The organism is Actinomadura rubrisoli (assembly GCF_004349215.1).
Taxonomy (GTDB): domain Bacteria; phylum Actinomycetota; class Actinomycetes; order Streptosporangiales; family Streptosporangiaceae; genus Spirillospora; species Spirillospora rubrisoli.
The window spans coordinates 1-46,279 of sequence record NZ_SMKU01000029.1; the positions used below are offsets into that span (position 1 = coordinate 1).

Annotated in this window: 41 protein-coding genes; 14 read left to right on the forward strand and 27 right to left on the reverse strand. The window is 72.3% G+C overall.

Annotated features, from left to right (window positions below; genetic code table 11):
• The first annotated feature begins 47 nt into the window (after positions 1 to 47).
• A complete protein-coding gene (locus E1298_RS08930) occupies positions 48 to 554 on the forward strand; it encodes an NADP-dependent oxidoreductase (RefSeq protein WP_131890977.1) in 507 nt (168 codons plus the stop codon).
• On the opposite strand, the gene otr(A) is transcribed toward E1298_RS08930, so the two are convergent.
• Positions 551 to 2,485: a tetracycline resistance ribosomal protection protein Otr(A) gene (otr(A), locus tag E1298_RS08935; RefSeq protein ID WP_131890980.1), complete on the reverse strand. Its 1,935-nt coding sequence runs from the start codon at positions 2,483 to 2,485 to the stop codon at positions 551 to 553. The two genes, E1298_RS08930 and otr(A), sit on opposite strands and share 4 nt — an antisense overlap.
• Positions 2,486 to 2,710: 225 nt before the next feature.
• Between otr(A) and E1298_RS08940 the strand changes: the two genes are divergently transcribed.
• Complete coding sequence (locus tag E1298_RS08940; RefSeq protein WP_341770602.1) at positions 2,711 to 3,436, forward strand: cupin domain-containing protein; 726 nt, start codon at positions 2,711 to 2,713, stop codon at positions 3,434 to 3,436.
• Positions 3,437 to 3,667: 231 nt separating this feature from the next.
• Here the strand turns inward: E1298_RS08940 and E1298_RS08945 are convergent, their stop codons facing one another.
• The 8 genes from E1298_RS08945 to E1298_RS08980 form a co-directional block, all read right to left on the reverse strand.
• A complete protein-coding gene (locus E1298_RS08945) occupies positions 3,668 to 4,312 on the reverse strand; it encodes a GTP-binding protein (protein WP_131890983.1) in 645 nt (214 codons plus the stop codon).
• Entirely contained in the window at positions 4,293 to 4,748 is a 456-nt protein-coding gene (locus E1298_RS08950) for a DUF742 domain-containing protein (protein ID WP_131890985.1), read from the reverse strand. The genes E1298_RS08945 and E1298_RS08950 overlap by 20 nt, the downstream gene beginning before the upstream one ends.
• A 1-nt stretch (position 4,749) precedes the next feature.
• A complete protein-coding gene (locus E1298_RS08955) occupies positions 4,750 to 5,196 on the reverse strand; it encodes a roadblock/LC7 domain-containing protein (protein WP_131890988.1) in 447 nt (148 codons plus the stop codon).
• A complete protein-coding gene (locus E1298_RS08960) occupies positions 5,193 to 7,661 on the reverse strand; it encodes a sensor histidine kinase (RefSeq protein ID WP_131891075.1) in 2,469 nt (822 codons plus the stop codon). Before E1298_RS08960 ends, E1298_RS08955 begins: the two co-directional genes overlap by 4 nt.
• Before the next feature lie 143 nt (positions 7,662 to 7,804).
• Positions 7,805 to 8,434, reverse strand: coding sequence for a GTP-binding protein (locus E1298_RS08965; RefSeq protein ID WP_131890991.1), 630 nt, complete (start codon positions 8,432 to 8,434; stop codon positions 7,805 to 7,807).
• On the reverse strand, positions 8,415 to 8,789 hold the full coding sequence (locus E1298_RS08970) for a DUF742 domain-containing protein (protein ID WP_131890994.1): 375 nt from the start codon (positions 8,787 to 8,789) through the stop codon (positions 8,415 to 8,417). The genes E1298_RS08965 and E1298_RS08970 overlap by 20 nt, the downstream gene beginning before the upstream one ends.
• A gap of 3 nt (positions 8,790 to 8,792) precedes the next feature.
• Positions 8,793 to 9,260 (reverse strand): roadblock/LC7 domain-containing protein, encoded by a 468-nt coding sequence (locus E1298_RS08975; protein WP_131891078.1) that lies wholly within the window; start codon positions 9,258 to 9,260, stop codon positions 8,793 to 8,795.
• Positions 9,260 to 11,878 (reverse strand): sensor histidine kinase, encoded by a 2,619-nt coding sequence (locus E1298_RS08980; protein ID WP_165975374.1) that lies wholly within the window; start codon positions 11,876 to 11,878, stop codon positions 9,260 to 9,262. The genes E1298_RS08975 and E1298_RS08980 overlap by 1 nt, the downstream gene beginning before the upstream one ends.
• A gap of 464 nt (positions 11,879 to 12,342) precedes the next feature.
• Here E1298_RS08980 and E1298_RS08985 point away from each other — a divergent pair, with 464 nt between their 5' ends.
• A complete protein-coding gene (locus E1298_RS08985; protein WP_131891000.1) occupies positions 12,343 to 13,188 on the forward strand; it encodes a sirohydrochlorin chelatase in 846 nt (281 codons plus the stop codon).
• Between the two features lie 114 nt (positions 13,189 to 13,302).
• On the opposite strand, the gene E1298_RS08990 is transcribed toward E1298_RS08985, so the two are convergent.
• A complete protein-coding gene (locus E1298_RS08990) occupies positions 13,303 to 14,112 on the reverse strand; it encodes an enoyl-CoA hydratase/isomerase family protein (RefSeq protein WP_131891003.1) in 810 nt (269 codons plus the stop codon).
• A 4-nt stretch (positions 14,113 to 14,116) separates the two neighbouring features.
• Entirely contained in the window at positions 14,117 to 15,019 is a 903-nt protein-coding gene (locus tag E1298_RS08995; RefSeq protein ID WP_131891006.1) for an SDR family oxidoreductase, read from the reverse strand.
• A gap of 320 nt (positions 15,020 to 15,339) precedes the next feature.
• Here E1298_RS08995 and E1298_RS09000 point away from each other — a divergent pair, with 320 nt between their 5' ends.
• Positions 15,340 to 16,410, forward strand: a complete 1,071-nt coding sequence (locus E1298_RS09000) for an NAD(P)H-dependent amine dehydrogenase family protein (protein WP_131891009.1) — start codon at positions 15,340 to 15,342, stop codon at positions 16,408 to 16,410.
• Positions 16,411 to 16,425: 15 nt separating this feature from the next.
• Here the strand turns inward: E1298_RS09000 and E1298_RS09005 are convergent, their stop codons facing one another.
• Positions 16,426 to 17,109, reverse strand: a complete 684-nt coding sequence (locus E1298_RS09005) for a DedA family protein (RefSeq protein WP_131891011.1) — start codon at positions 17,107 to 17,109, stop codon at positions 16,426 to 16,428.
• A 188-nt stretch (positions 17,110 to 17,297) separates the two neighbouring features.
• On the opposite strand from E1298_RS09005, the gene E1298_RS09010 reads away from it, so the two are divergent.
• Positions 17,298 to 18,218 (forward strand): glutathione S-transferase family protein, encoded by a 921-nt coding sequence (locus E1298_RS09010; RefSeq protein WP_131891014.1) that lies wholly within the window; start codon positions 17,298 to 17,300, stop codon positions 18,216 to 18,218.
• Here E1298_RS09010 and E1298_RS09015 read toward each other — a convergent pair.
• Positions 18,205 to 19,293: a serine/threonine-protein kinase gene (locus E1298_RS09015; protein ID WP_243725467.1), complete on the reverse strand. Its 1,089-nt coding sequence runs from the start codon at positions 19,291 to 19,293 to the stop codon at positions 18,205 to 18,207. The genes E1298_RS09010 and E1298_RS09015 overlap by 14 nt on opposite strands.
• A gap of 132 nt (positions 19,294 to 19,425) precedes the next feature.
• Here E1298_RS09015 and E1298_RS09020 point away from each other — a divergent pair, with 132 nt between their 5' ends.
• The 5 genes from E1298_RS09020 to E1298_RS09040 all read left to right on the forward strand — a co-directional run bounded on the left by E1298_RS09020 (position 19,426) and on the right by E1298_RS09040 (position 26,048).
• A complete protein-coding gene (locus tag E1298_RS09020) occupies positions 19,426 to 20,097 on the forward strand; it encodes an AIM24 family protein (RefSeq protein ID WP_131891020.1) in 672 nt (223 codons plus the stop codon).
• A 250-nt stretch (positions 20,098 to 20,347) separates the two neighbouring features.
• Positions 20,348 to 24,073 carry a multifunctional oxoglutarate decarboxylase/oxoglutarate dehydrogenase thiamine pyrophosphate-binding subunit/dihydrolipoyllysine-residue succinyltransferase subunit gene (locus tag E1298_RS09025; RefSeq protein WP_131891023.1) on the forward strand — a complete coding sequence of 1,242 codons (3,726 nt, stop codon included), beginning with the start codon at positions 20,348 to 20,350 and terminating at the stop codon, positions 24,071 to 24,073.
• A gap of 141 nt (positions 24,074 to 24,214) precedes the next feature.
• Complete coding sequence (locus tag E1298_RS09030) at positions 24,215 to 24,397, forward strand: DUF6104 family protein (RefSeq protein ID WP_131891026.1); 183 nt, start codon at positions 24,215 to 24,217, stop codon at positions 24,395 to 24,397.
• A 99-nt stretch (positions 24,398 to 24,496) separates the two neighbouring features.
• Positions 24,497 to 25,321 (forward strand): DUF4097 family beta strand repeat-containing protein, encoded by an 825-nt coding sequence (locus E1298_RS09035; protein WP_131891027.1) that lies wholly within the window; start codon positions 24,497 to 24,499, stop codon positions 25,319 to 25,321.
• Between the two features lies 1 nt (position 25,322).
• On the forward strand, positions 25,323 to 26,048 hold the full coding sequence (locus tag E1298_RS09040; protein WP_131891030.1) for a PadR family transcriptional regulator: 726 nt from the start codon (positions 25,323 to 25,325) through the stop codon (positions 26,046 to 26,048).
• 58 nt (positions 26,049 to 26,106) lie between these two features.
• Here the strand turns inward: E1298_RS09040 and E1298_RS09045 are convergent, their stop codons facing one another.
• The 4 genes from E1298_RS09045 to E1298_RS09060 form a co-directional block, all read right to left on the reverse strand.
• The gene (locus E1298_RS09045; protein WP_131891032.1) at positions 26,107 to 27,075 is read right to left on the reverse strand and encodes a zinc-binding dehydrogenase; all 969 of its coding nucleotides are present in this window, start codon (positions 27,073 to 27,075) and stop codon (positions 26,107 to 26,109) included.
• A gap of 108 nt (positions 27,076 to 27,183) precedes the next feature.
• The gene (locus E1298_RS09050; RefSeq protein WP_279498009.1) at positions 27,184 to 27,966 is read right to left on the reverse strand and encodes an amino acid ABC transporter ATP-binding protein; all 783 of its coding nucleotides are present in this window, start codon (positions 27,964 to 27,966) and stop codon (positions 27,184 to 27,186) included.
• On the reverse strand, positions 27,963 to 28,934 hold the full coding sequence (locus E1298_RS09055; RefSeq protein ID WP_131891035.1) for an amino acid ABC transporter permease: 972 nt from the start codon (positions 28,932 to 28,934) through the stop codon (positions 27,963 to 27,965). Before E1298_RS09055 ends, E1298_RS09050 begins: the two co-directional genes overlap by 4 nt.
• Positions 28,935 to 28,938: 4 nt before the next feature.
• Positions 28,939 to 29,847 (reverse strand): ABC transporter substrate-binding protein, encoded by a 909-nt coding sequence (locus E1298_RS09060; protein WP_131891038.1) that lies wholly within the window; start codon positions 29,845 to 29,847, stop codon positions 28,939 to 28,941.
• Between the two features lie 380 nt (positions 29,848 to 30,227).
• Here E1298_RS09060 and E1298_RS09065 point away from each other — a divergent pair, with 380 nt between their 5' ends.
• Positions 30,228 to 31,415, forward strand: coding sequence for an NAD(P)-dependent malic enzyme (locus E1298_RS09065; protein WP_131891041.1), 1,188 nt, complete (start codon positions 30,228 to 30,230; stop codon positions 31,413 to 31,415).
• Positions 31,416 to 31,622: 207 nt separating this feature from the next.
• Positions 31,623 to 32,195 carry a CGNR zinc finger domain-containing protein gene (locus tag E1298_RS09070; protein WP_131891044.1) on the forward strand — a complete coding sequence of 191 codons (573 nt, stop codon included), beginning with the start codon at positions 31,623 to 31,625 and terminating at the stop codon, positions 32,193 to 32,195.
• Here E1298_RS09070 and sodX read toward each other — a convergent pair.
• Positions 32,087 to 32,554 (reverse strand): nickel-type superoxide dismutase maturation protease, encoded by a 468-nt coding sequence (gene sodX, locus E1298_RS09075; protein WP_243725468.1) that lies wholly within the window; start codon positions 32,552 to 32,554, stop codon positions 32,087 to 32,089. The two genes, E1298_RS09070 and sodX, sit on opposite strands and share 109 nt — an antisense overlap.
• 193 nt (positions 32,555 to 32,747) lie before the next feature.
• Here sodX and sodN point away from each other — a divergent pair, with 193 nt between their 5' ends.
• Positions 32,748 to 33,149 (forward strand): superoxide dismutase, Ni, encoded by a 402-nt coding sequence (gene sodN, locus E1298_RS09080; RefSeq protein WP_207944521.1) that lies wholly within the window; start codon positions 32,748 to 32,750, stop codon positions 33,147 to 33,149.
• Positions 33,150 to 33,275: 126 nt separating this feature from the next.
• Positions 33,276 to 34,718, forward strand: coding sequence for a M1 family metallopeptidase (locus E1298_RS09085; RefSeq protein ID WP_131891049.1), 1,443 nt, complete (start codon positions 33,276 to 33,278; stop codon positions 34,716 to 34,718).
• 46 nt (positions 34,719 to 34,764) lie between these two features.
• Here the strand turns inward: E1298_RS09085 and E1298_RS09090 are convergent, their stop codons facing one another.
• The 9 genes from E1298_RS09090 to E1298_RS09130 all read right to left on the reverse strand — a co-directional run bounded on the left by E1298_RS09090 (position 34,765) and on the right by E1298_RS09130 (position 46,248).
• Positions 34,765 to 36,000 (reverse strand): enolase C-terminal domain-like protein, encoded by a 1,236-nt coding sequence (locus E1298_RS09090; RefSeq protein ID WP_131891052.1) that lies wholly within the window; start codon positions 35,998 to 36,000, stop codon positions 34,765 to 34,767.
• A gap of 23 nt (positions 36,001 to 36,023) precedes the next feature.
• Positions 36,024 to 39,122, reverse strand: a complete 3,099-nt coding sequence (locus tag E1298_RS09095) for a glycoside hydrolase family 38 N-terminal domain-containing protein (RefSeq protein ID WP_131891055.1) — start codon at positions 39,120 to 39,122, stop codon at positions 36,024 to 36,026.
• Positions 39,123 to 39,153: 31 nt separating this feature from the next.
• A complete protein-coding gene (locus E1298_RS09100) occupies positions 39,154 to 40,017 on the reverse strand; it encodes a carbohydrate ABC transporter permease (protein WP_243725469.1) in 864 nt (287 codons plus the stop codon).
• Positions 40,014 to 41,000 (reverse strand): carbohydrate ABC transporter permease, encoded by a 987-nt coding sequence (locus E1298_RS09105; protein ID WP_131891058.1) that lies wholly within the window; start codon positions 40,998 to 41,000, stop codon positions 40,014 to 40,016. Before E1298_RS09105 ends, E1298_RS09100 begins: the two co-directional genes overlap by 4 nt.
• 7 nt (positions 41,001 to 41,007) lie before the next feature.
• Positions 41,008 to 42,282, reverse strand: a complete 1,275-nt coding sequence (locus E1298_RS09110; RefSeq protein ID WP_243725470.1) for an ABC transporter substrate-binding protein — start codon at positions 42,280 to 42,282, stop codon at positions 41,008 to 41,010.
• A gap of 74 nt (positions 42,283 to 42,356) precedes the next feature.
• Positions 42,357 to 43,049, reverse strand: coding sequence for a FadR/GntR family transcriptional regulator (locus tag E1298_RS09115; RefSeq protein WP_131891061.1), 693 nt, complete (start codon positions 43,047 to 43,049; stop codon positions 42,357 to 42,359).
• A 37-nt stretch (positions 43,050 to 43,086) separates the two neighbouring features.
• The gene (locus E1298_RS09120) at positions 43,087 to 44,034 is read right to left on the reverse strand and encodes an alpha/beta hydrolase (RefSeq protein WP_131891064.1); all 948 of its coding nucleotides are present in this window, start codon (positions 44,032 to 44,034) and stop codon (positions 43,087 to 43,089) included.
• A 132-nt stretch (positions 44,035 to 44,166) separates the two neighbouring features.
• Positions 44,167 to 45,423, reverse strand: a complete 1,257-nt coding sequence (locus E1298_RS09125; RefSeq protein ID WP_131891067.1) for a DUF4185 domain-containing protein — start codon at positions 45,421 to 45,423, stop codon at positions 44,167 to 44,169.
• A gap of 21 nt (positions 45,424 to 45,444) precedes the next feature.
• Positions 45,445 to 46,248: an SDR family NAD(P)-dependent oxidoreductase gene (locus E1298_RS09130; RefSeq protein ID WP_131891069.1), complete on the reverse strand. Its 804-nt coding sequence runs from the start codon at positions 46,246 to 46,248 to the stop codon at positions 45,445 to 45,447.
• Between the last annotated feature and the right edge of the window lie 31 nt (positions 46,249 to 46,279).

The following is a 46,279-nucleotide window of genomic DNA, read 5'->3' on the forward strand; positions in this document are numbered from 1 at the left end:
CTGTACTGACGACATCTAACGGCGCCTTAGCGTCGGCAGCGTAGGATGTGTACAAGAGACAGGTCCTGGTCCACGCGGCGGCGGGCGGGGTCGGGCACCTCGCCGTGCAGATCGCGAAGGCCAGGGGCGCGTACGTGATCGGCACGGCGAGCGCGCCCAAGCACGGGTTCCTGCGCCGGATCGGCGTCGACGAGCCCGTCGACTACCGCGCCGTTGACTTCGCCGAGGCGGTGCGGGACGTCGACGTCGTCCTCGACACGATCGGCGGCGACTACGGGCCGCGCTCGCTGCGCACCCTGCGCCCCGGCGGCGTGCTGGTGTCGTTCGTGCTCAGCAGGCCGGCCGACCTCGATGCCGCCGGGGTCCGCGCGGAGAGCCTGCTCGTCGAGCCGGACTTCGCCGCCATGACCGAGATCGCCGCGCTCGCGGAGGCGGGCCTGCTGCGCGCCGAGATCGACACCGTCCTGCCGCTGGAGGACGCCGCCAGGGCCCACGAGCGCGGCGAGACCGGACGGGTGTCCGGCAAGATCGTCCTTACCGTGGCCGCGCCCTAGGACGGCCCGCCGCTGGCGAGGTGGCGCAGGTAGGCGTCGCGATCGAGCGGGTCGCCGTCGGTCCGCTCGCGCGCCGGGGGCCGTCCGGTCACGGGCCTGTCCCCGGACGGCCTGGACCACCAGACGCCCTCGCCGGCGGTCAGCCCGGGCAGCGCCCGCTCGATCTCGCGCACGCGGCTCGCCGGGATCTCGCCCGTCAGCGTCCATCCCTCGGCGTTCGGCTCCGGCTCCACGGCACCGGCCCCGAGGGCGCCGAGCCGGGCCAGGACCGGGCTGAGCGCGTCGCCGGGGATCTCCGCCTCGAACGCGTGGTACGGCTCGTACACGCGCGTCCCGGCCTCGGCCAGCGCCCGCATGAGGACCAGCGGGGTGAGGCCCCGGAAGTCGGCGGCCGTGCTGACCGGCCCGCCGTAGCCCGACCGGGTGAGGACGACCGCGCAGTCGGTCACCGGCCAGCCGCGCAGGCCCTGCTCCAGCGTCCGGTGGACGGTCTCCTCGATCGCCCGGTCGAACGCGGCGGGCAGCGCGCCCAGCTCGACCTCGCGGCGGAACGTGACGCCCGAGCCCGGCGGCCCCGGCTCGACGCGCAGGCCCACGGTCGCCCAGAAGTCGGGCGTGCGGCGCCGCCAGTTCATGTCCTCCGCCGCCTCGCCCACGCCCACCGGACGTTCCGCGTAGACGGTCCGGCTCTCCTCGAAGACCGCCTCGACGCCGAAGTCGGCGAGCAGCCGGGCGCCGATGATCTCCTTCTGCACCTCCCCGTACAGCAGCACGGACGTGGCGCCGCCGGGAGCGGGCCTCGCCCGGATCAGCGGGTCCTCGTCGGCCAGGCGGAGCAGCGCCGCGCGCAGCCGCGCCGACTCCCCGGGGCGCCGCGCCCGGACGACCGTCTCCAGGCTCGGCGGCCGGAACGGCGGGACGGCCCGCTCCGGCGCGCCGATCCGGTCCCCGACGCGGACGTCGGCGAGACCGCGGACACGGGCGATGTCCCCGGCGGTCGCGGTTCCCGGCTCGGGCGATCCGACGACGTCCAGCGCGGTGATCTGCCCGCCGTGCGCGCCGTCCCGTCCCTGGAGGGTGACGCGCTGCCGGGGCCGCAGCTCGCCGGAGAACAGCCGCAGGTAGGCGGTCTTCTCCCCGGACGTGCCGCGCTCGACCGCGAAGACCGTGCCGCGAGGCTCGCCGCCGGCCTTGCCGTTCGCCTCCGGCAGGAGCCCGGCGACGCCGTCGAGCAGGTCCGCGACGCCCTGGCCGGTCAGCGCGGACCCGAAGTACAGCGGGTGGACGAGCCCGGCGGCCGTCTGCTCGCGCAGCGCCGCCCGGACGAGCGCGCGCGCCGGTTCGCGTCCCTCCACGAGGTCGGCGAGGAGCGCGTCGTCGGCGTCGGCGAGCAGTTCGGCGGCATCGGGCCCGAGGCGGGCGGGCACGGCGCGGGCCTCGGAGGTTCCGGGGGCGCGCACGTCGTTCATCGGGACGATCCGCCGGGACAGCCGCCGCCGGACCGCGTCGAGGGCCCCGTCCCGCCGCGCGCCCGCACGGTCGATCTTGTTGACGAAGATCAGCGTGGGCAGCCGCAGCTCGCGCAGCGTCCGCATCAGCACGCGGGTCTGCGCCTGGACGCCCTCCACGGCCGACAGCACCAGGACGGCGCCGTCCAGCACGCCGAGGGCGCGCTCGACCTCCGCGACGAAGTCGGCGTGGCCCGGCGTGTCGATCAGGTTGACCCGCAGCGGGCCGAGGCCGAACGACGCGACGGCGGAGCGGATCGTGATGCCGCGGCTGCGCTCCAGCTCGCCGCGGTCGGTCTGGGTGTCGCCGGCGTCGACGCTGCCGAGCCGGTCGATGGCACCGGTGGCGTAGAGCAGCCGCTCGGTCAGGCTGGTCTTTCCCGCGTCAACATGCGCGAGGATGCCGAGGTTGAGGGTGGGCATGGGCGGTGACGTCCTCGAAAGCTCTCGTCCGATAAGGGCGCTGTGAGATTTCGAAGACCTGCCGCATGTCGCCTCCGCCGCTCGTCCGATAGGGCACAACCCATTCTGCCAGCGTGGACGGCCGCATCGGAACAGGATTCTCTCCAGGGCGCCGCCATGAGCCTTACCCACCGTGAGCGGCACGCAACGGAACGTAGATCGATAAAAACGCTCTAGGCTCGGGGCGTGTTGTTGCTTACGACGCTTGAAGCGTGGCAGGCCCAGCCGGGGCCCCGGTTCGTCCTCTCGGACGCGGGCGCGGTGTGGGCGCCGGACGAGGCGATCGGCGCGTCGGACGCGCTCGCGATCGCCGACGACGTGTTCAAGGACGGCCAAGTCCTCGCGATCACACTGGATCCGGCGCCCGGCCTGACGCCGCCGCGCGGGGTGATCGACCGCACGACCGCGACCGCCGTCCGGTACGCCAGGCGCGGGCCCGACGGCACCCACGTCGCGTTCCTCACCCGTCCCGAGACCGCCGAGGCGCTCGACCTGCTCCCCCACCCGGAGGGCGGCTGGTACCGCGAGACGTGGCGGTCGGACGTCCACTTCACGCCCGACGGCTACCCGGGCGAGCGGGCCAGCGCCACGGGCATCTACTTCCTACTGCCGCCGGGCGAGGAGTCGATTTGGCACGCCGTCCGCTCCGCCGAGGTGTGGCTGTGGCATCGCGGCGGCCCGCTGGCGCTGCTGCTCGGCGGCGACGGCGACCACCCGTCCGCCTCCCCCGAGACGATCACGCTCGGCCCCGACGTGACCGGCGGCCAAGTCCCGCAGGCGATCGTCCCGGCCGGGCACTGGCAGGCCGCGCGCCCGGCCGGCCCCGAGGAGGTCCTGGTCAGCTGCGTGGTCTCCCCCGGCTTCGACTTCGAGGACTTCGTTTATTGCAGTGCCCTCGGCGTCAGGCGCTAGAGCGCCTTCCTTCAACGGGCACTGCGGCGATCGCTGCATCGCTCCGACTCGCCCAGAGGCTCGCTGCGCGATCAGGTTCTTGCTTCGCTCGAACCTGGCTTCGCACGCGATCGCAACGTTGGGGGTTGTCGCGCCCTCAGGTAACTACCACCTACCTACTGCGGTGCCCTCAGCGCCAGGCGCTGTGTTCATTGCAGTGCCCTTGGCGTCGGGCCCTGTCGGGGGCTGAGGTTACTGCCAGGGGTTGCTGGTGTCGGCGGGTTGGGTTGGCCTCCGGATCTGTGGCTGCTGGCGGCTCATGGTTCGCATGATGTGCTCGACCAGGGTGATGAGGACCTGTTTGGCCGATTCGCGTTCGCGCACGTCGCAGGTGATCACCGGTATGTCGGCGGGTAGGTCCAGGGCGTCGCGGACCTGGTCGGGCGAGTGCTGGCCGGCGCCGTCGAAGTGGTTGACCCCGATGATGAACGGGACGCCCCGGCGCTCGAAGTAGTCGACCGAGGCGAAGCAGTCGGCGAGCCGGCGGGTGTCGACCAGGACGACCGCGCCCAGCGCGCCCTTGGCCAGTTCGTCCCACATGAACCAGAAACGGTCCTGGCCGGGCGTGCCGAACACGAACAGCACCAGGCCGTTGGGCAGCGTGATGCGGCCGAAGTCCATGGCCACGGTCGTCGTCGTCTTCGACGAGACCGCGGTGGTGTCGTCGATCCCGATGCTCTTCTCGGTGAGTGCCTCCTCGGTGCGCAGCGGGCGGATCTCGCTGACCGAGCTCACCAGGGTGGTCTTGCCGACGCCGAAGCCGCCGGCCACAAGGATCTTGACGGTCAGGGCGGAGTCGCCCGCCGAGGCGACCGCGTCAGAGCGCACGGATTCCATCGATCACTTCCTTGAGTACGCGCTCGCTGGGGAACTGCGCCACCGGCGCGGGGCGTCGGACCTGGATCAGCGAGTGATCGAGAAGGTCGCCGAGCAGGACGCGGACCACCCCGAGGGGAAGTTCCAGGTCCGATGCCATCTCGGCGACCGACAACGGGGTGCGGCAGAGTTCCAAGATCATCTCATGTTCCGGCTCCGGTGCCCACGCGGGCGCGGCTAGGGGGTCGTCCACGGGCGCGGGCGGCGCGTCCACCGTGACGATCAGGGCGACGAGGTCGAACTCGACTCCGTCGTAGTGCGTGCGGCCGCCGGTGAGCGCGTACGGGCGGACGACCGGTCCCGCCGCGTCGTCGAACCAGGCCGCCCCTCCCGCGCTCTCCCTAGGCCGCCGGGGGGCCGTCCCCCCTGCGGGCGCGTGCCCGTCTGCGTGGTCCACCTCAAACGCCGCCCGGCTCGGACGCGGCGACCCGGGGGTTGGCCGACAGGTGCTGCCCGACCCGGGTGACCAGCATCGCCATCTCGTAGGCGATGATCCCGAGGTCGGCCTTGGCGTCGGCGAGGACGGCGAGGCACGCGCCCCGGCCCGCCGCGGTGACGAACAGGAACGACGACTCCATCTCCACGATGGTCTGCCGGACGGGGCCGCCGCCGAACGACTCCCCCGCCCCCCGGGCGAGGCTCTGGAAGCTGGCGGCCACCGCGGACAGGTGGTCGGACTCCTCACGGGCCAGCCCGCGCGAGGCCGCGATGCGCAGGCCGTCGCTCGACAGCACCACCGCGTTCTGCACCGGGGCGACCCGCTGGACGAGGCTGTCGAGGAGCCAGTTCAGCTCACCGCCGGCCCCGCCCGGGACCTCCGTGCCGGAGTGCTGGGCATCTGTCATGGGGTGTCGTCCTCCTGGTCGCCTCGGTTCTGACCGGCCTCGCCTTCCGCGTCCTGCCGGCCGCGCTGCCAGCCGTGCTGCATGGCAGACATCATCGATCGCAGGGCCTCGGGCGAGCGGGCGTCGTCCGCCTCCGGCTCGTTCTGTGGTGCGGTTCCCGCGTCGGCGCTCCCGCCTTCCTCCGGGACGGGGGCGGAGAGCGGCATCGTCCCGGACGGTTCGGGCCGCTGCTCCTGGGCGGCGAGACGGGCGTCCACCCGCTCCTTGAGCTGCGGCGCCAGGTGCGTCTGGCGCCTGCGCTTGGGCAGCTCGCCGTCCTTGGTCGGGGGCGCGGGCTCCGGTTCGGTAGGGGCGTCCCGGTACGGCTCGGCCTCGACCAGCCGGACGACCGCGTCGGCGGGTGACTGGCGGGCGGGCGCCGAGAGCGCCACCGCGGGAGGCGTCAGCTTCTGGATCGGGCCGGTGGCGCGGCGGGCGAGCGCGTCCGGTTCGGCGCTCTCCACGATGAGCGAGCCGGGGATCAGCGCGACCGCGGTCGTGCCGCCGTAGGGCGACTGGCGCAGCGTGACCTCGACGTCGTGGCGCTCGGCCAGCCGTCCGACGACGAACAGGCCGAGCCGCGCGCTGTCGGACGGGTCGAACTCCGGGGGCCGGGCCAGCCGCTCGTTCGCGGCGCGCAGCGCCTCGTCGGTCATCCCGAGGCCGCGGTCCTCGACCTCGATCGCGAACCCGCCGGGGACCGCCTGGCCGCTGACCCGCACCGGCGACTGCGGCGGCGAGAAGGTCGTGGCGTTCTCCACCACCTCGGCGAGCAGGTGGATGACGTCGGCGACCGCGGAGCCGAGCAGCGAGACGCGCGGCAGCGGCTGGACCCGGACGCGCGGGTAGTCCTCGACCTCGGCGACCGCGCCGCGGACGACGTCCACGAGCGGGACGGGGCGGCGCCAGCCGCGCCCGGCGGTCTTGCCGCCCAGGATGACCAGGCCCTCGGCGTGGCGGCGCATGCGGGTCGCCAGGTGGTCGAGCCGGAACAGGTCCGACAGCTCGGACGGGTCCTCGGTGCGGCGCTCCATCGTGTCGAGCAGGCTCAGCTGGCGGTGCAGCAGCGCCTGGTTGCGGCGGGCGAGGTTGACGAACACCTCGCTGATGCCGCGCCGGGCCGCGACCTCGCCCGCGGCGGCGACCAGCACCGCCTCCCGCGCGCGGGCGAACGACTCGGCGATCTGGCGGATCTCCCTGATGCGGTAGTCGAGCTCGGCCGGCGGCTCGGGTTCGGCCGGCCGGCCGGCGCGGACCTGCTCGGCCAGCAGCGGCAGCCGCTGCTGGGTGAAGTCGACGACGCCCCCGGCGAGCGAGCGGCACTCGCGCAGCAGCCGCCGCGAGACGCGCGCCGCGATGACGCCGGACAGCACGACCGCGACGAGGCCGAGGCCGCCCGCGAGGCCGAGGCGCAGGACGACGCCGGCCGCGATGCCCTGCGCGCGGCCGGTGACGGCGTCCAGGACGCGGTTCTCGAACTCGTACAGGCGGCCGTTGGCGGTGTTGGCGACCGTCCGCCAGACGGTCGCGTCGATGGGCGGCGGCGGCGTGTCGGGGCCCGCGGCGAGGCCGGGGGCCGTGACGGCGCCGGTGGCGGACCGGCCGGAGCGGGTCTTCCCGGCGGAGGCGCGCGGGGCCGGCTCGGCGCCGCGGATGACCTGGTCCTCCAGCGACCGCAGCTGCGCGAACTGCGGCGAGGACGCGAGGACGGCGTAGCGGGCGCGGTCGCCGGCCGGGAGGTTCGGTGTGGTGTCGGCGTACAGCATCCGCTGCGCGCCGACGAGCTGCGCGAACTGCCCGCGCTCGGCGGCGGTGATGCGGCCCGCCGCGAGCGCGCCGGTCAGCAGGGCGTCCTCGCGGGCGAGGAACTCGCGGGCGCGGCCGATGGCGGTGAGCGTGCGGGCGTCGGCGGTGATGGCGCCGTTGCCCGGCGTCGTGGCGTTGTAGACGGCGAAGCCGGCGTCGATCAGCGCGGAGTAGTCCCGCAGGACGGCGTCGCGGTCGGCGACGCGCTCGTCCACGCCGCGGCGGGTCGCCTGGAGCGTGCCGAGCCGCGCCACGAGCCCGTCGATGCGCTGGACGATCTTGGGCAGGATCGCCCCGCGCAGGCCGCCGTCCCTGCCGCCCCTGCGGACCTCCTCCGCGGCGGCGTCGGTCGCCTCCCGCTGCGTCCGCATCATGCCGTGGTCGCCGGTCCGCGCGCCGCCGAGCTCCGCCACCGACAGGCGGCGCTCCTTCTGCAGCGCGTCGATGAGCCGCTGCGTGGGCAGCACCGACTTCTTCTGGAAGTCGCGGCTCTGCAGCAGCTGGTGCGCGTCCCCGTAGGTGATGCTCGTGACGAACACCCACAGCGAGGCGAGCGCGAGCAGCGGCACGAGGACCAGCAGGGTGATCCTCGACCTGATGGAGGAGAAGCGGCGGCCCATCACGGCCGGCGAACCATGCTCACGTGTGCGGCCTTCGGCAGTCGGGGGTGAGACATGCGGGGGAAACCTCCCGATGCGGGGTGTACGGGGGTCTGCCGGAGCCTACTACGTCGGGGGTTCACGGCAGTCGGGCATGTGATCGTTCATCCTGCGGGCACGGCGCCGCCGGCGGGCGCCGCTCCGGCCTCCTCCCCGGAGTCCGTCCAGCTCAGGACGTGTTCCATCAGCGCGACGAGCACCTGCTTGGACGACTCGCGCCGCCGGACGTCGCACAGCAGCACCGGGACGCCCGGATCGAGGTCGAGCGCGATGGCGATGTCCTCGGGACGGTGCCGCTCGGCGCCGTCGAAGCAGTTGACGGCCACGACGAACGGCACGCCGCGCCGCTCGAAGTAGTCGATGGCGGGGAAGCTGCCGGTGAGCCGCCGGGTGTCGGCGAGCACGACCGCGCCGATCGCGCCCGCGGCCAGCTCGTCCCACATGAACCAGAAGCGCTCCTGGCCGGGCGTGCCGAACAGGTAGAGCAGCAGGTGGTCCGACAGCGTGATCCGGCCGAAGTCCATGGCCACGGTGGTGGTCGACTTGGCGTGCACGCCCGACAGGTCGTCCACGCGCGCGCCGCGGTCGGTCAGCGGCTCCTCGGTGTGCAGCGGCCTGATCTCGCTGACCGAGCCGACCATCGTCGTCTTGCCGGCGCCGAAGCCGCCCGCGATCAGGATCTTCGTGGTGATCAGCGCGGGCGCGGCCGGTCCGTCAGAGGGCGCGCAGTCCACTGAGCACCTCCTTCAGGACGCCGGCGCCCGGACGGCCGCCGGCGGGCGCGCCGGCGGGCACCACCGCGACCAGGCCCTCCTCGCGCAGGTCGCCGAGCAGCACGCGGACGACGCCCAGGGGCAGGCCGGAGTCCGCCACGAGGTCGACCACCGGGACCGGGCGCGCGCACCGGCGCAGGATCCGCAGGTGCTCGGGGGCGTAGCGCAGCCGGTCGCCGGGCGGCGTGCCGGTGGCGGCCACGACCGCGATGAGCGCGAAGCCCTCGCCCGCGGGACGGGTCCGGCCGCGGGTCATGGCGTACGGGCGCACGACCGGGCCGGCGTCGCGGTCCAGCCAGCGCTCTGACGGCGACATCGGTCAGAATCCCCGCGGGGAGGACCCCCCGGCGCCCCCGAAGACCTCGCCCGCCGTTCCCGGCATCTGGTCCCCGCTCCCGGACCGGGGGTTGGCCTGGAGGTGCTGGCCGACGCGCTTGACCAGCACGGCCATCTCGTAGGCGACGAGGCCCGCGTCGGCGTCGGCCTCGGCGAGCACGGCGAGGCAGGTGCCGTCGCCCGCCGCGGTGACGAACAGCAGCAGCGCGTCCATCTCGATGATGGTCTGGCGGACGCTCCCGCCCGCGAAGTGGCGGCCCGCGCCGCGCGCGAGGCTCTGCACGCCGGACGCCAGCGCGGACAGGTGCTCGGCGTCCTCGCGTCCGAGCTCGCTGGTCGCGGCGACGGCGAGCCCGTCACGGGACAGGATCACCGCCTGCCGCACGGTCGTCACGCGCTCGGCGAAGTCGTTGAGCAGCCAGTTCAGCTCGCCGCCCGCGGTGCTCTGCATCATCGGCCTTCCTCGTCCCCACGGTCGCTGAGATCTCCCACGTTCGCATCCCCCGCATCCGACGCGAGCCCGCGCCGCCATCCCCGCTGTATGGACGCCATCAGCGTCCGGGCCTCCTCGGGCGACCTCGCGACCGCCCCGGACGCCCCGTCGCCCGTCCTCGGGGGCGGCGGGCCGGGGTCCTCCCGCAACTGCGGCGCCAGGCTCTCCTGCCGCACGCGGCGCGGAAGCCCGGCATAGGTCCCGGCGGGGTGCGTGCTCGGCGGCCCGCCGCCGACGGTACCGCTCCCGGCCCCTCCGCCCGGCGGTTCCTCCGCAAAACGTCCGTCCCCGGTCGCTCCGTCGGCAGGCGGGTCCGCCGGACGGGCGGGTTCCTCCGGGTCGTCCGACCAGGGGTTCGCGGACGGCCGGTGGCGCCGCCAGTCCTCCCGCTCCTCGGCGGACGGCCTGGCGAACCGCCCGGTCAGCGTGCCCTCGCGCAGCGGGACCACCGTCTCGGGACGCGGCTGCCCGGGCGCCGGTTCGCGGCCCATGAAGGGCTCGGCCTCCGCCAGGTGCCCGGGCACGTCCGGAGCACCGGGGCCCGGCACCTCGCCGCTCTCCTCGTCGTCCGCGCGCTCGTCGTCCGTGTGCTCGGTGTCCGGTGGCTGCGCGTCCTCGTCCATCTGATCGGCCGGGACGACCAGCTCGTGCGGCAGCAGCACGATCGCGGTCACGCCCCCATACGGGGAGCGCTGCAGCGACACCGTGATGCCGTGCCGCGACGCCAGCCGCGCGACGACGAACAGGCCGAGCCGGTCGGTGTCGACCAGGTCGAAGTCCGGCGGCCGCGACAGCCGCCGGTTGGCCTCGGCGAGCTGCTCGGGCGGGACGCCGAGGCCCCGGTCCTCGATCTCGACGGCGAACCCGGTGCCGACGCGGTCGGCCATCACCCGCACCTCGGTGTTGGGCGGGGAGAAGGCCGCCGCGTTCTCCAGCAGCTCGGCGAGCAGGTGGACGACGTCGGTGACCGCCGCGCCGACGAGCCCGTCGTCGGTCTTGGTCAGGACGGTGGCGCGGGTGTAGTCCTCGATCTCGGCGATCGCGGCGCGCAGCACGTCCACGACGCGGACGGGCCGCCGCCAGCCGCGTCCCGGGGTGGCGCCGGACAGGATGATCAGGCTCTCGGCGTGCCGCCGCATGCGGGTGGTGAGGTGGTCGATCCGGAAGAGGTCCTCCAGGTCGTCGGCCTCGGCGCGGCTTTCCAGCCCGTCCAGCATCGTCAGCTGGCGGTGCAGGAGCGACTGGTTGCGGCGGGCGATGTTGAGGAAGATGCGGCTCACGCCGGCGCGCAGCTCGGCCTGGCCGACGGCGGCGTCGACCGCGGTGCGCTGCACCCGGGCGAACGCGTCGGCGAGGCGGGCGACCTCGGTGGTCCGGCCGCGGCGCAGCTCCGGCGCCTCGGCGGCCACGTCCACGCTCTCGTTGCGGCGCAGCCGGTCGACGATGTCCGGCAGCCGCCGCTCGGCCAGCTCCTCCGCCGAGCCGCGCAGCCCGACCAGGTCGCGGACGAAGCCGCGGCCGAACCGCAGCGACAGCAGGACCGACGACAGGATCGCCAGCAGCCCGAGCCCGCCGACGACGCCGAGCCGCAGGTAGGCGTCGCGGCCGAGGTCGTCGGCGTGCTCGCCCACGCGCCTGGAGTTGCCGAGGATCATCGAGTTGACCGACAGCACGAGCGGCTGCGCCGTCGCCTGCCACTCGGCCGCCTCGACCGGGAGCGGGCCGCGCCCGCGGTCGGCGATCCGGTCCTCCATCGCCTTGTAGGCCAGGTACTGCTTGGACTCGAACACCTGCCGGGTGCCGGTCTCGTAGACGCGCGGGGCGAGCAGCGAGCGCTGCTTCGTCCACTGCCAGCGCTGCTCGCCGAGCATCTCCACGAACAGCCGGTGCTCGGCGGGGCTCATCCGCCCTCGGCTGGCCAGAGCACCGGCGACCAGGGCGTTCTCGCGCTGCATCAGCTCCATCGCGCGGCCGGCGGCGCGGGTGGACAGCGTCCATCTGTAGAGCTCGGATTCGTCGATGACGATGAGGCTGTCGTACAGCCGGTGCATGTCGTCCACGACCGCGTTGTAGTCGCGGATCGCGGTGAGCCGGTCGATCGAGCGGGCGTCGACGAAGCGCCGGATCTGCGTGAGCCCGCCGAGCGCGGTGAGCACATCGGCGACGCGCCGCTCCATCTCGGCGCCGGTGGCGCCGCGCGCGACGTCCGAGGTGGACTTGCGGCGGAAGAACGCCACCGCCGCGTCGACGCGGGCGCGCTGGGCCGTGAGGCCGGCGGGCGTCGCGGGGGCGGCCGCGCGCGAGGCGCTGAGGAACGTGGCGGAGGCGAGGCGCTCCTTGCCCAGCTCGACCAGGACGCCCTGGCCGCTCGCGGCGAAGGTGCGGTCGAGCGTGTGGTACCTGCGCTGGGCGAGGGCGTCGCGCCCGGTGACGTTCGCGGCGTAGCCCCAGAGCGCGACGAGGGAGAGCAGCGGGACCAGGAGCAGCGCGGCGACCCGGGAGCGGATCGATCGCGTGCGCCGTGCGGCCTTGACCGGGGGATCCGTGGAGTCCCCCCGCGGTGTACGGATTCTCATGTGACCTCGGACGTTCCGGGCGCGGAGTCTTGCGATCATAAAGGCGCGCCTTGACGGCGCCGCAACCCCTATGGCGCCTTTCGTCCACATTGCCGCCATTTGATCGTTCCCGGCCCGAAGCCCGTACCACGACGGGGATGCCCATCCCTCCGGATCCCCGCAACCCCCGCGAAACCCTCGCCCGCATCCCGGCCGCGGGAATGAGATAACGGCAAATCGGGACAAGATACTTCTTTTCCCCCTGTTCGCCGGGTGGAATGCGCCATACTCTGCTGTTTCGTTGAACGTTCACCGGTGGCATCGGCGAGGGCGGGGGCCGAGCGCGACACGACACGGGAAGGAGATCGACGATCTTTACAGGCAGTGACAGGGGCGGGAACGACGGCGCGCCGGGCGCGCCGCGCAGCCAGTCCGGCCAGGGCGGGAGGCCGACTCCCGGCCCCGGGGGCGTTACGATTCCCGCCGTGAGTCCCGAAAGCCAGGCATCCGAGGCACTTCCGTCGCGACGCCGCCGCACGCCACGCGGCGGACGACATCGCGGCGACGAATCCTTCCTGCTGCCCCCCGGCTCCCCGACACTGGTGCTGGCCGTGCCCGGCTCCGCCCGGGAGGCCGGCACCGAGATCGCCGCCGAGCTCGCCAGGCTCGTCGAGATCGAGCACACCGGACAGCCCGCGTACGTCGGGCACATGGAGGGCGGCGAGGCGAGCCTGCCCGCCGTCCTCGCCGGGCTGCGCCAGGAGCGGCCCGACGAGCCCGCGGCCGTGGTCGTCCCCATGTCCACCGGGCCCGACCCGGCGCTGGAGGCGGCCGTCCGCGCCGCCGTCGCGGCCGCGCCCGTGCCCACGGTCGCGGCCGAGCCGCTCGGCCCGCACCCGCTGATCGCCGAGGCGCTGCACGACCGGCTCGCCGACGCGGGCCTCGCCCGCGCCGACCGGATCCGGATGATGACGATGGTGACGGCCGCGACGGGCGTCATCGTGGCCACGCCGGGGGACGCGACGGCCGTCCGGCAGGCCGAGGTCACCAGCGTGCTGCTCGCCTCGCGGCTGGCGGCGCCCGTCTTCACGGCGTCGCTGTCGGACGAGGCGGGCGTCAAGGCGGCGGCGGAGCAGCTGCGCGGGGCCGGGGCCGCCTCGGTGGCGCTCGCCCCGCACCTGATCGGCCCGGAGCCCGAGTGGCAGCGCGTCGCCGCCGCGGCGGCGTCCGTCGGCGCCGCGCACTCGTCCCCGCTGGGCGCGCACCCGGCCCTCGCCAGGCTCGCCGCCCTCCGCTACGTCGAGGCCCTCTCCCGAGCCCTGACCGACTGAACCCGACTCCCCGACTCCCAACTCCCTTCACCACTCGACTCCCCTCACTCCCAACGCCCTCCGCCCGCTCCCGCGCCCCCGTTCGGCGGACGCGGCGCGGGGCGGCGGGCGGGGTCAGCGGTCGCGGAAGCGCGGGGGGCGTTTCTCACGTGCGGCGGTCATGCCCTCGGCGAGGTCCTCGCTGAAGAAGGCCAGCGCCTGCACGCCCGTCTCCGCGGCGAGCTGCTGGCGCAGGCCCGGCGCGTCCAGGGACAGGTTGAGCAGTTCCTTGGTGCGGCGCAGCCCGTACGGGGACTTGGCCAGCAGCTCGCCGGCGAGCGCGTGCGCACCGTCCAGGTCGGCGCCCTCCTCGGTGATCTCGGTGATGAGGCCGAGCGCGTCGGCGCGGGTCACCTCCAGCCGCTGCGCTCGGTAGAGGATCTCCGCGGCACGCGCGGGGCCGACGAGCCGGGGCAGCAGCCAGGACAGGCCGCAGTCCCCGCCCGACAGGCCGAGGTCCACGAACGGCACGACGAACCGGGTGGTGGGGTCGGCGACGCGCAGGTCGCAGGCCAGCGCCCAGGAGACGCCCAGGCCCGCGACCGGGCCGTGCAGCGCCGCGATCACCGGCTGCGGGATCTCCCGCAGCCGGGCCGTGACCTCGCCGGCGCGCGCGATGCCGCGGTGGAGCCGCTGGACGCGGCCCCCGTCGCGCCCGCCGCCGGGGTCGCCGCTCTGGTCGCCGCCTTGGAGGTCCATGCCCGAGCAGAACCCGCGTCCCTCGCCGGTGAGCACGACCACCCGCGTCGCGGTGTCGCGCATCAGCTCGTGGAGGACGTCGAGCATCTCCTCGGTCAGGGCCCCGTCCACGGCGTTCAGCCGCTCCGGGCGGGACAGGGTGATGGTGAGCACCCCGTCCCGCCGGTCGAGCTTCAGCCCGGTCAACGGCTCAGCCGGTGAGCTGCTGGATCAGCGGGCCCATCTGCTCGCCCACGTTCTTGAACACCGTGAGCGGGTCGGCGGCGCTGATGGCCGCCCAGTTGTCGCGGACGTCCTCGACCGAGAGCGTCTCCTTCTGGCCGTAGCCGGGGCCCTCCGCCACGAAGATCCTCGCGATCCGGCCGCCGCCGACGGTGTAGACCTCGCCGGAGTCGGCGCTGCTCTCGTGGACGAGGTAGGCGACGAGCGGCGTGACCTGCTCGACGCCGAGCTTGGCGGCGAGGTCGGCGGGGAACAGGTCCTCGGTCATCCGGGTCCAGGCGACCGGGGCGATCGCGTTGGCCTTGATGCCGTACTTGGCGCCCTCGTGGGCGAGGGTCTTGGTGAACCCGACGAGGCCCATCTTCGCGGTGGCGTAGTTGGCCTGGCCGAAGTTGCCGAACAGGCCCGCCGGGGACGAGGTGTTGACGATGCGGCCGTAGCCCTGCTCGCGCAGGTGCGGCCAGGCGGCGCTGGAGACCAGGAACGAGCCGCGCAGGTGCACGGCGATGACCGCGTCGAACTCCTCCGGGCTCATGTTCTTGAACGACCGGTCGCGCAGGATGCCCGCGTTGTTGACGACGATGTCGACCTTGCCGAACGCGTCCAGCGCGGTCTGGACGATCGCCTGCGCGCCCTCGGGGGTCGCGACGTTGTCGGGACTGGCGGCGGCCTCTCCGCCGTTCTTCTCGATCTCGTCCACGACCGCCTGGGCCGGACCGGCGGAGGCGCCGGCACCGGACCGGTCGCCCCCGAGGTCGTTCACCACGACCTTGGCGCCGCGGGCGGCGAGCTCCAGCGCGTGCTGGCGGCCGAGGCCGTGGCCCGCTCCGGTCACGACCGCCACCCGGCCGTCGTAGCGCAGTTCCGACATCCTGTCTCCTCACATCGCACCGACTACGGCCCCAAGGTAATCACCCGAGGGTTACCCAGTGGTACCACTAAACCGAATCACGCTCGGCCGCGACCCCCCGATGATCCTCCGACGATCCGCGGGACGTCCCCGCACCCCCTCCCGCGTCCCGCCGCAGGTGACGCGCGGCGCACTCCGGGTGATGGTGGAATTTCACGGGAAAGTTGCGCAAAATGCCACATTTCACCGGACTTTGGCATAGTCTCCATAATCATCGCGGCCACCTCGCTGTACCGCTGTCCCCCCGCCGCAGCCGCGAGGAGCACGGAGGTTCCGTCTCGATGCATCCGGCCGACGCGATCCCGCCGAGTCCCCGCCCGTACCGCGTCGTGCAGTGGGCCACGGGAACGCTCGGGACCAGCGTGCTCCGGAGCGTCCTGGACCATCCCGGTCTGGAGCTGGCCGGGGTGTGGGTGCACAGCCCCGCCAAGGCGGGTCTGGACGCCGGCGCGCTGGTGGACCGCCCGCCGACCGGGGTGCGCGCCACCCAGGAGCTCGCCGACATCCTCGATCTGGACGCCGACTGCGTCGTCTACTCCCCCGGCAGGGCGGGCGACCCGTTCTCCGAGCTCGACACGATCTGCGCCCTGCTGTCGTCCGGCAAGAACCTCATCTGCCTGAACGGGCTCGTCTACCCGTACGCGCACGGCCCGTACCTGGCGACCGAGCTGGAGCAGGCGTGCAAGCGCGGCGGCGTGTCGGTGCACGGCAGCGGGTTCCTCGGAGGCTTCATGGCCGACGTCATGCCGCTGGTGCTGTCGCGGCTGTCCCGGCGGATCACCCACGTCTACGCCCGGCAGTGCCTCGACCTGTCCCGGCACCCGTCGTGGCGGATGGTCCACCGCGTGCTGGGCTTCGGCAAGCAGGAGGACGCCTACATGTGCTCGCTGCGCCCGGCGCGCACCGCCATGCGGGCGCTGTTCTCCGAGAGCCTGCACCTGGTGGCGGCCGGGCTCCGCCTCGACCTGGACGACATCGACGTGGACGTCGACTACCGGCTCGCCGGGGCCGACCTGGACATCGCGGCCGGGCGGATCCCCCGCGACACGGTGGCGGCGGCCCGCTGGACGTTCAGCGGCCTGGCCGGCGGGCGCCCGGCGATCACGCTGGAGGTGATCCAGAAGGCCGACGCCCTGCGGATCCCCGACTGGGGCCGCCCGGGGTACGCCGTCCGCGTGCACGGCCTGCCGTCGCTCACGCTGACGACCGACGAGGACTGGGTGTCGGACGACATCTCCGCCGCGGCGGCCCACGCGCTCAACTCGATCCCCGTGGTCTGCGCCGCCGAGCCCGGCATCCGGACGTACCTGGACCTGCCGTTGGTCACCGGCCGCATGGAGGTAGACCGGTAGGAGGGGCTCTGAGCCTCAGGGACGGGTCCGCTCCAGGGCGCCCTCGGCCGCCTCCTCAGCCGCCTCTTCGGCCTCGACCTCGGCCTCCTCGTCGGCCTCCCGGCGGTGCTTGCGGACGCTCCACACCACCAGCGCGACGACGGCGGCCACCGCGAGCCCGATCGCCAGGCCGCGTCCCGCCAGCTTGGCCGCGTGGTCGAACGCCTCGCCGGCGAAGAAGCCGCCGAGCGTGAACGTCAGCACCCAGACGACGCCGCCGATCACGTTGAACAGCAGGAACTTCGAGTACGGCAGCCGCGAGCTGCCGACCAGCGCGGGCATCAGCGCCCGCAGCAGCGCGGTGAACCGGCCGATGAACACCGCGAAGGCGCCCCGGCGGCGGATGAGGTCCTGCGCCTTGTGGACCTTGGCCCGGTGCTTGCTCATCGCCCGGGTCTCCAGCAGCCTCGTCCCGTACCTGCGGCCGATCTCGTAGCCGACCGAGTCGCCGGCGACCGCCGCGACGACCGAGATCACCAGCAGCAGCGGCAGGGACAGCTTGTCCTGGCTCGCCAGGACACCGCCGACCACGATGGCGGTCTCGCCGGGGAAGACGAAGCCGAAGAACAGCGCCGCCTCGGCGAACACCAGGGCGGCGATGAGGAGGTAGATCAGGGATGGCGGCAGCCCGTCCACCAGGGCGTTGAAGTTCTCCATCATGTGCTGGCCGCCACCTCGTCCCCTCGCGCCCGCCGCCGTTGGAGGGCCTGCTTCGCACCGGCGTGCCGGCTGTCGACCGACCGGCACAGGCTACCGACGGTTATCGTAGCCGTGAGGTTCCCAGGGCCGGATCCCTCGCAAGGAGGACGACCGGGGGGCCGGGCCGACGACCTTCGGAGGAGACCGGCATGACCGCACAGGAATTCGCCCGCGGCCGCTTCGTCCGGCAGGCGAACCGGTTCACCGACGTGATCACCGCGGACGGCTCCAGCGGGTATCCGGCCGAATCCGGCCGCTACCGGCTCTTCGTCTCCTACGCGTGCCCGTGGGCGCACCGCACGCTGATCGTCCGGCGGCTGCTGGGCCTGGAGGACGCGATCGGCGTCGGCGTCGTGGACCCCATCCGGGACGAGCGCGGCTGGCGGTTCCCCGACCGCGACCCGGTGACCGGGGCCGTCTTCCTCTCCGAGCTGTACCTGTCCAGCGACCCCTCGTTCGAGGGCCGGTACACCGTCCCCTGCGTCTGGGACACGGTGTCGGGACGGCTGGTCACCAACGACTTCCCGGCGATCACCACGACGCTGGAGACCGAGTTCGCCGCCCACCACCGGGCGGGTGCGCCGGACCTGTACCCGGTGGCGCTGCGCCCCGAGATCGACGAGCTGAACGAGCTGGTCTACACGACCGTCAACAACGGGGTCTACAAGGCCGGGTTCGCCACCGCGCAGGACGCCTACGAGGAGGCGTTCGACGCCCTCTTCGCGACGCTCGACCTGCTGGAGGAGCGGCTGGCCGGCCGCCGCTACCTGTTCGGCGACGCCATCACCGAGGCCGACGTGCGGCTCTACCCGACGCTCGCGCGCTTCGACGCCGTCTACCACGCCCACTTCAAGTGCAACCTGCGGCGGCTGGCCGACTACCCGAACCTGTGGGCGTACGCGCGCGACCTGTACTCGGTGCCCGCGTTCGGCGAGACCACGGACTTCGACCACATCAAGCGGCACTACTACGTGACGCAGACCGCCATCAACCCGTCCCAGGTCGTCCCGAAGGGCCCGCTCGTCGACTGGACGGCCCCGCACGGCCGCGAGCGCCTCAGCCAGGGCTGAGCAGCACCAGCAGCGCCCCGACCAGCAGCAGCGCGATCCCGGAGTAGGCGAGGACGCCGCCCGCCCGCCAGCGGGCCCCGCCCGGACGGGCCGAACGCTCCGGGGACTCGGCGCGCACCGTCCCCCCGGCGACCGCCTCCAGCGGCGACGTGCGCCCGGCGGGCGCCGGGCGCGCCGTATCGGCCCTGGTCAGGGCGGAGCCCGCGTCAGGGGCGAGGTCGGCCGGCGCCTGCTCGTCCCCTCCGATCGCGAGGAGCATGGCCTCGGCGGCGTCCGCCCGCAGACGGCGCTCCGGGTCCTTGTCGAGCAGCCCCTCCAGGACGGGACGGAGCGGCCCCGCATAGGGCGGGACGACCGGCTCCTCCGACAGCACGGCGCCGAACACCGCCACAGGGTCGTCGCGCTGGAACGGCGGACGCCCCGTCACGGCGGCGAAGAGCGTCGCGCCCAGCGCCCAGAGGTCCGAGGCGGGCAGCGCGGGCTCGCCGCGGATGCGCTCGGGCGCGATGTAGGCGGGCGAGCCGAGCAGCGTCCCCGGCTGCGTGAGGCCGGCGTCCCCCTCGATGACGGCGATCCCGAAGTCGCTCAGCACCGCGCGGTCCCCGGGCCCGACCAGCACGTTCCCCGGCTTGACGTCGCGGTGCAGGATCCCGGCCGCGTGCGCCGCGCCGAGCGCCCCGGCGATCTGCCGCCCGATCCGCGCGGCGCGCTCCGGCGGCAGCGGCCCGTCCCGCCTGGTCACCTCCAGCAGCGACCGGGCATGGACGAGCTCCATCACCACCCAGGGCCGCCCGTCCTCCTCCACGACGTCGAAGACGGTGACCACGGACGGATGGGACAGCCGGGCCGCCGACCTGGCCTCGCGGACCGCCCGCAGCGGCAGCGCCGGCCGCCCGTGCTCGTCCAGGCCCGGCGGGGCCGGCACCTCCTTGACGGCCACGTCGCGGTCCAGGACCTCGTCCCGCGCCCGCCACACGACGCCCATGCCGCCGCGGCCGAGCTCCGCCAGCAGCCGGTACCGGCCGGCGATCCTCCTGCCCGCGCCGGCGAGGGCGGGCGCTCCATCGCGTGTCACGCCCGTCATTCGTTCCCGGGTCCCGGATGGATTGCCTTGCCGGGCGGGAGGTTCAAGACTGGTGCCGCACCGTCGTTATGCTGACGGATCTCCAGATAGATCCCCACGACGGATACGAAAGGCCAGCCGACCATGCGCAGCCAGTTCTTCGGAAACATCGACCAGGGGCAGCAACTCCCCGGCCACTTCGCCCTTCAGAACTCCAAGATGCTCCGCGTCCACCTGAACGGCGACGTCCTGGCGCGGCAGGGGTCCATGGTCGCCTTCCAGGGCCAGATGGAGTTCGACTACGAGGGCTCCGGCGGCGTCGGCAAGTTCCTCAAGAAGGCCCTGACGGGCGAGGGCGTGCCGCTGATGCGCGTCAAGGGGCAGGGCCTGCTGTTCGTCGCCAACGACGCCGACGACATCCACCTGTTCTACCTGGAGAACGAGGGCATCACCGTCAACGGCGCCAACATCCTCGCCTACGACTCGCACCTGCAGTCCGACATCCAGCGCGTCCAGGGCGCCGGGATCGCCGCGGGCGGCCTGTTCAACACCACGCTGCAGGGCACCGGCTGGGTGGCGCTCACCACGCACGGCACGCCCGTCATGCTCGACTGCGGCCGCGCCCCGACGTTCGCCGACGGCCAGTCCGCGGTCGCGTGGAGCACCAGCCTCCAGGTCGGCGTCAACCGCACCTTCAAGGCGTCCGCGCTGATCGGCCGCGGCAGCGGCGAGGCCATGCAGCTGGCCTACCAGGGCCAGGGCTTCGTGCTCATCCAGGCCAGCGAGGGCCCGACCGTCCCGCCGCACACGCACTGACCGGCCACCGCCCCCTCCGGGGGGCCTGGGGACAAACCCCAGACGAGCACGTCCTGACGGCGCTGACCCGGGTCCCGGCCGGTTCAGTGGATCTTGCCGAAGGCGCGGCCACGGCTTCGGCAGGATCGACCGTACCGGCCGGGTCGCGGGCGGGGGTCGCCCCGCGCTGGCGTGGGTGAGGTGCAAGTGCGAGTAGCCTTGTTGCGTCTCATAACTCACCTGCGAGCTGCGGAAGAGGGCGATCTCCGCCGTGTCGACAGAGTCGTCGCAAACTAGTGCCGACCCAAAGATCACAGATTTCGGTGCCAACGAGTGGCTGGTCGACGAGCTGTACCAGAAGTACCTCGAAGACCCGAACTCGGTTGACGAGGCCTGGTGGAACTTCTTCGCGGACTACCAGCCGGACAGCCGGCCCACGTCCGTGATCTCCGCGTCCCCCGGGGCGCCCCAGGCCACCGAGAGCGCGGCCGCCAAGGCCGCCAACGGCACCGCGGCCGCTCCGCCGACACCGCAGCGGCCGGTGACCGCCCCGAAGGCCCCCGCCAAGGACGCCCCCAAGGACGGCGGCAAGGCCGCCGCCAAGCCGGCCCCGCCGCCGGTGCCCACCGGCGCCGAGGAGGTCAGGCTGCGCGGCGTCGCCGCCAGGACGGCCGCCAACATGGAGGCCAGCCTCGGGGTGCCGACCGCGACGAGCGTGCGCGCGGTCCCGGCCAAGCTGCTGATCGACAACCGCATCGTCATCAACAACCACCTCAAGCGCGGCCGCGGCGGCAAGGTCTCCTTCACCCACCTCATCGGGTACGCGATCGTCAGGGCGCTCACCGCGATGCCGGAGATGAACGCCGCGTTCACCGAGGTCGACGGCAAGCCGGTGCTGGTCAGGCCCGAGCACGTCAACTTCGGGCTGGCCATCGACCTGCGCAAGGACGACGGCCAGCGGCAGCTGGTGGTGCCGAGCATCAAGGCCGCCGACGCGCTGGACTTCCGCCAGTTCTGGGCCGCCTACGAGGAGATCGTCCGCAAGGCCCGCGGCAACAAGCTCACGATCGAGGACTACCAGGGCACCACGATCAGCCTGACGAACCCGGGCACGATCGGCACCGTCCACTCGGTGCCGCGGCTGATGCCGGGCCAGGGCACGATCATCGGCGTGGGCGCCATGGAGTACCCGGCCGAGTTCGCCGGCGCGTCCAGCGACACGCTGTCGCGCATGGGGATCAGCAAGGTCATGACGCTGACCTCCACCTACGACCACCGGATCATCCAGGGCGCGCAGTCCGGCGACTTCCTGCGCCGCATCCACGAGCTGCTGCTCGGCGAGGACGGCTTCTACGACGAGATCTTCGAGGCCCTGCGCATCCCGTACGAGCCGGTGCGCTGGGTCAAGGACATCTCCGCCTCCCACGAGGAGGACGTCGCCAAGGTCGCCCGCGTCCACGAGCTGATCCACGCCTACCGGGTCCGCGGCCACCTGATGGCCGACACCGACCCGCTGGAGTACAAGCAGCGCCGCCACCCCGACCTCGACATCCTCAAGCACGGCCTCACCCTGTGGGACCTGGAGCGCGAGTTCGCGACCGGCGGGTTCGGCGGCAAGCCGACCATGAAGCTGCGCGACATCCTCGGCGTGCTGCGGATGGCCTACTGCCGGACGGTCGGCATCGAGTACATGCACATCCAGGACCCCGAGGAGCGGGCCTGGATCCAAGAGCGCGTCGAGGTCCCGCACGACAAGCCGTCGCGCGAGGAGCAGCTGCACGTGCTGCGCCGCCTCAACAGCGCCGAGGCGTTCGAGACGTTCCTGCAGACGAAGTTCGTCGGGCAGAAGCGGTTCTCGCTGGAGGGCGGCGAGTCCGTCATCCCGCTGCTGGACTCGGTGATCTCGGCGGCGGCCCAGGACAGCCTGGACGAGGTCGTCATCGGCATGGCGCACCGCGGCCGGCTGAACGTGCTGGCCAACATCGTCGGCAAGTCCTACGGGCAGATCTTCGGCGAGTTCGAGGGCAACCTCGACCCGCGCAGCGCGCAGGGCTCCGGCGACGTCAAGTACCACCTGGGCGCCTCCGGCGACTTCGTCGCGGGCGACGGCTCCAAGATCCACACCGAGCTGGTCGCGAACCCGTCCCATCTGGAGACCGTCGACCCGGTGCTGGAGGGCGTCGTCCGCGCCAAGCAGGACCTCCTGGACGTCGGCGAGGCCGGCTTCAGCGTGCTGCCGATCCTGATCCACGGCGACGCCGCGTTCGCCGGGCAGGGCGTGGTGGCCGAGACGCTGAACCTGTCGCAGCTGCGCGGCTACCGCACCGGCGGCACCGTGCACGTCGTGATCAACAACCAGGTGGGCTTCACCACCGCCCCCGAGTACTCGCGCTCCAGCGTCTACTCGACGGACGTGGCCCGGATGATCCAGGCGCCGATCTTCCACGTCAACGGCGACGACCCCGAGGCGTGCGCCCGCGTGGCGCGGCTGTCGTTCGAGTACCGGCAGACGTTCAAGAAGGACGTCGTCATCGACATGATCTGCTACCGGCGGCGGGGCCACAACGAGACCGACAACCCCTCGTTCACCCAGCCGCTGATGTACGACCTGATCGACGCCAAGCGCTCGGTGCGCAAGCTCTACACCGAGGCGCTGATCGGCCGGGGCGACATCACGGTCGAGGAGGCCGAGCAGGCGCTGCGCGACTACCAGGAGCAGCTGGAGCGGGCGTTCACCGAGACCCGCGAGGCGGTCAAGAAGCCCCTCGAACCGGGCTCGGTCGTGAAGCCGGACGTCGAGGAGCGCATCCCGATCGACCACGCGTCGGCCGGGTCGGCGATCCCGCCGGAGACCGTCAAGCGGATCATCGAGTCCCAGGTCAACCTGCCGGAGGGCTTCAACATCCACCCGCGGCTCCAGCCGATCCTGCAGCGCCGCGCCCAGATGATCGAGGACGACGCGATCGACTGGGCCACCGGCGAGCTGCTCGCGCTGGGCTCGCTGCTGATCGACGGCCACCCGGTCCGCCTCGTCGGCCAGGACACCCGGCGCGGCACGTTCGGCCAGCGGCACTCGGTGCTGTTCGACCGCAAGACCGGCGAGGAGTACTCCCCGCTCAAGCAGTTCGGGCAGGGCGTGTCGAAGTTCTACGTGCACGACTCGCTGCTCAGCGAGTACGCGGCGATGGGCTTCGAGTACGGCTACTCCATGACCCGCCCGGACGCGCTGGTCGCGTGGGAGGCGCAGTTCGGCGACTTCGCCAACGGCGCCCAGTCGATCATGGACGAGTACATCTCGTCCGGCGAGCAGAAGTGGGGCCAGCACTCCAGCATCGTGCTGCTGCTGCCGCACGGCTACGAGGGCCAAGGCCCGGACCACTCGTCCGCGCGCATCGAGCGGTACCTCCAGCTGTGCGCGCAGGACAACATGACCGTGGTCTACCCGACCACCCCGGCGAACTACTTCCACCTGCTGCGCTGGCAGGTGCTGTCGGGCCGGGGCAAGCCGCTGATCGTGTTCACGCCGAAGTCGCTGCTGCGGCACAAGGCCGCGACGTCGGCGGTCGAGCAGGTCACGCGGGGCGCGTTCCAGCCGGTGATCCCGGAGGTCGACCCGTCGATCGACGCGGCGGGCGTGCGGCGGGTGCTGCTGACCACCGGCAAGATCTACTACGACGTGGTGAACGCGCGCGACGCGGCGGGCGCCGCCGACACCGCGGTCGTCCGGGTCGAGCGGCTGTACCCGCCGCCGGTCGACGAGATCCGGGCCGAGCTGGCGAAGTACCCGGGCGGCACCGAGGTCGTCTGGGTCCAGGACGAGCCGGCCAACATGGGCGCCTGGCCGTTCATGGCGCTCAAGCTGCCGCACCACATCGAGGGGCTGAAGCTGTCGCGGGTGTCGCGCCCGGCGTCCTCGTCCCCCGCGGTGGGCTCGGCGAAGCTGCACCAGGCGGAGCAGGAGGCGCTGCTCGGCCGCCTGTTCGGCGACCAGAAGTAGCGGGAGGCGGATCCGAGGGCTCCGGTGCGCACGTGCGCGCCGGGGCTCTCGGCGTCTCGCCCCGGAACACCGAGCCCAGAGCAGGCCCGGGAACGCAGAGCCCAGGAAACGCAGCCCAGGAAACGCAGAGAGAGCCGCGCCATGTACTTCACCGACAGGGGCATCGAGGAGCTCGCCGACCGCAGGGGGGCCGAGGAGGTCAGCCTGACCTGGCTGGCCGAGCGCCTGCGCGAGTTCGTCGACCTCAACCCCGAATTCGAGACGCCCGTCGAGCGCCTCGCCACGTGGCTGGCCCGGCTGGACGACGAGGACGAGGACGGCTGACCCGGATCGGCGCGGCGACTACGCGATACATCTTGACTTCTGGTTGACGCGACATATCGTGTTCATCGACAGGAGCGCTCGGACGAAGGGCACAACGCGATGTCGCGCTGGACGATCGACGAACCGACGACCCTCGACTTCGACGGCGTCGTCGCGCTGCGGGCGACGCTGATCGCGGGGAGCGTGTCGGTGCTCGCCTCCGACGAACGGCCGTCCATCCAGATCGGCGAGGTCGAGGGCCCGCCGCTGGTGATCGGCCACGAGGCGGGCATGCTGACGATCACCCACGAGCGGCTCTGGGAGGGCGTGCTGAGCTGGCTGCGCACGCACCGGTGCCGCGCGGCCATCACGGTGACGCTCCCGCACGACTGCCCCGTCGTCCTCAACCTGGTGTCGGCGGACGCGCTGATCACCGGGATGACCGCCCGCACGTCCATCAAGAGCGCCTCGGGCGACGTGACGCTCGACGGGGTGCTCGGCAGCATCGACGCCAACACCGTCTCCGGCGTCATCGAGGCGCAGGGCCTGGACGGGACCGTGTCGTTCACCTCGGTGTCCGGCGACCTGTCGGTGGCGGGCGGGTCCGTCGACCGGATGGGGGCGCGGACGGTCAGCGGCCGCATCGCCGCCGACGTCGACCTGATCGGCGAGAGCCGCGTCGACGTCAACACGGTCTCCGGGGAGGTCGCGCTGCGCGTCCCCGGGTCCGCCGGCGCGCAGGTCTCGCTGAACTCGGTGACGGGGCGCGTCGAGACGTCCTTCCCCGAGCTCGGCCGGGTGGAGCGGCCCGTCGCCCGCGGCGTCACCGGCAAGATCGGGGACGGCTCGGGGCGGCTCTGGGTCAACACGGTGTCCGGATCGATCACGCTGCTCGGCCGCGAGGACGACGCACCGGAGATCATCACTCCCCGAATGGAGAAGTGAGTTGAGCCCCGTTTTCGGCCACGGCCGCCTGCGGCTGTACCTGCTGAAGCTGCTGGAGGAGAGCCCGCGGCACGGCTACGAGGTGATCCGGCTCCTCCAGGACCGGTTCCTCGGGGTGTACTCGCCCTCCCCCGGCACGATCTACCCGCGGCTGGCCCGGCTGGAGGCCGAGGGCCTCGTCACGCACGAGGTCGTCAAGGGCAAGAAGGTCTACTCGCTGACCGACAAGGGCCGCGAGGAGCTGGAGCGGCGCATGGACGAGCTGGCCGAGCTGGAGGAGGAGCTCACCGCCTCGGCCCAGGAGTTCGCGCGCGGCGTCCAGCAGGACGTCCGGCAGACGGTCCGGTCGCTGCGCGAGGAGCTCACCCAGGCGGCCCGGACGATGCGTGAGGAGGGCGCGGCCACGTCCAAGGAGTCGTGGCGGGAGACCAGCGAGCGCCAGAAGGACGAGTGGAAGCGGCAGAAGGAGTACTGGCGCGAGCAGAAGCAGGCGTGGAAGCAGGAGTGGCAGCAAAACTGGCAGGACGCCTGGAAGACGGCGACCGGCAGCAGCGAGGACATCGCCCGCCTCAAGCTGGAGCGGCTGCTCCGCAAGTTCGTCGAGGACGTCCGCAAGGGCGCCAAGCACTCCCGGCTCGACGAGGAGGGCCTCGCCGCCGTGCAGTCCCTCCTGGAGGAGACGCGGGCGCGGCTCAGGAGCGAGGTCTTCCGCGACGACGGGTGGTGACCGGGGCGCCGTCCCCCGGCCCTCGCCCCGTCACCGCCCGTCCCGCGCGTCCCGCGCGTCAGGGCGTGAAGACGATCTTGCCGAAGAGGTCGCCGCCGGCCATCGCGGCGAAGCCCTCCCGCGCCCGGCCGAGCGGCAGCGTCCGGTCGATCGGCGGGCGCGTGCCCGTCTTCACCAGGAACCGCGCCAGCCGCTCCAGCTGCGCCCGCGTCCCCATGGTGGAGCCGACGACCTGGAGCTGGAGGAAGAACACCCGGTTCAGCTCGGCGGGCGGCACCGCGCCGCTCGTGGCGCCGGAGACGACGATCCGCCCGCCGGGGCGCAGCGACTTCAGCGAGTGCGACCACGTCGCCTCGCCGACGGTCTCGATCACCGCGTCCACCCGCTCGGGCAGCCGGGCGCCGGGCTCCAGCACCGCGTCCGCGCCGAGCTCGGCCGCGCGCTCGCGCTTGGCCCCGCTGCGGCTCGTCGCGTAGACACGGAACCCGGCCGCCGAGGCCAGCGCGATGGCCGCGGTCGCGACGCCGCCGCCCGCGCCCTGCACCAGGACGGACGAGCCGGGCTGCAGGGCGGCCTTGTCGAACAGCATCCGGTAGGCGGTGAGCCACGCCGTCGGGAGGCAGGCCGCCTCCTCGAAGGTCAGCTCGGCCGGTTTGGGGACGAGGTTGCGGCGCGGCACGGCGACCCGCTCGGCCAGCGTCCCCGGGTGCAGCTCCGACAGCAGCGTCCGCTTGGGGTCGAGCGTCTCGTCACCGCCGCCCCGCTCCGGGTCGCCGATCACCGCGTGCACGATGACCTCCGCGCCGTCCTCGTCCACCCCGGCGGCGTCGCAGCCGAGGATCATCGGGAGCCGGTCGGCGGGGAGCCCGACGCCCTTGAGCGACCACAGGTCGTGGTGGTTGAGCGCGGCGGCCTTCACCGTGACGGTGGTCCAGCCCTCCGGGACGTCGGGTTCGGGACGCTCCCCCAGCGTCAGCCCGTCCAGCGGATCCTCTGCGTCGATGCGCGTGGCAGTGACAGCGAACATGCCCGCACACTAACCGGCCGCCCCGGACGCGGAACGGCCCGCCCCCGCGCTCGGGGACGGGCCGCCGCCGATCGCCGTCAGAGGCCCTTCGCCGTCAGAGGATCTTCGTTAGAGCACCTTGGACAGGAAGTCCTGCGTGCGGCGGTGCTGGGGGTTGGACAGGACGTCGCCCGGGGTGCCCTTCTCGACGACGATGCCGTCGTCCATGAAGACCAGCGAGTCGCCGACCTCGCGGGCGAAGCCCATCTCGTGGGTCACGACCATCATGGTCATGCCGTCGACGGCGAGCTGCTTCATGACCTCCAGGACCTCGCCGACGAGCTCGGGGTCCAGCGCGGAGGTCGGCTCGTCGAACAGCATCAGCTTGGGGTCCATCGCGAGGGCCCGGGCGATGGCGACCCGCTGCTGCTGCCCGCCGGACAGCTGCGAGGGGTAGGTGTCCACCTTGTCGGCCAGGCCGACCCGCTCCAGGAGCTGCGCGCCCCGCTCGCGGGCCTTGGCCTTGCTCTGCCCGCGGACCCGGATCGGCGCCTCGCAGACGTTCCCCATGGCGGTCATGTGCGGGAAGAGGTTGAAGCGCTGGAAGACCATGCCGATCTCGCGGCGCTGCGCCGAGACCTCCTTGTCGCGCAGCTCGTAGAGCTTGTCGCCCTTCTGCCGGTAGCCCATCAGATGGCCGTTCACCCAGAGCCGCCCCGCGTCGATCTTCTCCAGGTGGTTGACGCAGCGCAGGAAGGTCGACTTGCCCGACCCGGACGGGCCGATGACGCACATGACCTCGCCCGGCCTGACCTCCAGGTCGATGCCCTTGAGCACGTCCACCCGGCCGAAGTGCTTGTGCACCGCCTCGGCCTTGACCATCAGGTCCGCGGCGACGTTCGGCCCGCTCATCCTCCGCCTCCCCCACTGCCGAAGCCGAGCGCCCGGAATCCGGCCCGCTTCTCCTTGGAGACCCCCGAGCCGCGGGCGAAATGGCGTTCGAGGTAGTACTGGGCGACCAGCAGGAAGCTGGTCAGGAACAGGTACCACATGCAGGAGGCGACCAGCATCGGGAACACGTTGAACTCCTTGTCCCCGACCGACTTGAGCTGGAAGAACAGCTCGTTGGTGACCGGGACGAAGGCGACGAGCGAGGTGTCCTTGAGCATCGCGATGGTCTCGTTGCCCGTCGGCGGCACGATCACGCGCATGGCCTGCGGCAGCACGATCCGCCGCAGGGTCTGCATGCGGGACATGCCGAGGGCCCCGGCGGCCTCGCTCTGGCCGGGGTCGACCGACAGCATGCCCGCCCGGACGATCTCGGCCATGTAGGCGCCCTCGGACAGCGCCAGCGCGAGCAGACCGGCCATGAAGCCGGTCAGGAACGTGTTGGCGTTGATGGTGAACAGCGTGCCGTCGACGTCGACGCCGATCAGGTCGCCGACCTGCCTGGAGAAGGGCACCCCGCCCACGTGGTACTTGGCGTACAGGATCCCCATGTTGCCGAACAGGATCGCCAGCACCAGCCGGGGCACGGCCCGGAAGAACCAGGTGTAGAGCCACGCGCTCCCGCTGAGGATCGGGTTGCCCGACAGCCGCATGACGGCCATGACGATGCCGATCACCACACCGATGATCATCGAGAAGACCGTCAGCAGCACCGTGGTGCGGACGCCCTCGACGATGTTGGGGCGGAAGGCGTTGTCGATGATGAACGACCACTGGAAGGCCTTGTTCGTGACGAGCATGTGCACGAACATCGCGGCCAGCAGGGCCAGCACGGCCACCGCCACCCAGCGGCCCGGATGCCGGACGGGCACGGCCTTGATGGCCGCGGGCCGCGCCTCGTCCGGCTTCGCGGTGTCAGCTGACTCGGTCATCTGGTCAGGATGCCTTCGGGTTCACGGCCGGATCGGTGATGGCCCCCTTGGAGACCTTCCACTTGTCCAGGATCTGCTTGTAGGTCCCGTCCGCGATGATCGCCTTGTAGGCGCCCGCGACCGCCTCGGCGAACTGCGTCTGGCCCTTCTTGAGCGCGACGCCGTAGGGCGTCTGGCCGTAGGGCTCGCCGAGCAGCTCCAGCTGGCCCTTGGCCTTGTCGACGGCGTCGACGAAGACGGGGTAGTCGGCGGAGCCGGCGTCGTCCTTGCCGGACACGACCGCCGCCGTGGCCGTGCTCTGGTCCTGGAACTGGTCGATCTTGATGCCCGGCTTGCCGCCCTTCTTGCAGGCCGCGTCCTTGACCTTCAGGTCGTCGACCTCGACGGTGCCGGTCTGGACGGCGACCTTCTTGCCGCAGGCGTTGTCCGGCTGGACCCCCTGCGGGTTGCCCTTCTTCACCACCCACTGGATCGGCGAGTTGAAGTAGCTCACCATCTCGGTGTCCTTCAGCCGCTCGGGGTTGATCGTGAGCGAGGAGATGCCGGCCTCGTACTTGCCGGACTTCACACCGGTGATCACGCCCGTGAACGGCGTGGTGATCCACTGCGTCTTGAGCCCGAGCTTGGCGGCGGCCGCGTCGAACAGGTCGATGTCGAAGCCGATGGCCTTGTTGTTCTCCAGGAACTCGGCGGGGGCGTAGGTGGTGTCGGAGCCGACCTTGACGACCCCGTCCGACTTGATCTCGGCCGGGACGAGGGCCACCAGCTTCTGGTCCGGGCCGCTCTTCGGCGTGATGGACGCCGTCGGCTCGGTGGACTCCTTCTTCTCGCCACATGCGGACAGGGCGAGGGCGCCCGTCAGCACGAGCGCGCTCGCCGCGATGGCGCGGCGGCGCAGAGAACCGATGATCACGGGTCCCCCTCCAGGTGGTTTCGCCGGATCCGCTGGATCCGTTGGCAAGTGCACATTTTGGCGTACACCGGGCCTGATCTGGATTAAGGGTCCGAAACAATCGGACAACGAGGTAGCCCCGGGCCCGCCCAGCCGCCCGCGGTGCCCACTCTAAGCGATCTGCCGGCCGCCCCCCGTCATCAAGATCCTTTGGATCCGTCCCGGCCCCGGGCGGCGGCCGCCGCGGCCGCGATCCCCGGGCCGGGCGGGAGGAGGTGTGGCACAATCGGACAACGGGTGACCCCCGTACGTCGCGAGATGTCCACCAGGTGATCAGGCCACCCGACCACACCACCGCGGCGGCATCGCCCGAAAGCCAACTTTCACTGACAGGGGTCGCTGTGGCTTCCGAGCCCATTCCCACCGAACACTCCCTCGACGACGATCCGGCCTTTCCGCTGCACCGCGGCGGCAAGCTGGAAATGCGGTCGACCATCCCGGTCCGCAACGCCGACGACCTTTCGCTCGCCTACACGCCCGGGGTCGCGCGCGTCTGCACCGCGATCGCCGACAACCCCGAGCTGGCCTACGAGTACACGTGGACGTCCCGGGTCGTCGCGGTCGTCACCGACGGCACCGCGGTCCTCGGCCTCGGCGACATCGGCCCGGCCGCGTCCATGCCCGTGATGGAGGGCAAGTCGCTGCTGTTCAAGGAGTTCGCCGGCGTCGACTCCGTGCCGATCGCCCTGAGCTGCACCGGCGTGGACGAGATCGTCGAGACGGTGATCCGGCTGGCGCCCAGCTTCGGCGGCATCAACCTGGAGGACATCAGCGCCCCGCGCTGCTTCGAGATCGAGGACCGGCTGCGCGCCGCGCTCGACATCCCCGTCTTCCACGACGACCAGCACGGCACCGCGATCGTGGCGCTGGCCGCCCTCACCAACGCCGCGCGCCTGGTCGGCAAGCCGCTCTCGGAGCTGCGCGCCGTCGTCGCCGGCGCGGGCGCGTCCGGCATCGCGGTCTCCCAGATCCTCATCGAGGCCGGCATCGGCGACATCGCCCTGTCCGACAGCAAGGGCCTGGTCTACGAGGGACGCGACGGGCTGAACCCCGTGAAGCGGCGGATCGCCGCGATCACCAACCGGTCCCGGCTGACCGGCTCCACGGAGGAGGCGCTGCGCGGCGCCGACGTGTTCATCGGGCTGTCCGGCAGCACCGTCCACGAGTCGTGCGTCGCCACGATGTCGGAGAACGCGATCGTGTTCGCGCTGTCCAACCCGACCCCGGAGGTCCAGCCCGAGGTGGCGCGGCGGCACGCCCGCGTCGTCGCCACCGGCCGCAGCGACTTCCCGAACCAGATCAACAACGTGCTGGCCTTCCCCGGCATCTTCCGCGGGGCGCTGGACGTGCGCGCGCACTCGATCACCGAGGGCATGAAACTGGCGGCCGCGGACGCGCTCGCCGGCATCGTCGGCGACGACCTGACGGCCGACTACGTGATCCCGGGCCCGTTCGACGACCGGGTCGCCCCGGCCGTCACCGCCGCCGTGGCCGCACAGGCCCGCGCGGAGGGCGTCAACCGGATCTGATCCGGTGGACCAATTCCCCGATCTCTTTCTGTGAAGGCCCGTGCCCCGCTGGGGCACGGGCCTTCCTCATGCCCCGCCATGGCACGAACAATTCGCCGGTTGCGGACATCGCCGGCCGGAGGATATTTAAAGTAGCGGTGTAATTCTCGCCACGGGGGAATGACACTGGGGATTCGCCCGATCAGGCCGGACTCGTCAGGAGCGAATGTGGACCTCGCCTCTTACGCAGACCTGGCGATCGAGCTCGTGAACACGCAGCGCCCCCACCGGGACGAGCTGCGCGATCTCGAAGGGCTGCGGGCCCTGCTGCTGCGCCGGCCGCACCTTGAGGGGCGGACGGCGCACCGCGATCTCGACGCCATCCGCGAGCTGCGCGCGGAGCTGCGCGCCATCTTCGTCTCCGCCGACCGCGGGGACGCCGAGGACGCGATCGAGCGCCTCAACACCCTGCTCATCCGGCACCCGGTCCATCCGCAGATGGTCCGGCACGACGGCCAGGACTGGCACCTGCACTTCAACGAGGAGGGCTCGATCCCCGACCGCGTCGCCGCGCGCACCGCGATGGGCCTCGCGGCGAAGATCGGCTCCCAGGGGCTGGACCGGTTCGGGGTCTGCCAGGCGGACGGCTGCGGACGGGTGTACCTCGACGCGACGAGCAACCGGTCGCGGCGCTACTGCTCGGACCGCTGCGCCGGACGGTCGAGCGCGACCGCCGCCTGCCATCCGAGCGCGGCACGCGTGTCGATGCGCCGCGCGCCCGCGCGCGAGAGCGGCCAGTAGCGCGCGACGACCCGGCCGACGATGAGGTCGTCGGGCACGGCGCCGAAGTCCCAGCTGTCGCGGCGCCCCCGGGCGCGCTGGTTGTCGCTCTCCAGCCACCACCCGCCGTCCGCGCGGCGTGTCGCCCGCTTGACGATGAGGACGCCCGGCCGCTCGGGATGGCGGGCGACGACGAGGTCCCCCGCCGCGGGGACGGCGCCCGCGCGCACCACGAGCCAGTCGCCGGGGCGCAGCACCGGCAGCATCGAGTCGCCCGCGACCGCGACGGTCCGGAGCCGTCCCCTCGCCTTGACCAGCGCGAACAGCGCCGCACCGGCGAGCGTGCAGAGCGCGGCGCACCGCCTCCCTCGGTTCGGCATGGCCGTCCTCCCGGTCGGTCTCCGGCCGCATATCTCGGCGGGCAGCGGTGATGACACAGCTGGAGGGTTCCGGGCCGCGCGGCGGCCCGGGTCTTAGGCCGAAATACCGAGCGCCCTGGGCGTACGCCCCCAGGGGCACAAGGGTAATGTCGGTGACCTGAGCATGATCCGAAACGAGGGAAGGGAATCGCAGGTGTTGCTCAAGCTTCTGCGCCCGAAGACCACGGTCTCCGCGCACTGCGACCTGCCGTGTGGCGTCTACGACCCGGCGCAGGCCCGGATCGAGGCCGAGTCGGTCAAGGCGATCGCCGAGAAGTACGCGGCCAACGAGGACCCGGAGTTCCGCGCCCGGGCGATCCTGATCAAGGAGCAGCGTTCCCAGCTGGTCAAGGAGCACCTGTGGGTGCTGTGGACCGACTACTTCAAGCCGCCGCACTTCGAGAAGTACCCGCAGCTCCACCAGCTGTTCAACGAGGCGACCAAGCTCGCGGGCGCGTCCGGCACGAAGGGCAGCATGGACGTCAAGGCCGCCGAGGACCTGCTCGGCAAGATCGCGGAGATCGACAAGATCTTCTGGGAGACCAAGCAGGCGTAACGCGGCATCGCGCCTGGCCCACGGGGGCCGTCCGGGATTCGGACGGCCCCCGTGGCGTGTCCGGGGGTGATGACAATTCCCGACGAGGCGTGGTCTTCTATGGCGCACCCACAGGAAGGGGGATCCATGCAGCCAAGGATCCGATCCGCCCCGTTCACCGTCGCGGCCACCCTCACCGCGACCGCCTGTCTGCTGACGCCGGCGGTACCCGCCGCGGCCGCCGCCCCCACCCAGGGCCATGGCCACGGGCACCGCTTCACCCCCGGCGCGCCCGGCGTCGGCGACCGCTACTTCCCCCTGGAGGGGAACGGCGGGTACGACGTCCGCCACTACGACCTGGCGCTCGACTACACCCCCGCGTCCAACGCGCTGGTGGCCACCGCCCGCGTCACGGCCCGCGCGACGCAGAACCTCTCGCGGTTCGACCTCGACCTCAAGCAGCTCACCGTCTCCAGCGTGCGCGTGAACGGCCGCGCCGCCGCGTTCACACGCAAGGGCCAGGAGTTGGTCGTCACGCCGCCCGTCGGCCTGCGCAAGGGCGCCCGCTTCACCGTGACCGTCGCCTACGCGGGCAGCCCGCAGCCCGTCCAGCGGCCCGACCTCGGCAGGTTCGGCTGGATCAGGACGCCGGACGGCGCGTACGTCGTGTGCGAGCCCGATGGCGCGTCCACCTGGTTCCCCAGCAGCGACCACCCGACCGACAAGGCGACCTACACCTACCGGGTCACGGTCCCGAAGGGCACGCAGGTCCTGGCGAACGGCGAGCCCGGCGGCGAGACGACGCGGGGCGGCAAGTCCACGTTCGTCTGGCACGAGCGCTCCCCTATGGCGAGCTACCTGGCGATGCTGGCCATCGGGAAGTACACCGTCCAGAAGGGGAGGACCCGGCACGGCACCCCGGTCATCAGCGCGGTCGCCCCGAACCGCGCGGACGAGCTGAAGATCATCCACGAGAAGACGATCCAGGCGGTCGACTGGGAGGAGAAGGTCTTCGGCGAGTACCCGTTCACGTCCGTCGGCGGCATCCGGGTCGGCGTGGACGTGGCGTTCTCGCTGGAGACGCAAAGCCGCCCGATCTACGGCTACGAGCCCGACACGGCGACGATCGTCCACGAGCTGTCGCACCAGTGGTTCGGCAACAGCGTCAGCGTCAGGCGCTGGCAGGACATCTGGCTGAACGAGGGGTTCGCCACCTACGCGGAGTGGCTCTGGGACGAGCAGCACAGCGGCCCCACGGCGAAGTCGGCGTTCGACTTCCTCTACGAGCGGCCGGAGAGCTGGAGCAGCTACAAGGAGCTGTGGCTCGCCCGCAAGACCGGCGACCCTGGCCCGAACGAGCTGTTCACCATCACCCCGTACTGGCGCGGCGGGATGACCCTGCACGCCCTCCGGGAGCGGATCGGCGACAGGGCGTTCTTCGCGCTGCTGAAAGTGTGGACGCGGACGCACCGCAACGGCAACGTCACCACGGAGCAGTTCATCGCGCTGGCGGAGAGGATCTCGCACAAGCAGTTGGACGGGCTCTTCCACGCCTGGCTCTACACCAAGACCAAGCCCACCAAGTGGTAGACACTGGGCCGCCCGGACCCGTCCCCCAGGGCCGGGCGGCCCTCATTCAGGGAAGTAGGGCGAGGGGGACGGACGGGTCGGCCCAGCGGTCGTTGGGGACGAGCGGGTACCAGCCGGGGCGGCCGGGGTCGCGGTCGTAGGGGTAGCCGCCCAGTTCCTTGTAGAGCGCGGCGTACTCGGCGACCTTGTCGTGGTCCAGGCGGACGCCGAGGCCGGGACCGGACGGAACGGCGATCCTGCCGCCGGTGTAGCGCATCGGTCCGCCCTCGATCACGTCGTCGGCCAGGTGGTGGTAGTGCGCGTCGGCGGCGTAGGTGAGGTTCGGCAGGACGGCGCCGAGGTGCAGCATGGTGGCGAGCTGGATGCCCAGTTCCCCGGAGGAGTGCACGGCGACCCCGATCTGGAACGTCTCGCAGACCCCGGCGGCCTTCACGCAGGCGCGGATGCCGCCCCAGAAGGTGGTGTCGAGCAGCACGACGTCCGCGCCGCGGCGCAGGACGTTGGCGGCGAGCTGCTCGAAGTTGACCACGACGGTGTTGGTGGCGAGCGGCACGCCGACCCGCTCGCGGACGAGCCGGAGCCCCTCCAGGCCGAGGACGGGGTCTTCGAGGTAGTCGTTGTCGAGGTCCTCGATCGCCTTCCCGAACCGCAGGCCCTCCTCCAGGCTGAGCACCGAGTTCGGGTCGTAGCGCAGGCGGTCGCCCGGGAACGCCTTCGCGAGCGCCCGGTAGCACTCCAGCTCGTGGCCGGGCGGGAAGACGCCGCCCTTCAGCTTGTGGACGGTGAACCCGTGCTCGGCCTTGAGGGCACGGGCGTGCTCGACGAGCTGGTCCGGGGTGCGGATCTCCGGGGACCCGCCGGCGCCCGGGTAGCGGTAGAACAGGTAGGACGCGAACGGGACCGAGTCGCGGACGCGGCCGCCGAGCAGGTCGTACACGGGCACGCCGAGGTGCTGGCCGACGAGGTCCAGGCAGGCGAACTCGATCGCGGCGAGGATCTGGGTGCGGTTGTTGTACAGGCTCGCCGTCGGGTTGGCGATCTTGAAGCGGAGCGCCTCCAGCTCGAACGGGTCGTGCCCCGCCAGGTGCGGCGCTATCGCCTGGAACGCGGCCTCCGCGCTCTCGCCGCCGCCGCCCATCTCGCCGAGGCCGACCAGCCCGTTGTCGGCCTCGACCTCCACGATCGTGCGGACGAACCGGCCCCAGTGGGCGCCGTTGCTGTGCAGGAGCGGCGCCTCCAGCGGCACCGTCACCGTGGTGGCGCGGATTCCTGTGATCTTCATGTGCGGTCGTCCCCGATCTGCGCTCAGCGCCGAACGGTGACGGTGGCGACGCCGCAGGCCGGCAGCCGGACCGTCATCGTGCCGTCCCGGACGGGGAGCTCCGCCGGGTCACGCTCCAGGAGGCCGCTGAGCCGCGCGCTCGTCGCGCCGGGCACGCGCAGTCCCGTCTCCACCGGGTCCGCCGCGAGCGACTGGAGCCGGATGGCGAGGCCCTCGCCGTCCCGGGCGCGGCCGACGGAGGTGACGAGCACGTCCGGGTCGTCGACCTCCAGGAACGCGCCGGAGGCGGCGGCCTCCGCCGCGCCCGTCGCGAGGGTGGCGACGAACGGGTCGGTGACGCCCGCGGCGGTGCGGGCGCCCAGCCGGCGCCCGGACCCGGCCGCGCCGGAGGCGAACGCGTAGCGGAAGGTCGTCTCGCCCTGCTGCTGGGACGGGAAGTTGGTGTCCCAGATGTTGTTCAGCGCCCACGAGTAGACGGTGCCGTCCTCCTCGTCCAGCGTCGGCGGGAACGGCGCGTACGGCATGTGGATCGAGCCGAACTGGACGAGCGGCGCCTCCAGCGTCGCCCACGCCACGGTCAGCTCGGGGTCCTCGAACGCGACCCAGTGCCGGATCGGGCGCATGTGCTCGGCCGATCCGGGGACGCTCGGCACGCCGGTGCCGCCGACGCCGCCGGTCAGCTCCCAGGCGGCGGGCGGGCCGTCCACGGCGAACGGGAACGCGAAGAACACCGCCTCCTTGGCCGCCGTGGGCTGCTTGCCGAGCTGGTAGCGGACGTCCACGCGCGGGACCCCGGCGTACAGGTCGATGGTCGTGCGCAGCCAGTCGACGCCCTTGCCGTGCAGCTCCACGACGAGCCGCTCGCCCGCCGGGGTGCGCTCGCACCGGGCGACGGTGGCGTGGGCGGCCACGGCGCGGTCGCCGAGCATCGTCTTGTCGTGGACGAGCATGTGCCCGGACATGTGGTTGAAGTGCGGCGCGGTCGCGTACCGGTCGTAGATGTACTGGCCGAACCCGGCGACCGCCTCGGCGTTCACCAGCTCCCGGCCGAGGGTCTTGTCGAAGACCGAGGCGAGGTGCCCCTCCTTGAGGTCGTAGACGACGCGGTAGTACTCGTTCTCGATCGTCCCGTCCGCGCCGAGGTCGGCGGGCTCGGGCGAGGCGGCGCCCGGCTCGGCGCGGACGACGTCGAGGCGGACGTGGCCGTGCCCGGGGACGTCGGCCAGCACCGCCTCCAGGTGGCGGCCGATCGGGCGGGTGGGCCACTCCTCCGGGTCCACCTCCTCCTCGCGGTGCGGGACGGGCTCGCCGGTGCGGGCGTCCACGAGCGAGACCGGGACGTCCACCGCGACGACGTCGCGGGGCAGGAACGCGCGCGCCACGTCGGTGCGGGCGGCCGAGCCGGGGTTGACGACGAGGAACGAGGCGAGCGCGCCGGACGCGGGGCCGAACGTCGCGCCGAGCCGCCCGGCGCCCGCCTGGAGCAGGTCGAGCGCGTCGTCGTGCGCCTGGTAGCCGACCTGGGACTTGCGGGTCCACTGCAGGCCGCCGGAGTCGCCGCCCTCCTCCGCGTCCTCCCAGGGGTTGGCTGCGCCCCAGGTGTGCTCGTCGAACAGCGCCGCCCGGTCGTACGCCTCGTCGATCGCGGCGGGCGCGGCCGTCCGGTCGCCGCTGCGCTCGTCCGCGAGCGCGTGCAGCGTCTCGGCGGACCGCAGGACGTTCTGCGCGCGGCGGACATACCCCAGGGGGCGGGCGCCGGAGCCGAGGCCGTCGGCCCACCAGTCCGTCCAGTCGCCCTCGTGGGTCTGGAGCCGGTCGCCGTGGTGCTCCTCGACGTACTCGAAGAAGTCGGCGTTGGTGGCCATCCGCAGCCGCGGGTACGCCCACGTCTCGTTCCAGCGGTGGGCGATGTCGGCGGGGACGATGGACGGCCCGGCGTTGTCGGCGTGCGCGCCCTGCACGCGCAGGTGGACGGCGTCCAGGATGTCGGGGTCCTTGGCCGCGCCGACCTGGCCGGGCGCGGCGTACCAGCCGAACGTCCCGGGCCCGTACGGGTAGGGGCGGTCGGCGAGGGAGCCGAGGTAGCGCGGCAGCAGGTCCTCGGCGAGGTCGTAGCCGTCGACGAGGCCGACGGTGTTGCCCTCCATGTAGGCCATGCCGTGCGGGGTGTCGGTGAACCACACGATCAGTTCGCCGCCGCCCGGCGACCGCCACCGGAACGGGCGGCCGAGCCGGTCGCCGCCCGTGATGTACGGGACGGACCGCCCGGCCCAGTTGTGCGCGGCCGCCAGGTAGCGGACGCCCGCCGCGTTCAGCGCGTCCACCGTCCCGACGACGGCGCCCGGGATGTCGGTGTGCATGGCCGAGCGGACCTCGATGCCGTGGTCTCGCCGCAGGTCCGCGACGAAGCGGAGCTGGCGGTACAGCTCCTCCGTCGAGCACGCCTCCGTGTGCAGCTGCATCGGGAACGCGGTCACCTCGATGTTGCCCGCCCGGACCCGCTCGGCGAACTCGGCGACCTGGTCCTCGGGGCGGGTCGCCAGCCAGCGCAGCGCGGGCAGCGACGACTCCACCGACCAGCGGAACCGCGCGTCGTCCGGGCGCCCGTCGGTCTCGCGCGCCAGGCGCAGCGCCGCGTCCAGGTAGTCCAGATGGTGGCGGAGCACCGTGCCCTGCGTGTCGGTGTAGCCGATGTCCAGGTGCGAGTGGTGGACGACGAAGACGCTCCACTTGCGCTGCGGCGTGAGGTCGAGCGGCGCGGCCCCGACGAGACCGTCCGCGTCGCGCACCTCCAGGGTGACGCGGCGGGCGGCCTCCACCTCCGGGACGAGCAGCGTGACGGCCGCGCCCCCGTCCCCGGCGGCACCGTCGACCGTCGCGCTCGCGAGCACGTCCGCCCCGTCCTTCAGGGCCACCTCCGCCCCGCGTCCCCCGGACAGGGTCAGCCGGACGGCCTGCCGGAGCGCTCCGGCCCCGTCCCGTCTGAACAGCGGCAGCACCGCGGCGCGGACCGTCAGCCCGCGGACCGCGAGCACTTCGGTGGAGGTGTCGCGGCGCAGCGCGTCGCGGATCCCGTCGTAGTCGGGCGAGCCAAGGCTCGCCTGCAGCAGGCGACTCGTCATCGTTTCGCCGTCTATCCCTTCGTACGGTTTCTCAGAACTGCGCCAGCGTGAGCCCGCGCGTGAAGAGCCGCTGTGTCGCCAGGAACAGCACGACCGTCGGCAGCGACACCACGAGCCCGGCGGCCAGCGCGATCGGCACCGGGGTCCCGGCGTACACGTCGGTGGTGAGGGCCGACAGCTCGGCCCACACCGGCCGGACGGTCTCGGACTGCGAGAGCGTCAGGCCGAACAGCAGGTCGTTCCAGACGTAGGTGAACTCCAGGATGAACACGGCGGCCAGCGCCGCCGAGGACAGCGGCAGGTAGATCCGCCAGAAGATGCGGAAGGTGGACGCGCCGTCCAGCCGCGCCGCCTCGAAGATCGACACGGCGACGCTCCCGAAGAAGTTCCGCATCACCAGCGCCGCGAGCGGCACGCTGGTGGCGGTGTAGATCAGCACGAGCCCGACGTGGTCGTCGTACAGCGACACCTTGCTGTAGCCGACGAACAGCGGCACGAGCAGCATCTGGAACGGCACGATGGTGCCCGCGAAGATCACCACGAACCAGGCGAAGCCGTGCTTGAGCCGCAGCACCACGATCGCGTACCCGGCGAGCGCGCCCAGCAGCACCGCGAGCGCCGGGGAGACGACGCTGTAGCCCAGGGTGCTCAGCAGCGTGTCGCCGACGCTCGTGCGGCTCCACGCCTCGGAGATGTTGTCGAACAGCCCCATCGAGGACGGCGGCTTCACCGCGTCGGACGGGTCGTAGTCGTCCGCGGGGCGCACCGCGTTCGCCACGATCAGGTACGTGGGGAACAGCCACACCAGCCCGAGCACGACCAGCAGGCCCCGGCGCGCCGCGCCCCCGACGCCCATCCCGCGGCGCGTCCCGCCACCGCTCTCCTGTGCGCTCATCGGGTCTCCTCCCTGCCGACCTGGCGGCGCAGGTAGACGTATGAAGCCAGGCCCGTGATGGTGGTGAGCAGCACCGCGACCGCCGACCCGTACCCGTACTCGTCGGCGACGAACACGTCGCGGTACATGGTCACGGCGAGCGTCTCGGACGACCGTCCGGGCCCGCCCTGGGTCATCACCCAGACGATGTCGAAGCTCTTGAGCCCCGCCACCAGCGCCAGCCCGAACACGACCGTGGTGATCGGGCGCATCAGCGGCCACAGGACGTGCCGGAACAGCCGCCACCCGGACGCGCCGTCGATGCGCGCGGCCTCGATCGGCGCCTTCGGGATGGACTGGAGGCCGACGACGAACAGCAGCATGTTGACGCCGAGCTGCTGCCACGTCCACACCACGATCATCGCGATCGTGTTGCGGGGGCCGTCCTGAAGGAAGGCGGTGTCGCCGCCGGGCATCCCGAGGAAGGTCAGGATCTGGTTGGCCATGCCGTCCGGTTGCAGGATGAAGCCCCAGATCACGCCGAGGCCCGCGCCCGACATGGCGTAGGGCAGCAGGAACGGCAGCCGGAACCACGCGCCCCGCTTGAGGTCGTAGGACAGCACGGCGACGATCAGCCCGAGCCCCACGGGCAGGACGACGGTCCCGACGACCCACAGCAGCGTGTTGCGGATCGAGGTGAGCAGCGCGTCGTCCTCGAACAGGCGCCGGTAGTTGTCCAGCCCGGTGAACTCGGGCGACGCGAGCCCGTCGTAGGTGGTCATGCTCAGGTACGCCGTCCACAGGAACGGCAGGTAGAGCAGGACGGCGACGAACAGGACGGCCGGTGAGACGTAGGCGTGCCGGAACCGGCCGTGCAGGGCGAAGCCCTTCCCCGGACGGTCCCCGCGCCGGGTGCCGCGCCGGGTGCCGCCGCGTCCCGCCGGACCGTCACCGCGCACGCCCGCCGGCTTCGGGCGGGCCGCGGTGGCCTTGTGCGTGCTCATCGCGGGCTCAGCTTCCGGCCTTGTGCGTCTTCCAGTACTCCTCGTTCACCTTCTGAATGCTCTGGAGCACCTTCATGTACGTGTCGGGCTTGTTGAGGAACTTGTCGAACCCGCTCAGCGCCTCGGTCAGCACCGGCGCGGGCGCGGCCTCGAAGTAGCGCAGGACGAGCCGGTTCTTGTCGGACGCCGCCTGCTTGCTGACCTTGTCCAGCTCCGGGTCGGCGACCTTCACCTTCGGGTCGCTCGACACGTCGCCGCGCATGTTCGCCCACTTCTCCTGGGCGCCCGGCGTGATCCACCACTTGAGGTACTTCATGCTGGCCTCCTTGTCGGGGGCCTTGCGCAGCGAGCACAGCGGCCCGCTCTCGAACACGAGCGAGGTCTTCGGCAGCGACGGCTCGACGTTCGGGATGAAGAAGAAGCCGTAGTCCTCGCCCTGCTTGAGCCCGCGCTGGGTCATGCTGGTGTTGAACCACGTCCCGCTGATGACCATGGCGGCGTCGCCGGACTTGAAGTGGTCGGCGGGGTCGGCCTTGTCGCCGGGGTTGCTGAACCACCCGGAGTCGATCATCGACTTCCAGCGCTCCATCGCCTTCACCACGCCCGGGTCGGTGTAGGACGCCTGGCCGGTGGACAGCCGCTCGTACAGGTCGGGGTCGGAGCCCGCGAGCAGCTGCTCGAACCACGCGAAGGAGAACAGCGAGGTCGGCGTGGTGTGGTTGAAGGGCACCTGCCCCTTCGCCTTCAGCGTCCGGGCGAGGGTGTCCAGCTCGGCCCACGTCGTCGGCGGCTTCAGCCCGTACTTCGCGAAGATCTTCTTGTTGTAGAACATGCCCCAGTAGCCGGTCTGCAGCGGGACGCAGTACTGCTTGCCGCCCACGGTGTAGTACTTCTGCAGGTCGGCCGACAGGTCGCCGCTCTTGATCGCGTCCTGCCAGAGCTGAGAGGTGTCGGCCACCTGGTTCTGCTTGACGATCTCCTGGAGCCGCCCGCCGGTCGTCCAGGTGAACAGGTCGGGCTTGACCTTGGTGCGGAACGAGGTCTTGATGAACGCGGTGTACGTCGGCTCGTCGGTGTAGCCCACCGGCTTCATGCCGAGCCCGGTCTGCTCCTTGCCCAGCGTGCCCATCTGCTCGAAGAAGGGCTTCCAGGCGCCCTTGTCGTTGTAGAGCTTGAGCTCGGACGTCTTCGCGCCGGAGTCGCCGCCGGACCCGCAGCCGGTGGCGATCAGCAGCGCGCCCAGGGTGAGTGCGGTCACCCGCAGTCGCTTCGACGACAGCATGGTGGGCCTCCTTCGTCGGGCGGGTGCCCAATCGGGGTGGGTCGGGAGGGGTGGGTCGGTCGCGCGCGGTCGCCTCAGGTGAGCCGCTGCTCTATCACGTGCCTGACGTCGGCGAGATGGGCGCGCATCAGCTCGGCCGCCGCCTGCGCGTCGCCGCGCTCGATGGCGCCGAGGATCGCCCGGTGCTCCTCGTAGTCGCGGGTGCGGTCGTCGAAGATGCGCTGTATCTCGCGCTGCTCGGACGCGTGCACCGACAGCAGCGAGTCGATGACCTCGCAGAGGACGGAGTTGCCCGCGACCTCCGCGGCGGCCCGGTGGAAGGCCATGTTGGCCTCGTGCAGCCGCGCGTCGTCGCCGGTGAGGTTCTCGGACGCCTCGTCCAGGACGGCGCGGAGCCGTTCGAGGTCGCCTGCCTCGGACCGGCGCGCCGCCTGCGCGGCCAGCGGCGGCTCGATCAGCAGCCGGGCGTCCAGGAGGTGCAGCAGCCGGTCCCGGTCCAGGGTGCGGACGTTGGGGTTCGGGATGACCACGCGTTCGAGGTCGGCGCCCACGTAGATGCCGGAGCCGTGCCGCAGCTGGATGGCGCCGGTGGCCTCCAGGCGGCGCAGCGCCTCGCGCAGCGTCGGGGTGGTGACCGCGAACCGCTGCGAGAGCTCCCGCGCCGACGGCAGCCGGTCGCCGGGGCCCAGGCCGCCCGACCTGATCAGCTCCAGCATCCGCTCGGTCAGAGCGTCCGCCAGGCTGGGACGGGCTACATCCTGTGACATCGCACCTCGCTCAAAAGAAGTAAAGTCATCTAATCACTTAGCCGCTGCACTGTCCAGCGCCCTCCGTGTTTCCCAATGCCCTCCGGAGGGCGCCCCGCTGCTCGGCGAACGCGCGCCGCGCGATCCCCGCGGACAGGATGCCGTCGAACCCGTGGCAGGCGCCCGGCACATGGTGCAGTTCGGTCGGGACGCCCGCGGCGATGAGCCGGTGCGCGAAGGCGAGGTCCTCGTCGCGCAGCGGGTCGATCTCGGCGGCCAGCACGTACGCGGGCGGCAGTCCGGCCAGGTCGGCGGCCCGCGCGGGCGCCGCGTACGCCGGGACGTCCTCCCGTCCGCCCAGGTAGTGCCGCCACATGTGCCGGACGTCGGTCCGGTTGAACAGCGGAGGGCCGGTGAAGGCCCGCATCGACGGGGTGTCCATGCGGTCGTCCAGCACCGGGTAGAGGAGCATCTGGAACGCCAGGGGCGGCCCGTCCTCGTCCCGGGCGCGCAGCGCCACCGCGACCGCGAGGGCGCCGCCCGCGCTGCCGCCGCCGACCGCGACCCGCGCCGGGTCGCCGCCCAGCTCGGACGCGTGCGCGTGCGCCCACACCGTCGCGGCGTAGCAGTCCTCGAAGCCCGCGGGGAACGGATGCTCGGGCGCCAGCCGGTAGCCGACCGACACCACCGCGATCCCGTCCTCGGCGGCGAACTCCAGGCAGCGCCCGTGCTCGTTCTCCAGGCCGCCGGTGACGAAGCCGCCGCCGTGGAAGTACACGAGGACGGGCGCCGGCCGTCGCGCGCGCACGGGCAGGTACGTCCTCACCGGGACGGGCGGTGCGCCGGGCGCGCCGGGAACCGTCCGGTCCGCGACCTCCACGCGCGGATCGGCGGACGGCTCCACGAGCACCGACACGAGCGCGCGCATGGCCGCGCGCGCCTCGGCCGGGTCGGCCAGTCCCACATAGGGCATGCCGTCGAGGGCGGCGGCGAGTTCGGCGTCCATCGGACCTCCTGGGGTCGGAGCCGGAAGACGGGAAGACGCGCCCCCGGGCGGGAGGTCACCCGGGGGCGCGTCGTGGAGCGGCCCCGCCGTGGACGGGACGGATTCGGGCCGCTGGTCAGGGCCGGCGCGCGGTCAGCCGCTCACCGGCACGTTCACGTAGCGGGCGCGGTAGATGGTGACGTCCCGGTAGTTGTCGTTCGCCGGCCCGGAGGTCCGGTCGAGGCTGTTGACGTTGTAGGAGATCACCAGGTTGCCCGAGGACGACAGCGCGGCGTGCTGGTGCGCGTTGTAGGTGTACACGTCGGGGTCGCAGTAGGAGCCGAACGCGCCGGTCTCGGGCGTCCGGTAGACGGTCTGCTCGCCGGTGAACGGGCCCGCCGCCGAGCACGACAGCAGGACGTCGATCTCCGCCCCGAACGCGATCTTGGTGTCCTGGTTGACCATGACGATGTGCGAGCCGCGCCTGCTCACGCTGAACTCGTTCGACACCCCGCTCAGCAGCCGCGCCGAGGCCGACTCCGCCGGCGACCAGCCGCCCGAGGTCCGGTAGCTCCACGTCCCGCGAAGGTCGCCGCCCTTCACCCGCGCGACGTGCAGGTACTTGGTATTCACCTTGGTGGCGGGGTCGGTGTAGTCCTCGGTGCCATAGACGTAGGTGTAGCCGCCGTCCCTGAGGACCGCCGAACCCCACTGGATCCCGGCGGACGAGGGCATCGCCTGCACCCGTACAGGCGTGGACAGGTTCCGCGTGGAGAAGCGCGCGAGGACGTTGCCCTTGAACTTCATGTCCCACGGGTCGCCGTTGTCGGGATCCGGGTCGTAGTACTCGCGGTAGAGCTGCTGGACCTCCGCGCCGCTCTGGGTGAGGTCGCCCGCCCAGTACCAGTCGGCGCGCCGCGGGGGCGGCATGACCGCCTTGGGGTCGGCCGCCGTCCCGCCGTGGACGGTGGTGAGCGCGCCGCCCTTCCCCTGCACGACGAACGAGTTGTTGATGAACGGCGTCGTCCCGCCCTCCTCGACCACGACCGGACGGGAGCCGTCCGTGTTGACCTTGCCGAGGAAGGTGTCGGAGAAGGCGTAGACGATGCGTCCGTCCGACAGCTTCAGCGAGTACGTCGTGTCGGCGCCGGTCCAGTCGTCGAGCAGGGTGTTGCTGTTGCCGTACGCGGTGAACTTGCTGTTCTGCGCGGTGTTCTGGGCGGCCGTGCCGAACGTGGGGGCGGGCTTGCCGGAGCAGACCGGCCCGGCGCCAGGCTTGGGGCCGTGCCCATGGCCATGCCCATCGGCGGCCGCAGGACCGGCCGATGTGGCCACCAACCCGGCCGTCACCAGGACGGACGCGACGAACGAGCGGCGTGAGAGGGGACGTGAGGGGACGGGATTCTGCATGGAAACCTCCGCAGGGACCGGTCAGTGAGAAGGATCGGGAAGGGCCGCAGGATTGCGGGCCAGCAGGCCGCCGTCCACGCGATGTTCGGCGCCGGTGATGAAGGACGAGCGGGGTCCGGCGAGGAAGGCCACAACCTCGGCGACCTCCTCCGCGCGCGCGACGCGTCCGAGGGGATGGGCCCGGCCCCACTCCGCCACCTGCGCGTCCTGCGTCGTCTCGCCGCGGAACAGGTCGGCGGCCCAGCGCAGCATCGGCGTGTCGACCGACCCGGGGCACACCGCGTTCGCCCGGATGCCGTCCTCGGCGTGGTCGAGCGCCATCGACCGCGTCAGCGCGTTGATCGCGGCCTTGCTCGCGCTGTAGGCGGCCACCCGCGCCTGCGACACGAACGCCTGCACCGACGACACCGTGACGATCGCCCCGCCGCCGCGGCGCCGCATTTCCGGGACGGCCGCGCGGCAGACGAGGAAGACGCCCTTGAGGTTGACGTCGAGCACTTCGTCCCACAGTTCCTCGGAGGTGTCCTCGACCGTGCCGTAGCGCTGGACGCCCGCGCACGTCACGACCACGTCCAGGCCCCCGTAGCGGGACACGGCCGTCCCGACGAGAGCGCTCGTCTGCGCGGCGTCGGTCACGTCCGCGACGACGCCGGCCGCCTCCAGGCCGGCCGCGCCGAGCTCCTCCTCCGCCCGCCGGACGCCGTCCTCCTCGACGCCGCAGAACACCACGGCCGCGCCGTCTCCGGCGAGCCGTTCCACCACGGCCCGGCCGATCCCCAGCGACCCGCCGGTGACCAAGGCGATCTTGCCCTCGAACTCGCTCACGTGTTGTCCCCCTCGATCATCCCGCTGCCCC

Bases quoted from the DNA above. Each gene is read 5' to 3' on its own strand.
- E1298_RS08945 (WP_131890983.1), bottom strand. From the start codon at position 4,312: ATGGAATCCGTGCGCTCTGACGCGGTCGCCTCGGCGGGCGACTCCGCC.
- E1298_RS08955 (WP_131890988.1), bottom strand. From the start codon at position 5,196: ATGACAGATGCCCAGCACTCCGGCACGGAGGTCCCGGGCGGGGCCGGC.
- E1298_RS08960 (WP_131891075.1), bottom strand. From the start codon at position 7,661: ATGGGCCGCCGCTTCTCCTCCATCAGGTCGAGGATCACCCTGCTGGTC.
- E1298_RS08970 (WP_131890994.1), bottom strand. From the start codon at position 8,789: ATGTCGCCGTCAGAGCGCTGGCTGGACCGCGACGCCGGCCCGGTCGTG.
- E1298_RS08975 (WP_131891078.1), bottom strand. From the start codon at position 9,260: ATGCAGAGCACCGCGGGCGGCGAGCTGAACTGGCTGCTCAACGACTTC.
- E1298_RS08980 (WP_165975374.1), bottom strand. From the start codon at position 11,878: ATGAGAATCCGTACACCGCGGGGGGACTCCACGGATCCCCCGGTCAAG.
- E1298_RS08995 (WP_131891006.1), bottom strand. From the start codon at position 15,019: ATGTCGGAACTGCGCTACGACGGCCGGGTGGCGGTCGTGACCGGAGCG.
- E1298_RS09000 (WP_131891009.1), top strand. From the start codon at position 15,340: ATGCATCCGGCCGACGCGATCCCGCCGAGTCCCCGCCCGTACCGCGTC.
- E1298_RS09005 (WP_131891011.1), bottom strand. From the start codon at position 17,109: ATGATGGAGAACTTCAACGCCCTGGTGGACGGGCTGCCGCCATCCCTG.
- E1298_RS09010 (WP_131891014.1), top strand. From the start codon at position 17,298: ATGACCGCACAGGAATTCGCCCGCGGCCGCTTCGTCCGGCAGGCGAAC.
- E1298_RS09020 (WP_131891020.1), top strand. From the start codon at position 19,426: ATGCGCAGCCAGTTCTTCGGAAACATCGACCAGGGGCAGCAACTCCCC.
- E1298_RS09030 (WP_131891026.1), top strand. From the start codon at position 24,215: ATGTACTTCACCGACAGGGGCATCGAGGAGCTCGCCGACCGCAGGGGG.
- E1298_RS09035 (WP_131891027.1), top strand. From the start codon at position 24,497: ATGTCGCGCTGGACGATCGACGAACCGACGACCCTCGACTTCGACGGC.
- E1298_RS09045 (WP_131891032.1), bottom strand. From the start codon at position 27,075: ATGTTCGCTGTCACTGCCACGCGCATCGACGCAGAGGATCCGCTGGAC.
- E1298_RS09050 (WP_279498009.1), bottom strand. From the start codon at position 27,966: ATGAGCGGGCCGAACGTCGCCGCGGACCTGATGGTCAAGGCCGAGGCG.
- E1298_RS09055 (WP_131891035.1), bottom strand. From the start codon at position 28,934: ATGACCGAGTCAGCTGACACCGCGAAGCCGGACGAGGCGCGGCCCGCG.
- sodX (WP_243725468.1), bottom strand. From the start codon at position 32,554: ATGCCGAACCGAGGGAGGCGGTGCGCCGCGCTCTGCACGCTCGCCGGT.
- E1298_RS09085 (WP_131891049.1), top strand. From the start codon at position 33,276: ATGCAGCCAAGGATCCGATCCGCCCCGTTCACCGTCGCGGCCACCCTC.
- E1298_RS09090 (WP_131891052.1), bottom strand. From the start codon at position 36,000: ATGAAGATCACAGGAATCCGCGCCACCACGGTGACGGTGCCGCTGGAG.
- E1298_RS09095 (WP_131891055.1), bottom strand. From the start codon at position 39,122: ATGACGAGTCGCCTGCTGCAGGCGAGCCTTGGCTCGCCCGACTACGAC.
- E1298_RS09100 (WP_243725469.1), bottom strand. From the start codon at position 40,017: ATGAGCGCACAGGAGAGCGGTGGCGGGACGCGCCGCGGGATGGGCGTC.
- E1298_RS09105 (WP_131891058.1), bottom strand. From the start codon at position 41,000: ATGAGCACGCACAAGGCCACCGCGGCCCGCCCGAAGCCGGCGGGCGTG.
- E1298_RS09110 (WP_243725470.1), bottom strand. From the start codon at position 42,282: ATGCTGTCGTCGAAGCGACTGCGGGTGACCGCACTCACCCTGGGCGCG.
- E1298_RS09115 (WP_131891061.1), bottom strand. From the start codon at position 43,049: ATGTCACAGGATGTAGCCCGTCCCAGCCTGGCGGACGCTCTGACCGAG.
- E1298_RS09120 (WP_131891064.1), bottom strand. From the start codon at position 44,034: ATGGACGCCGAACTCGCCGCCGCCCTCGACGGCATGCCCTATGTGGGA.
- E1298_RS09125 (WP_131891067.1), bottom strand. From the start codon at position 45,423: ATGCAGAATCCCGTCCCCTCACGTCCCCTCTCACGCCGCTCGTTCGTC.